The following is a 56,368-nucleotide window of genomic DNA, read 5'->3' on the forward strand; positions in this document are numbered from 1 at the left end:
ACGTCCGCTACCAGTTCGACGAGTCGATGCGCGAGCGCTACGACGCCGTCGTGGCCGACCTCGGCACAGATAGAGAACTCCACTGGCTCACCGGCGACGAGGGGGTTATCGACGAGGAGGCAATCTACCTCGACCACGCCGCCGTCCGCGACGGCGACCTCAACTGGACACGGCTGGCGACGTACCAGCAGCACGGCCGCTGGGTGGAGTGGCTAGCGGCCTGACCCACTGTGCGGGGGAAGACATTTGTCCCGATTTCGAGAACTGTGCGGCGTGCCCTCCACTCACAGCACGCGACGGCGGTTTCTGACGACGGTAGCGGCGCTCGGGCTGGCGACCGGAAGCGGGTGTGCAGGCGTCGCTCCCTCGTTCGGTGACGGCAGCGGTGACGACAGCAACGGCGGCGGGACGACGCTCTCGCTCGACCTGCACCGGTTCGACGGGTCGCTGGCGGCCCGACACGTCGTCGCCCTGAGCGAGACCCGGCCGTCCTGGGACGAGACGGCGTTCGAGGCCGCGCTGAACGGCTCCGACTACACGCTCCGTGGTCGGCTGCCGTTCCCGGGGAGTTCCGAGGACCGACCACAGTACGTACGCCGGAACGGGACCTACTACCGACTCGACTCGGTCGTCGTCGGCCAGGAGACGGTCACGCACCCGGTACTTCGTCTCTACACGGTCGGTCGGCTCACCGAACTCGACGACCCGCCCGAGCACGTCTCCAAGGAGTCCCTCCCCGAGATGGACGCGCGGGCGGTAGAGGTCGCTCAGATGGCGGCACGAGCGCGGGGGAACGTCGGTGGGGTCCCGTGGGGGTTGGTCGAACGCGGTGGCACGGTCTACCGCAGCGACGACGCGGAGGCGCAGAGCGAACTACTCGGCCCCGACGCACCGAGCCACGTCTCCTACCGCGACCGACTCTACCGCATCGAGGTCACGAGAGAGACGTTCCACGAGACCGTCCGTCGGCCGGACGTCGACCCGGTTGCCGAGACGGACACCGAACTCGAATCGGTGCTTCGGGGTCGGCTCGTCGACGCAACTCTCGACCCCGACGCCCTCTCGCCCGACGAGCGTCGGATTCTGGAGACCGCGGAGTCGAGCCGGGGGTACGAGGCGACCCATCCCTTCCCGGAGCCTCTCGTCTCTCTGTTGAAGAGACTCGGTCACTACGCGTACGTCGACGGCAACGTCGCCAAGGATGCCGGCGTCGACCCCGATGGCGGACGACACCTGCTGCGGTACGGCGGCGGGTACGCCGAGTACTCGCTACGGCTCGACGGAGGTGGAGACAACTGAAACGGGGAACTCACCGACCGCGGAGAGAGCGAGGGCCCCGTGGACCGAGACAAGGCAGAACGGAGCGGTGCGGTGTGGTGCGGAGTGGGGCAGAGTCGATGCGGGACGGTGGGTCGTGCGTGTCGCACCGCGAGCGAGGGCCGGAGGCCCGAGCGAGCGGGTCTTTTTGGTCGAGCTTTTTGCGCCGAGTGGTGGGCGCGCAGCGGCCACCCGAGGTGTAAAAAGGTCGGTTATAGGGAGTTCTTGATCTTCTCGAAGAAGCCTTCCTTGACCTCGACCTCGTCGCCGCCGGCCTCGGCGAACTGCTTGAGGGCTTCCTTCTGCTCTTTGTTCATGTCCTGTGGCGTGACGACCTGGACGGTGACGTAGAGGTCGCCGTCGCCGCGGCGGCGGAGGCGGGGCATCCCCTTGCCTTTCAGACGGAAGCGCTCGCCGCTCTGGGTCCCCTCGGGGACGTCGAACTCGACGGTGCCGTCGAGGGTCTCGATGGTGAGGGTGTCGCCGAAGACGGCCTGCGGGAAGGAGACGGCGGCCTGGTGGTAGAGGTCGTCGCCGTCGCGCTCGAACTCGTCGTGGGGTTCGACGGTGATTTCGACGAGCAGGTCGCCCTTCGGCCCGCCGTTCTCGCCGGGGGCGCCCTCGCGCTCCATCCGGAGGGTCTGGCCGTCGCGGATGCCGGCCGGCACCTCGACGGTGAGGGTCGCCTCCTCGCGAACCATCCCCTCGCCGCCGCAGGTCGAACAGGACTCGTCGTACAGTTCGCCCTCGCCGCCACAGCGCCGGCAGGTCTGAGTCTGCTGCATCCGGCCGAACGGGGTCTGCTGGACGGTCGTCTGCTGTCCCTCCCCGTTACACTGGGGACACGTCTCCACGTCGGCGTCGGGCGGGTGCCCCTCCCCGTCGCAGTCGGGGCAGGTCTCGGGCCGGGTGATGGTCATGTTCGTCTCGACGCCGTCGTAGGCGTCCTGCAGGTCGATGGTCAGGGAGGTGCGGAGGTCGGCGCCCTGTCGGGGTCGGTTGCCGCCGCCCCCGCCGCGGCCACCGCCGCCGAAGATGTTGTTGAAGAGGTCCTCGAAGCCGCCGGCGCCGTTGCCGCCCATCCCGCCCATGCCGCCGAAGGGGTTGCCGCCGCCCCCGCTGCGACCGCCGTCGAAGCCGCCCTGCTTCTGAGCCTGTTCGAAGCGGTCGTGACCGAGTCGGTCGTACGCGGAGCGTTTCTCCTCGTCGGAGAGCACCTCCTTCGCCTTCTTGACTTTCTGGAACTTCTCCTGTGCGTTCGGGTCGTCGCTGACGTCCGGGTGGTACTCGCGGGCCTTCTCCCGGTAGGCGTCCTTGATCTCGTCCTCGCCGGCGTCCCGCGACACCCCGAGCACGTCGTAGAAGTCCTCGCTCATCGGTTGTGTCGCCTGTAATCCGGCGAGATACTTGAAAAGCGCGCTTGTCGGTGAAACGGACGGAGCCACCACGCTCCGCCCGAACCGTTCGCGTCGCGGCGTCCGCCTCGGCGGGGACGCCGCAGGTGACACACCATCGGTCGGCCACCACGCCGCCGATTCGACCGGTCGCCGCCGCGTGGCGGGCCTCTCGCCCGCACGGCCTGCGTCCGGTCACCACAGCCGGTTCCGGCCGGCGACGTGCCGGCCGCGTCGTCGACCCTATCGGGTCTACGTCTGTCGCTCGAACGACTGCTCGCCGCAGCGTCGACACGTCGTCACCCGACACGGCGTCCGTGCGAACTTCTCGTTCTCGTCGCGGACGCGGTCGTTGTGAGTCGCTTCGAGTTCGATACTCACGTCGTGTGGGGTCTGCTCGTCGCAGTTCGCACAGCGCTCCGCCTGATACTCCGTCGCCGTACTGCTGGATTGTGTCGTCATGGTTGGCATTCCGGAACGAGGAGCCGATATGCGACCCGCGCTCGGGTGCGCGAGCGTCGCCGCGGTCCCGTCACAGGGACGGACGCACAGTGTAGACGACTCGTCCACTACTGGCCAACGCCTCCTCCCGGATAGGTCGTGGCCCTACACAGTTAAGCGATAGTTGGAAAAGCGAACGGTGTCGACGGGTTCGCGGAACCCGGTCCCCGGCGTCGACCGGTTCGGGCCGCGGAGGCCGGATTCGGCGCGCGACTGGTCGTCGTCCGAGTCGACGGTTCGTCGGACGGTTACGCGTCGTTCTCGTCGTCGTCCACGTCCTCGAAGTCGGCGTCGACGTATTCGTCGTCGCCGGCGTCCGCGTCGCCGCCCACGTCGCCCATATCACCCATACCGCCGGCACCTGCGCCGGCGCCACCGGGGCCGCCCGCGGCGCCGCCCGCACCGCCGGGGCCGGCCTGGGCCTGCTGCTGGTACATCTGCTTGCCGATCTCCTGGAGTTCCTTCGAGAGTGTCTCGACGGCCTCCTCGATCTCCTCGGTGTCGGCGTCGTCGTCCTCGAGGACGGCCTCCACGTCCTCGATGGAGCCCTCGATGTCCTCGCGGAGGTCGTCGTCGACGTTCTCCTCGTTCTCCTCCAGCAGGGTCCGGGCGCGCTGGACCGTGCTCTCGGCCTCGTTGCGGGCCTCGATGCGCTGGCGGCGCTCCTGGTCCTCTTCGGCGTGCTCCTCGGCCTCCTGCTGCATCCGGTCGATCTCCTCGTCGGAGAGGCCGGCGCCGCCCTCGATGGTGATGTCCTCGACGTTGCCGGAGCCTTTGTCTTCGGCCGAGACGTTGACGATGCCGTTCTCGTCGATGTTGAACGTCACCTCGATCTGGGGCGTGCCGGCGGGCGCGGGCGGGATGCCCGTGAGTTGGAACTCGCCGAGCAGCTCGTTGCTCTCGGCCATCTCGCGCTCGCCTTGGAAGACGCGGACCTGCACCGAGGTCTGGTTGTCCGCGGCCGTGGTGAATATCTTCGACTCCTCGGTCGGGATGGTGGTGTTCTTCTCGATGAGACGCTCGAACAGCCCGCCCTTCACCTCGATACCGAGGCTGAGCGGCGTCACGTCGAGCAGGACGATGTCGTCGACCTCGCCGCCGAGCACGCCGCCCTGGATGGCCGCGCCGAGCGCGACCGCCTCGTCGGGGTTGACGTTCTTCTTCGGCTCCTGGCCGATGAGCTCCGTCACCTTCTCCTGGACCTGCGGCATCCGGGTCGAGCCGCCGACGAGGATGACCTCGTCGATGTCCTCCTTCGAGTAGCCGGCGTCGGAGAGCGCCTGCTCGGTCGGCTCGACGGTGCGCTCGATGAGGTCGGAGGTGAGCGACTCGAACTTCGCGCGGGTGAGGCTCTGTTCGAGGTGGATGGGGCCCGAATCGGTGGCCGTGACGAACGGGAGGTTGATGTCGGTCTCCTTCCGGCTGGAGAGTTCGATCTTGGCCTCCTCCGCGGCGTCGCGGAGGCGCTGAAGCGCCTGGCGGTCCTCGCGGAGGTCGACGCCGTGGTCGTTTTGGAACTCGTCGGCGAGGTGGTCGATGATGGCCTCGTCCCAGTCGTCGCCCCCGAGGTCGTTGTCCCCGTTGGTCGCGACGACCTCGTAGACGCCGCCGCCGAGGTCGAGGACGGAGACGTCGAACGTGCCGCCCCCGAGGTCGTACACGAGGACGGTCTGGTCGGAGTCGTCGTCGAGGCCGTAGGCCATCGAGGCGGCGGTCGGCTCGTTGATGATGCGCTCGACCTCGAAACCGGCGATTTCCCCGGCGTCCTTCGTCGCCTGGCGCTGGCGGTCGTTGAAGTACGCGGGCACCGTGATGACCGCCTTCTCCACGTCGTCGCCGAGGTAGTCCTCGGCGTCGCGCTTGATCTTCTGGAGGATCATCGCCGAGAGCTGCTCGGGGGTGTAGTCCTCCCCGTCTATCTCGACGCTGTAGTCGTCCTCGCCCATGTGGCGCTTGATGGAGCGGATGGTGCGCTCGGGGTTCTGGACTGCCTGGTTCTTCGCGGGTTTCCCGACGAGTCGCTCACCGTCGTCGGTGAACGCGACGACGGAGGGCGTCGTCCGGTCACCTTCGCCGTTGACGATGATCTCGGGGTCGCCACCCTCCATCACCGCGAACGCGCTGTTCGTGGTACCGAGGTCGATACCGAGAATCTTGTTGCTCGCCATCTTGTGCGGGTTTACCGGCTTCCGGCGGTTAAACGTTACTAGATGGGGCGACAGCACCGGGGCGACGACCTCGCTCCCGTCGTGCGGTTTTCCGTGTGAGTCGTCGCCACAGGTCGGGGGATTTTTATCGAAGTGCGAGCCGCGTCACGACGACGCCCGAGTCGGGTCGCGATAAGAGTCGACACCGGTCGTTCGTGGCGTCTCGACGGCCGACTACGTCCTCGGGAGCGAGTCGCCGCTCGACACACTCGGCTCGAGGCGCGGAGCGTGGGAAGTGGGTGATGAAACGTAGAACGGCGAACGCCGAACCTCCGTCAGTCGATTCCGGGTTCGGGCCTACTCCTCGTCGCCCTTGCTCACCGTCACCTGCGCGGCGCGGATGACCTTGTCGGCCATCTCGTACCCCGGCTGGTACACGTCCTCGACGGTGCCCTCGGGCTGGTCGCTGTCGACGCGCATCATCACCTCGTGTCGCTGGGGGTCGGTCTCGGTGCCCGGTTCGGGCTCGATGACCTCGACGTTCTCCGACTCGAGCAGGCGGTCGAACTCCGAGAGCGTCGATTCGAGGCCGCCGCGGATGTCGGCGTCCGCGTCCTGGTCGAGCGCGCGCACGAGGTTGTCGCGCACCTTTACGACCTGCGAGACGAAGTCCTCGGTGGCGCGCTCCTTTATCTGGGCCTGCTTCTTCTTCGTCCGCTTCTTGTAGTTCTGGAAGTCTGCCTGCTTGCGCTTGAGGGAGTTCTCCAGTTCGGCGACGCGCTCCTCGCGGTCCTGCAGGCGGTCGTCGACGGCCGCGAGTTCGGACTCGAGTTCGGCCACGCGGTCGCCCAGGTCGAGCACCTCACGGGCGAGTTCCTCGTCGTACTCGGCGACGCGGTTCGCGAGGTCGTCGCCGGGGTGCCCCTCGGTCTCCTCGGCCGACGAGGCCTCGGCGCCGGCGCCGTCGGCGGGCGCCTCCGCGGCGTCGAAGTCGAACTGGCCGTCACGGTCGGCACCGTCCTGTTCACGACCCGCGTCGCGAGTCTCGTCCGCTCGTTTCTCTGCCGGGTCGGCACCGTCGGCGGCGTCGTCGCTCATGGTTCGACGGAACCGCTCGGCGGGTAAAAGGTTGAAGAAACGACGCGGCGACGGCCGGGGACGGCGAGGGATGGCGAAGGACGGCGGTTACGGTCGCTCGGCCGCGATGCGCTCGATTGCCCGGGAGAGCGTCTCGACGCCGATTCTGATGGTCTCCTCGTCCACGTCGAACGTCGACGTGTGGTGACCGCCGGGGTGGTCGGTGCCGACGCCGACGTAGGCAGCCTTCCCGCCGCGGTCCTGGACGTGCTGCATCAGGTACGTCGCGTCCTCGCTCCCGCCGAGGTCGTCGCTCCGGAGGACGGAGTCGACGCCGGTGACCCCGCCGGCGACCCCCTCGACCACGTCGACGACCGCGTCGTCGCTGACGGCACTGGGTGCCTCTCCCTCCGTAGAGACGTCGACCTCACAGCCGTGCATGTCCGCGGCGGCCCGGAGGACGCGCTCGGCGCGTTCGTGCATGTACTCCATCAACTCCGTGGTCTCGCCGCGTACCTCGCCCTCGACGAACGCCTCCTCCGGAATCACGTTCGTCGCCGTCCCGCCGCCGGCCATCCCGGCGTTGACGCGCGTCGCGCCGTCGGAGTGTCGCGAGATGCCGTAGAGGTTCCCGATGGCCGTCGCCATCGCCTGAATCGCGTTCTCGCCCTCCTCGGGCTTGGCGCCGGCGTGGGCCGGCGCGCCGGTGAACTCCGCGCGGAAGTGATGGACCGCGAGGAAGCCCGAGACGCCGGCGACGACTTCGCCGGTCGGGTGGTCGAGTCCGACGTGTACGGCCAGCAGGTAGTCCACGTCGTCGAGGTGCCCGCCCTCGGTCATCGGCTTCCCGCCGGCGACGAGTTCCTCGCCCGGTTGGAAGAACACCTTCAGCGTCCCCTCGAACTCGCTCTCGGCGACGGCGTCGAGCACGCCGAGTCCGATGGTCGCGTGGGCGTCGTGCCCGCAGGCGTGCATGAACCCCTCGTGCTCCGAGCGGAACCCCTCGGCGGCCGGGCAGTGCGTGTCGTCTTCGGACTCTCGAACGGGGAGTCCGTCGATGTCGACGCGGAGGCCGACGGTCGGACCGTTCTCGTAGTCGCCCTGTCGAAGAACGGCGACGGCGCCGGTGAAACCACCGTCGAGCGTCTCGAGGAGGTCCGCGCGGGCGCCCGCTTCGCGCGCCTGCTCGAACCACTCGTCGAGTTCGTCGTCGTCGGGGACCGAGAGACGGGTCTCGCCGAGCACCTCACGGCCGACGTACAGTTCGTCGAGCGGTCGCGTCTCCAGCTCGTCGACGATCCGTGCCGTGGTGTAGAACTCCCGCCAGGCTGGCTCGGGGTGTCGGTGGAGGTCGCGCCGGACCCTGCGGAGGTCGTCGTAGTCGAGGCTCATACCCGACGGAAGGGTCGGCCGGGCATAAGTCCGGCCGGTCGCCGTCGTCCCGTCGCCCCGTCGTCGGTCCACGCCGACTCATCGGCGGACGGGGACCACACGCGTCGAGAGGAGCCACGCCCCCTTCCGGTCGGGGTCCTCGATGAAGGCGACCCGCCGGCCACGTCTCTCGCGGTCGCGGCTGTCGTAACTGTCGCGGCGTTCGCGACTCCCGTCGGTCTCCTCACGACTCTCTCCCGCCCCTTCTTCACCGCTCTCCTCCGCCCCTTCCTCGCGGTACTCGGTGAATCGGGTCTCGAAACGCTCCCACCGGGGGTAGGGTGCCTCGTAGTCCCGCCGAGTCGCCCGTCGGTCGTCAGTCGTCACCGGTCACCGCCCGCCGGTACTCCCAGTGGCCCCGACAGTGCTCGGTGCAGAACAGCCGGACGACGAGGTCGTCGCCGCTCCGGTCGACCGCCGTGAAGTGCCACTGGCGCGGGTCGAACGCCTCTCCGCACCAGCCACAGTACCCGTCGCGGTCGATACCCGACAGGCCGCTTTCGGCGGGCGTATCGGGTCTGGAGACTGCGTCGACTGTGTCGAGGGTGTCCGACGGCGTCGCCGACGGCTCGTCGCTACCTGGGCACATCTCCATCACTCGCTCCGGCCGACCGGCCGACGGGGTGGTTCGACTGAACGGACGCCCCGGCGGCCGGCCCGATGGGTTCGACGGGTTCGACCGTCACCTCGGCCTCGTCGTCGTGACCCACGTCGACGACCACCAGCCACTCCTCGACGACGAACGAGACCGTCCCGCGCCGAGGGGTGGCTCGCGGCCCCGACCCGAACAGTTGCGTCAGTGCACTCAGGTCGGCGTAGTCGTGCAGACAGACGTCGAGTTCGTCGAATTCGACCCCCTTCGCACGGGCGAGTGTCTCTGCGATACCCAAACTCAACTGCCCGTCGCGGTCCGGCCCCTCCAATCTGATAGTCGCTCGCTGGTTCATACCCGGTGGAGGGGAAGCCGCCCCTTACCGATTCGTCGTTGATGTGTTGGGGCCGGAGCCGATTGGGGGGTAACTATCGTTAATCGGTCCCTCGAAGGCTCCCTCGCTCCCCGAACAGCACTTCGAGGAGTGTGCGCTCGCTCGCCCGGATGTGACGGTTCACGGTCGGCTGGGTGACCCCCAACATCTCGGCGACGTCCTGACCGTTCTTCTCGCGGGGCCACTCGAAGAATCCGGCGTAGTAGGCTGTTCGGAGCACCTCCTCCTGCCGGTCCGTGAGTCGGTCTCGCACACCGTCTTCGAACTCCCGCCGAGACATGACGGATTCGTCGAGTTCCCGGCGAGCGAGTAACGTCACGTCGCCGAACGCGTCCTCGAAGTACGTGATGAACCCTCGAACGTCGGTGCTCGTCGGCACCCTGACGGTGACGGTCGCCCGTCGGTCCGACACGTCGACCGTGTCGAGCAGCGCACCGCGCTCCAACAGGTCCGAGACGACGGCCGACTCCCCGACGGTGCACTCGAACAGACAGCCGTCGTCGGTCTCGGAGATTACGTCGACTCGTTCGACGGCCGTCGACGCTTCCGCTTCCCGCCTGACGGTCTCCGCGTCGACCCCCGACGCGCGGAAGAAGAGGTGGGTGAACCCGTCCGTCCGGTGGACGGTGTTCTCGAGGGTGAAGCGTCCGGCCGTCCCCGTGAGGAACCCGAACAGCGGCGTCTCCGTGGTGGGAACGTCGAACCGCAGTTCGGTACTTCGCTCGCCGACGAGCGCCCGCTTCCGGTCGAGGGCGTTCATCGCGTAGCCGATAGTCTCGCCCAGTTCGGCGAGCACCGCGGTCTCCATCGGGTCGAACACGTCCGGCGTGTCGGCGTACAGAGTCAACACGCCGTGGAGCGTGTCGCGGTACCGAATCGGGACGGTGACACAGGAGCGAAAGCCTCTGGAGAGCGCCGCTTCGCGCCACGGCTCGAACGCCGCGGCCGACAGGATGTCGGGTTGGACTTGCGGTTCGCCGGTCTCGACGGCGCGCGCGGCGGGGCCGACGCGTGCCGCGTCGTCGAGCGGGATGGTGACGTCGTCGAGGTAGCCCGCCCCGGCGCCCGCGCTCGCGGCCGGTTCGACGGCCTTCGCCGCTCGGTCGACGTGACCCACCCAGGCGAACGTGTACGGCTCGATGTCGACCAGCCGCTCGCACACCCCCCGCTCGATGGCCTCGTGGGAGTCGGCCCCGAGGAGCACGCCCGTGATATCCCGGATGGCACGGTTGACCCGATTCAGCCGGTCGAGTCGCTCGTTCTTCTCGGCGAGGTCGTCCCGGTGGGCCCGGAGGTCGCTCTCCCTGGCCGCGCGGTCGAGAGCCGCCCGGGCCGTCGCCCCCAGAACCTCGACGAGCCGCCAGTCGGCGTCGTCGAACTCGTCCGATTCGGGGTCGACGGCGACGAAGACGCCGTGGGAGCCGAGCGAGCGGACGACGGCGCTCCCGCTCCCGCCGCCGAGGTCGACGACGGTCGACTCGTCGCGGATGAACGCCTCCCAGACGGGGCTCTCGCCGACGGGACCGAGCAGGGGGTCGTCGACCACCGTCGAGAGCCCCTCCGTCGCGGCGCCGACTTCGAGCCCGCTCCCCGAACCGCTGTCGACCGCGACGTAGGCATATGGTGCGTCCAGCACCTCGGTTGCCGCCTCGACGACGGTGCGGTGGACGGCCTCGACGGTCTCCGCCTCCGGGAGCTGCCGCGCCCAGGCGGTGAGCGACTCGAGGCGGGTCGCGCGCTTCCTGACCGCGGTGGTCTCCTCGAACATCCCCACGGCGTAGCGCTCGCCGTCGGACATGACGAACGTCGACCCCCGGAACGCTATCCACTTTCGTCGCCCGTCGGGGTATCTGAGCTCGAGTTCGCTGGTCGTCACCGGTTCCTCCGTCTCGAGGGTCCGTCGGAGCGGGTGGTTCTCGCCGGTGACCGGCTCGCCCTCGTGGTAGATGCGGTACTCCGGGCGGACGTCCGGGAACCGCTCGACGTCGGCCTCTGACACCTCCAGTAGCTCCATCGCCCGGTCGTTCATCTGGACGACGGCCATCTCCTCGTCGACGACGACGATGCCGGTCCGCGCGTTCTCGACGACGCTCCGGTTGAGACTGCGCTCGTACTCGAGGCGTTCCTCGGCGCGTTTCCGGTCGGTGACGTCGCGGAAGTACACCGACAATCCGGTGTCCGAGGGGTACGCGTTCACCTCGAACCAGGTTTCGAGCGGTGGGTAGTACGCCTCGAACGTGACCGGCTCCTGTGTCTCCATCGCGCGTTCGTACTCGCGCTGGAACGCCGTGTCGACGGCCGCCTCGAAGGTGTCCCACACGGACTCGCCGAGCAGTTCGGACTCGTCGGCCTCGAGCAGTCGTTCGGCCCGGTCGTTGACGAACGTGAACCGCCACTCCTCGTCCAGCGCGAAGAACGCGTCGGTGATTCGTTCGAGAACGGCTTCCAACTCCGCTTCGAGCCGGTCGCGTTCGCGCACGTCGCGGACGACGCCCACCCGCCCGTACTCGCCGTTCTCGAGGGGGAAGCGCGTCACCCGCGCCTCTATCGGGACGGTCCCGCCGTCTCGGGTCGGGAGGTCGGTCCGGAGGGTGACCGCCTCCTCCGTCCCGTCGGCGAGGTCACGTCGCATCCGGTCGATATCCGCCGCCATCGCCGCTCCGGTCACCGTCTCCGCGTGGGCGCCCAACAGCTCCTCCCGGCTGTACCCGGTCAGGTCGAGGTACGCCTCGTTGACGGCGACGAACCGGTCGTCGGCGTCGAGGGCGTAGACGCCGTCGCCGACGGTCGCCATCATGGCCTCGTATCGGCGGAGTTCGGCGTCCCGCTCCGTGCGGTCGGCCGCCGTCGCCTCGGCGGACTGGCTGGTCGTCGGAGGGCCGGGAGGCTCCGCAGGCGTCTCGGTCTCCTCGAGGCGCCCGGTCGCTCCGTCCACCTCCGTCTCGCCTCGTGCGCCGGATTCCTCCCGAGCGTCCGTCGCCGCGTCGGGTTCGAGCCCCAGTCGGTTACGGAGCGTCCGAGCGAGCACGCCGACGCTGGCGGCGTTCTTCCGCTGGACGAACTCCACCGCCGACGTCCCGACCACCGCGTCGGTCGTCGGATCCGACCACGGCCCGAACAGCACCGTGGGAACGTCCGGCCCGGCCGTCAGCGCGCTCGTCCACTCCCGTCCGACCGCCGCGTCGGCACCGAACTCGACGACGACGGCGCCGACGTCACCGGGAGGGACTTCGCTGCCGCCGTCGGTGCCCGCATCGTCGTCCCCGTTCCCGTCGGTGTCGCTACCGACGCCATCGAGCAGTTCGCGGACGCGCTCGGGGGTCGCCCGGTCGACGACGACGCGCTCGACGAGCGCCGGTCCGAGCGCCGACTCGAGTCGAGCGACCGTCGACCTGTCCGAGTCGACGCTCGCGCTCTCGACGACGTAGATGATGTAAATTTCCGATGACATTTCGGACGTATCGAACTACTCTACCTACACACGGTCGCACGAGAAATAGGTTGGGGCGGCTCCGTCGCCTGTCGTCTAACGATGATAAATTCTCCCCAATCGTGTCCCGGTGTAAAAGAACGGACGTTACGGATACAGCCAACCCACGGGAGCCTGTAGTCGTCGACGGCTCGGACACCGCGACCGAGTCAGGCATTCCGGCGCCAGCACGACCGTGCTGGTCGCTGTTTCTCGGTGCGAAACCACGTCGTCGGTGGAGAAGAAGCGACCGACCGCGAAGCGGAGGTCACGACCCGAGACCACGCCGACGCCTATCGCTCGACGGGGACGTAACAGGACGAGAGGAGCCACATCTCCCGTTCCGACGGGACGTCTATCACGGCGATGGAGCCGTGTTGGTCGGTGAACTCGGCGAACACCGGGCGGAGCTGGTCGTCGTCCACGTCGGTCCCGGCGGTCCCCGCGTCTGCGGGCCCGAAGTCGCCTTCGTCGCCGTGGCCCGGTCCCCCGTGGTGTTCGCTCACGAGCGACCCCGTTCGGGCGACCCCGTCGCCCCGGCCGGGGTCGACTCGGCCCTGATTTCGACGCGGTCGTCCGACTCGACGGTCACCGTCACCAGCACCTCCTCGACCGAGAAGGTGACCGACCCGCGCCGGGTCGGCGCCGTCAGCCCCGACTCGAAGAGCGCCGTCAGTGCGCTGACGTCGACGTACTCGTGGAGACAGAGGTCGAGGTCGTCCGCCGACGTCCCGCGCGCCTCCGCGATGGTTTCGACGAGGTACAGACTCAACTTCCCCGGCGACTCCTCCCCGGAAACCGTCGACCACACCGGTTCGTCCATACTCCCGGCTGAGTGGTCGTCCTTCTAAGGCGTTCCCGGTGGATGTATTCGGGGGGGCGCCGGCCGACCCCGTATCATCGTAAATCGGGGCGACACGACCCCGCTTCGAACCCCCCGCGTTTCCGGCGTTTCTCCGGTCGGGAGCTCCGCAGTCGGTCCCGAGCGGGCGGTCGGCCCCGGAAACCGGTCGAGAGGAGGCCCGGCGACGTGTTGTGCACCCACCAGGTTATACACCGGCCGGGCGTACTCTCCCCCATGCTCGTAGTCTGCAAGGACGGGACGACGCTCCGCGCGGGAAGCTACAAGGCGGTCGACTCCGGGGTGGTGCTCTGTGAGGACCACAAGCGAAAGAAGGTGGTCGGCTTCGTCGCCGCCGACGAGGTGAAGTACCTCCTCCCGGACGACGAGGACCTCATCGAGAGCCGCGCGGAGTCCAACGGGCAATCCGACGATTCTGGGGGGTCCGACTCGGCGACCCGACTCGCCGAGTTCGCCGAGCGCGTCGGCGAGTTCGGGAGTCGACTCGAACGCATCGAGGAGCGCCTCGACGGGCTCGAGGCGACCGTCTCCGACCGCGAAGACCACGTCGAGTGGCTCGACGACCGGCTCGACGATCACGGGCGCCGACTCGACGAGCTCGCCGGGTCGCTGAACGACCGGACGACACACATCGACTGGCTCGAGAGCGAACTCGACGACCGAACCGAGCGGCTCGAGCGACTGGAGGGCGACCGCGACGCCGTCGCCGACCGCGTCGACGCCGTCGAGGAGGAGGTGACCGCCCGCCGTGAGCACATGGTCGGACTCGGCGAGCGTGTGGGAGCGCTCGAGTCCGCGGGCGCCGACCGAGCGGGCGAGACGACGGAACTCGGCGAGCGTCTCCGGGGGCTCGAATCGAGCCTCTCCGACCGACTGGACGACCTCGAAGGTCGCGTCGAGGAGCACGAACGCCGAGGGCACGCCGACGACGGCGACGACGCCGCGTCCGAACTCGACGTCGGCTCCGACCTGTCCGCCGTCGTCGAAGGGGAGGACGAGGCGGGCGACCGGACGGAGGAGTACACCGACCTCTCGGCCGAACTCGAGTCGGGGAGCGACCTCGAGAACGTCGTCGAAGCCGACGAGGACGAGGCGGAAGAAGCGGGGACCGACACGGTGCTCGACTCCGGAAGCGACCTCGAAGCGGTCGTCGACACCGACGACGCCAACGACACCGACGACGAGGTGGAGGCTGACGACGACGAGTTGGAGTCGCTCACGGGGCTCGGCGAGACGTACGCGAACCGGCTCCGGCGGGCGGGTATCGAGTCGGTCACGGCGCTCGGCGAGGCCAGCGTCGAGGAGGTCGCCGACGCCGCGGAGGTCGGTGAGGGCCGCGCGAGCGACTGGAAGGAGCAGGCGGCGTCCCGCTGAGCCGGTCCAACTGGACCGTTCGCGCCGCCGGCCGCCCGTCGGCCGTCCCGTGTCGGGCCCAGAACACCTGCGAATGCCGGTCTCCGGGACGTGGAGACGGGGCTTTTTGAACGGGGGCGTTGTAGCGGTCGGCGATGAGTACGGCGGATATCGACGAGGACAGAGAGAAGAACCGGCTCCGGTTCCGTGGCGGGCGTGCGGCGAGCGCCGTCCCGCTGCTGGTGTTCGTCGTCTGGGCGGTCGTCCAGAGCGGCCTGCTCGGCATCGGCGACACGACGGGACTGGTGGCCGGGATGCTCATCGCCCTCATCATCGGGCTGTTCCTGGTGAAGGGCGACTGGAAACGCTACGCGGACGCCGTGTTCGCCGGGATGACGCGGAAGGTCGCGGTGACCGCCGTGGTGGCGTGGCTCTGGGCCGGCATGTTCGCCGAGACCATCCAGGTCGGCGGGTTCGTCGACGGTCTCGTCTGGGCCGCCCGCGCCTTCGAGGTGGGCGCGGCGCTGTTCCCGGCCATCACGTTCCTGCTCGCCGCACTGCTGGCGACGGGCATCGGGACGGGGTACGGCACCGCCATCGCGTTCACGACGCTCGTCTTCCCGGCGGGCGTCCTGCTCGGCGCCGACCCGGTACTCCTGTTCGGGGCCATCCTGTCGGGGGCCGTCTTCGGCGACAACCTCGCACCGGTTTCGGACACGACCATCGTGAGTGCGGTCACGCAGAACGCCGACATCGGCGGCGTCGTCGCCTCGCGGGTGAAGTACGCCGTCGTCGCCGCCGTCCTCGCGTTCGCGTCGTACCTCTACGCCGGCGCGCAGATGGCCGGCCAGCCCCTCGACGTGGGCGCACAGCTCCAGCAGGTGAGCCCGTGGGGGCTGCTCCACCTGCTCCCCATCGCCGTGGTCATCTTCACCGCCGTCGCGGGCCGACACATCATCGAGGCCATCTCGTGGGGCATCGTCTCCGCCGTCGTCCTCAACCTCCTGCTCGGCTGGCTCGGTCTCGTGGACGTGGCCGCGAGCGACATGGTCGTGTTTCGGGCGCCGGAGACCTCCGACGTCGCGGCGAGCCTCGCCGGCGCGCCCGTCGTCGGCGCCATCGTCGAGACGGTGCCGCGCGGCGACGCGGTCGTCGGCGGGAGCTTCTACGCCGGCGCGTCCGGCTTCTTCCCGCTCATCGTCCTCACGCTCCTGCTCGTGGCGGGCGTGCAGATTATGCGCGACGGCGGCGGGTTCGACGCCGTCGAGGACTGGCTCCTCTCCAGCGTCGCCACGTCGGTGCGCCGCACCGAACTCACGATGGTGCTCGGGACGGCGCTCGTCAACGCCGCCGTGACCATCAACACGGCCGCCGAAATCGCCATCGCGCCGTTCGTCTCGACGCTCGGCCAGCGCTTCAACATCAACGCGTACCGCCGGGCCAACATCCTCGACGCCAACACCTCGGCGCTGGGGTACATCTTCCCGTGGGGCGGCGGCCTGCTCGCGGGGTACTCGGTGATGGTGAGCCTGCCCGACGAGTACGCCTGGTTCACCGAGGCGATGGTCGTGAACCCGGCGTCCGTCTGGCCGTACGTGTTCCACGGCTGGTTCCTCGTGGCCGTCTTCATCGTGGCGGCGTACACCGGCTTCGGGCGCGAGTACGTTCCCGACCGCGCCAGCGAGGAGGTGTCCCGCGTATGAGCAGCCCGCTGGAGAAGTTCCTGGCCGGCTGGTCGTTCCGGACCCGGACGCCGGCGTACGCGGCGGGCGACGAACTCGTCGCGTTCGTCACCGGCCGGGAGGGAGACGCACTCGTCGTGCGCATCGGCGACACCCGACTCCTGATTCCGGAGGGTGACTCGGGACTCGTCGACCAGCGCGTCAAACTGCGCGTCACGTCGTTCGACACCGACGCCCACCGGGGCGAGGCCGAGGTTCTCGAACGGTACGAACTCCAGGACGACGACTGAGGAGAGCGGAGGAGAAGCGCGTCTGCGCGCTCAGTTGTGGCCGCCGAGGGGGTTGCGCTGTTCGACCTCGACCTCGACGTGGACGCTCGGCGGGAACTCCTTCATCGTCACTTCGCGCGCGATGTGTTCGTTGCCGTGAATCTCCATGCGTCGCGTGTAGACGGTGTAGGTCCAGTTGCCGTAGCTGTCACCGGGGGCGAGGCTCCGGTACTGCGGGACGCGCTTGCGGTCCGGCGAGTCGGCGTGGGGTCCCTTGCACTCGGCGCCCTTTCGTTCGAGGAGCCCTTTGAGCCCCTCGACTGTCTCGTCGAGGACGGCCCGGTCCCCGCTCTCGAAGCGAAGTTTGGTTACGAAGGTCATCGGTGGTCTTGCAGGCAGTGGTCGCTCGACGCTCAAAAACCCATCTAACCGGGCCTCGTTTCCGCCTCGACGCGCTCGCGGAGCGTCGACCGCCTCTCGCGTCCGATATTCTCTTAAGACATGGGGGATTACATCCGGTAATGACGGTCAAAGCGGTTTCCGCTGGGGCCATCCTCTTCCGCGACACGCGCGGCCGACGGGAGTACTTGCTCCTGAAGAGCCGCCCCGGGGACTGGGAGTTCCCGAAAGGCGGCGTCGAGGGGGACGAGGAGCTCCAGCAGACGGCGATTCGCGAGGTCAAAGAGGAGGCTGGCGTCGAGGATTTCAGACTCATCGACGGCTTCCGCGAGGAGTACGACTACGTGTTCGAGGCGGGCGGGAAGACCATCCACAAGACGGTCCACCTGTTCATCGCCCGGTCGTTCGAGGCCAGCGCGGAACTGTCGAAGGAGCACCGCGACCTCCAGTGGCGCGACTACGAGCAGGCCATCAACACCATCACGCAGGACGGCCCGCGCGAGATTCTCGAACGCGCCCACGAGTACCTCGACGACCTCGCACAGGAGGCTGAGGGTGAAGAGGACGGCGAGGGCGAACGGACCTACCTCGCGTAGGCGTCGTCACGTCACCTCCCACCGCACACACTCCGACCCGTGAGCACCGACGACGCCGACCACTCCGAGTACGCCGACTTCCCCGGTGACGCCGAGTTCAACTTCGAACTGCTGACCTGTCGGTGGACCGAACTGGCGTGGCCGCCGGAGGCGGAGGGAGAGCGGCGCGGTCGGAGCAGCGACAGCGCCGTCCTCGTCGCCCGGCAACTCGGCACCCGGCGGCGTCGCTGGGACACCGTCGTCGTCGAGTGCGACCCCGAAGGGCTGGCCGCCCGCGCCGCCTTCGGCCCCGACGAACTGGGTTCCGACCTCCTGCACGTCGTCCGCAACGCTCCCGCCGACTGGACGTGGTACCGCGACGCGCTCCCCGACCCCGGCTACTCGTGGCGCTACGTCCGCGAGGCCATCCACGAGGCCGACGAGCGCGACGCCGTCGAGACGCGTCGCGTCGGCAACCGCATCGAGATTCGACGGGTCGCCCCCTACCCCGACTGGGTCCGGCGAATCGTCGCCGTCGAGAACAAGCCGGACCTCGACGCCAGCGCGGCCCGGGCGCTCTCTTCCCAGCTGGAACACGACGTGGAGACCGCCCTCGCCGACGAGGTGTGGGTCGCCACCGCCGCCACGGGCGACACCGTCGAACCCGCCCTGCTGGGGGACTTCCCCGTCGAGGTCGGCGTGCTCGCGCTCGACTTCGCCGAGGGCGTCGCCCCCGACTCTGCGGCCGTCGAGTGGCTCCCGAGCGACCTCGACCCGACGCGCGACTCGCCGGGAATGGACCGAGCGGAGAAGGCTCACCGTCGCCGGCTCATCGCTGAACGCGCCTACGGCCGTGGGTGGCGCTCCTACCTCGACTCGATGCGGCCGGACTGTCGACACTTCGAACTCGTCCGCGCCGGCGACGCGCTGGTGCCGTGGTGTGCGGCCAAGGAGAAGGTCCAGACCGACCGGGAGTGTCGCGGCGGCTGTCCGGACTTCTCGCCGGAGCCGCCGCAGTGGCGAGCGAAGGGGTGGCCCATCGAGGGCGGGCCGGGGAAGGGACTACGCCGGCTGTTGGGGCGGCGACGCGAGCGGGCGAGGAAGCGAGAGTCGGCGTCGGTGCCGCCGACAGCGAGGGAAAATTCCCTCACCGACCGGAGCGAATAAATCGGACTGGTCGGGACTCGAGATGTGCCCCTGGATTCGAAATCGGTCGAACGGTTCCTCCTCGGGGAGCGGTCCCTCGTCGGAGTTCGGTGGCAGTCGGTCCTCCGATCCGTCGCGTTCTTCGCCGGTGCTGTCCTCCTGCTGTGGTACAGCCCACAACTGGGCTACTACGGAGACGTAGACAGTATCCTCGAACCAGCGGTCTGGAACGCGTACTTCACGGTTCTCCCGTTCGCGATGGGCCTTCTGTCCGTCGTGGCGGCCTACCTCGGCTGGCGGGGTGAAGGCCTCGTCGTGACGTGGCTCGCGGTCACCGCCCCATGGCTGGCTGGGACGCTCACCGACCCACCGGCCGGCCGTATCGTCGACTCGTTTCTCGTGAACCGAGGGTTTGGCGGTCAGTCGTACCCGACTACGTTCCTCGTCAGAGCCGTTCCGCCGGCGGTTTTCGAGGCCTTCGTCTACTCGCTCCCGTTCGCCGTCGTCGGCTACTTCGTGGGGACCGTACTGCAAAAAATCGACCTCGACGACCGCCGCTCGTAACCCCTACTCCACCACTTCGACCTCGACCTCGTCCAACTCCACGACGCGCCGGAACGTCGGTACCGTCCGGTAGATGACCTCGACGACGTTCTTCCGGCGGAGGCTCTGGAGGGCGCTGCGCACGTCGCCGGCCTCCGGGTCCACGTCGTACTCCTCGCGGAGCTTGTTCAGGACGCTGACGACGCTCTCGGACCGGTCGTCGGGGCCGGCGAGGACGCGAAACGCCTGCGCCTGCAGTTCGGGGACGCGAATCACGTCGGGCACCTCGTCGACGGCCTCGCGGGCCTCCTCGGACTCGACGGCGGGTTCGATGCCGACGAGTTCGGCGCCCTCCGTCGTCGCGCGGATGAGGCTGTTGTCGTCGCGGAAGTAGTAGTCCTTCAGGTGGTTCTCGAGGTACTGATGGACCTCGCTCCCGCTCTCCAGGCCCCACTTGTCCTGGAGCTCCTTGTTCTTCGTCGGCTGGAGGCGGACCACGTCGGCGAGGCGTTCCTTCTCCTCGTCCGTCAGGCTCATACCCATCGCTTGGCCGACGGTACATATTTCCCTTCTGGAACTCGTGAGCGACCGCGCTCCCACCGGTCGACCCACTTCGCCGCCCCGCCTCGCCGTCGTCGACGGCGGGACGCCTCGGTGTTTCGGCACCCGGCGCACCCCCCCGAACGGTTATCCGGGTCGCCGGCGACCCCCGAGTATGCCCACGTCCGACACGGTTCGCCTCGAGGTCGACGACGACGTCGCCACCCTCACCGTCGACCGCCCGGAGAAGCTCAACTCGCTGAACGTCGAGACGCTCGAGGCGCTGGAGGAGGCGTTGGCGGCGGCTCGCGAAGCCGAGGCGCGCTGTCTCGTCCTTACCGGCGCGGGCGACGACGCGTTCGTCGCGGGTGCGGACCTCTCGTACATGAAGGACCTCTCGACGCCCGAGGCGCAGGCGTACGCCGAACTCGGTCACCGCGTCTGTGACGCACTGGAGACGTTCCCCGGGCCGACCATCGCCGCCGTCAACGGGTACGCCTTCGGCGGCGGCTGCGAGCTGGCGCTGGCCTGCGACCTCCGGGTGGCGAGCGAGCGGGCGACCCTGGGGCAGACCGAAATCGACCTCGGTATCGTCCCCGGCTGGGGGGGCACCCAACGCCTCCCGCGGCTCGTCGGCGACGAAATCGCCCGGCGCATGATATTCTTCGGCGACCGCGTCGACGCCGAGGACGCCCGCGAACTGGGCCTCGTCGGCGAGGTCGTCGCCCACGACCAGCTCGCGAGTCGGGTGGAGGAGCAGGCGGCCGAACTGGCGTCGAAGCCGCGGTTCGCCCTGCAGGTCGCGAAGGAGGCGCTAAACGCGGTCCACGAGGAGCCACAGGCGGCGGGGCTCGCCTACGAACGCCGGGCCTGGAGCGGACTGTTCGGCACGCACGACCAGCGTGAGGGGATGGAGGCGTTCGTCGAGAAGCGCGACCCGGAGTTCGAGTAGGTCCGTAGACGGCCCGACAGGGGAACGGGGCGGTCGGGGAACGGCCCTACCGGCCGAAACGACCGCTACGGCCGTCCTACCGCCACGCTATACTCGACGTACTATTGTAACTAAAACTGACTGTCTCTATATGTTGGTATTCAACGATTAACTACATTAGTGGGTAGTGACAGGGCGAAGTATGCGACCGTTCACGAGCATCAGAGCGGCACTCGGTCCGGGAACCGGCAGTGCCTACGAGTGCAAGTCGTGTGAGGAGACGTTCGACGTCCAGTACCACGTGTGTCCGGCCTGCGACGGGTTCTCCGTCGAGGCGGTCGAGGGCCACTGGGAGGGCGTCGACCGCCGCGCGCAGGTCGAGGTCGCGGCCGTTCGCGGGCGCCGGTAGACGGGTGGCCGAAGGGCGGTCGCCCTCGATTGACCGTCGGCCGGCGACGAGTGCGAGGACAGCGACTCGCCGCCCGCGACCGGGCAGTCCTGTGGCGCCGAGGCGGCGCCTCCGGAAGCGTCCGCGACGACAGTTTTCCCCGACCTGTGTGAGCGCGATGACGAGCGTGGGGGCCGCCGAACCCGGCGCCGAACTCCAGCCCGAACAGCACCGACCCCTGGCCCAACCGGGCGTTTATCTGGCCTTCGAGCGTCACGAACAGCGAGATGTCGACGACCACGCAGACGGTCGCGACGTCGAGGGAGAAGACGGGGTCGAGACCGTTCTCGGCGAGCACGGAGACGGAGAGGTGTCGGCCGCGGCCGCCTGTGCGTCTTCGGGGTCGGAGACGAGCAGGGTCACGAGCAGCAAACTGGCCGCCGCACCGAGGACGACGACGGCGAGCGACCCCATCTCGGGGTACGATGCCCCTACGCACAGTACATAACTATTATTTATGTACTTTGCCGTCGTCGGTAGGGGCGTGTCCCAGAGCGTGAAACTGAACTCGGTCGAGACGCTGTTCGGCGACCTCGAGTACCCCATCACCCGTAAGGAGGCGTCCGCCGCGTACGCAGGGACGACGCTCCTGCTGGCCGACGGCGAGACGGACCTCGGGCGCGTCGTCGCCGAGACCGTGAGCGATACCTTCGAGGGGCCTGACGAGCTGTTCGCCGACCTCCACACGGCGCTCCCCATCGAGGCAGTCGGTGAGCCCGGTCAGTCCGACGGCGACGCCTGATTCCACCACCCGTCGTGTCGCCGCGAGATGTCGAATCCCGGGGCTTAAGTACTAAAACGGCCATACCCCATCCTACCATGCAATTCTGCGACGAGTGCGGTTCGATGATGAAGACGGAGGGCGACAAGTGGGTCTGTGGGAGCTGTGGCCACGAGACGATTCGCGACGAGGCGAAGGAGGCCGCGATGGTCACGACGCAGGGCCAGGAGCAGTCCGAAATCATCGACGTGAGCGACGCCGAGGACACCGGCCTGCCGACGACCAACGCCCAGTGTCCGAGCTGTGACAACGACCGTGCCTACTGGTACATGCAACAGATTCGCTCGGCCGACGAGTCCGAGACGCGCTTTTTCGTCTGTACCGAGTGCGAGCACAAGTGGCGCGAAGACGACCACTGAACCGACGGGCGCGTAGTCCACCCCCGTGAGACGGCCACGACTCCGTCCGCGACACGAAATTGACATATCCGTGACACACACCCCGACGGTCGCCACCGACCGCCTCGACGGCTGGCGGCTCGTCGAGCGGTCCGAGGACACGCCCTTCGACGTTCGATTCCTGCGGGTCGTGAGTCACACCGCCGTGTACGAGGACGCCGCGCTCCGTGAGACGCTCTCCGAACGGGCCGGCCTCGACGGCCAGTGGCGCTTCTTTCTCACGAGCCGACTCCGCCTGCTACCGTCGCCGCCGGGTTCGGCGGCGCTCTCGCGGCTGGTCGCCGGCCGCGCCACCGACGCCTTCGAGCGCCGACTCCAGGAGCGCGGGTTCGAACGGGTCGCTCGCGCCGACGCCCGGCCGTTCCGACGGGGCGACGGGACCGAGGCGCGGCTCACCCGCTTCGCCGCCCGCTGCCCCGTCGCGGGGCTCGACCTCGACGTGGAGGCGTGGCTCGCGGTGTGGGACGGCGACGCAGACGGGGAGTTCCTCGTCGCCGGCGGCGCGTACCCTCGCCGGGTCGTCTCGAGCGAGTCGACGGTCGCGGCCGAGGTGGAGTCCCAGTTCGACCCCGGCCGCTTCAAGCGTGAGCTGTTCGACCTCGTCCGGGCGGTCGAGTGAGCGACCGAGAGCCTCCCGACGATTCGTCGAACGGCGGCCGAACGCCGGTGTCGAGGGCCCGCGGGAGCGCTACTCCCGGCTTCGGAGGAGAAGCGCCGAGAGGACGGCGACGGGGTCCAACTCGGCCGGAGCGACGCCCAGCGCGCGGGAGAGGACTCCCGGCGTCGCCCCGACACCGAGCGTCGCGAGCGTTCGTCCGCGGGCGCGGACCAGGACGGTCACGTCCGCGGCGTCGAGACCGCCGGCCACCGACTCGAAGGCGAGTGGGAGCGCCCGGCCGGCGCGGAGTAGCGCGAACGCGGCGCGAACCGACGGCGCCGTGACGACGACGAGGTCGCCGTCGGCACGGACCCGGAGGTCGGCGCCAGCGACCGTCACGTCGAGGTCAGCGTGTACGTCGAGCGGTCGGCGCTCGCGCTCCGGGGTGCTCACTTCCGGTCGCGAGTGTGGATGGTCAACGACCCGTTGACGCGCCAGTGGGCGTGTTCTGCGTCCTCGCCGGCCTTGCTCGGCACGTCGACCTCCATGTTCTCGAACTCGTAGGTTATCTCGGCGCCGCGGCCGGTCAGTCGGTCGTACAGGCCGATGGCGAGGTCCGGCCACGTGCGGGTCTCGTCCATCGATTCGGTGTGGGTCTTGGCGTCAGTTGCCATGGTAGCTACGTAGCACCGTGACGAGATATACTTTCCACAATAGACGAATTTGCAAGAAAATCTCGGCGACGGACCCGTCCGGGCGGGTGGAGATTCCGGTGCGGGCGCCGGCCGTTTCGACGTGGGGGTCCGGCCGAGGTCCGGTGAAAACGGCGACGACGGGACGCCCTATCGACCGCGGCGGAGTCGGTCGACGCCGGCCAGCACCACGCCGCCGAGGCTCACCTTCGCGGGGGTCGCACCGAGGGCACGGGAGACGACGCCGCTCTCGACGCCGGGGCCCAGACGGGCGACGCTCCCGCCGTCGACGCGGACGTCGACGGTGAGGTCGCCGCGGTCGAGCGCCGCGCCGAAGGGGGTGAGTAGCTGTCGCCCGCCGCGGACCATCGTCGCGGCGGTCCGGAAGTCGGGCGCGTCGACGACGACGAGGTCGCCGTAACCGCGAACCTGCACGGGGCTGCCGGCGACCGTGAGGGTCAGGTCGGCGTCGACCGCGAGCGGGCGTCCTGACGAGGTGGCCGTGGGGCTCATCGCAGGTCCTCGGAGAGCGCTCGCCCCGTGTGAGACGAGGGTCTCGGTACGGCTACGACGAGTCCCATCACTCCTCGTCCGGCTCTCGGGTCCGGATACGGACGGTCCCGTCGACGCCCCACTCGGCGTGGTTCGCGTCCTCGCCGGCGTGGCTCGGCACCGACACCTGCATGTCCTCGAACTCGTACTCGATTTCGGCGCCGCGGCCGGTCAGTCGCTCGTACAGGCCGATGGCGAGGTCCGGCCAGTTCTTGGTCTCCTCGACGTCGGGGTTGTCTACGCTCATGCGAACTCGGCTAGGGAGTGTCCCGACTTAGCCCTTCTCGCCGAAAGTTGAAGACCACGAACGAAAGCGGCAAAGTGAGAAACGGGCGTCTACTGCCTGGCCCATACAGTTAAGACAACACAGTCCTACACCGTGTCTCCGCACTGCAGGGCAGGTGAGAGCGACGGCCGGTCGGGGCCGACCGGGAGCAATCAGAGCCGAGACGAATAGGGGCGACTCGGCGCGAACGCAACGTGACGAGGCGGCGGGTCACCGGTTCCGAGCGAACGTGAGGTAGCCCGTGTGGCCGACGCCGGCGGTGGAGGGACGGGTCCCGCGCGAGCCCACGTCGAGGGTGCGCTGGATGGTCTCGAACGTCTCCACGTCGTCGAGGTCGGCCTCGCGGGCCGCCTCGACTGACGCGCGGCTGTTCTCGACGAACGGGGAGTAGACGGCGAGGAACCCGCCGGAGGCGAGCAGGTCGGGTGCGCGGGCGACGACCGCCGGCGCGTTCTCCGTGTCGAGGGTGAGGAGGTCGAACCCGGCCTCGCTGTCGGCGAGGTCGCCCATCTCGTCGGTGAGGTCGCCGGTGCGCACGTCGACGCGGTCCTCGACACCCGCAAGTTCCATGTTCTCGCGGGCCACGTCGGCGAACTCGGCGTCGCGCTCGTACGTCGTCACGCGGGCGCCGATGCGCCCGAGGTACGCGGAGAGCACGCCCGTGCCGGTACCGGCGTCGAGGACGCGGTCGCCCGCGGCGGCGCCGGTGTGGCCGACTATCAGCCCGACGTCGCGGGGCATCATCGGCGCACCGGTGCGCTCGAAGTGGTTGAACAGGTCCGGACCGCGGGGTTTGCGGACGACGAACTCGTCGCCGAGGTGAGTCTCCAGTACGTCGCCGGCCGCGGCGTCCTCGGGCACCTCCAGCACGCCGAGGTCGGTGTGGAGTTCCTCGCCCGGCGCGCGGAGGTACTCGCGGTCGCCGTGGACCAGCAGATACTGGGCGGGTCGACCCGACGACTCGCCGTCGTCGAGCGGTTCGTCGGTGGCGGGGTCGCCGTCGTCGACCTCGGCGGCCGGCGCGTCCTCGCTCACTCGACTACTCCAGCCGCGAGACGGCGGCCGCGAGGTCGCCGTCCTCGGCCTCCAGCGCCTCCCGGGCCTCGCTCTCGCTGGCGCCGGTGCGCTGGGCGACGATTTTCACGTCGGAGTCGGGGATGTCGACGCCGCCGGCGGCGTCGCGAACCTCCGCCTCCGAGCCGGCCGTCTCCTCGGCCTCGGCGGCGGCGCCCGCTCCCGCGCCGCGTTCGCGGCTCTGGGGCTCGCCGACAATCTGGTAGGTCTCCTGACCCTGGGCGTCCATCTTGGTCACTTGCGCGTCCGAGAAGTACAGCTCCTCGTCGGCCGTGCGGATGATGACCTCCTCGGCGTCGATTTCGTCGACGTCGATGCCCATCTGTTTCATCATCTGCTTCATCTTCCGTGGGTTCATGCCGCCTCCTCCGAACATACCCGGAGCGTCGCGGTGGCGGGCAAAAAGCGTGGCGAAGCGGGTGACGCGACCCACGGCTGCCCGTCCGTGGAGGGCCGCACGCGCCGGGACAACGCATAAACGGATGCGGCCCCAGCAGTTCGAGTAACAGCCGACTCCGATGTCAGAGAGCGAGCAGCAGTCAGGACACGTCCCCGATGGCCACGCGGCGGAGCCCCCGCTGTGCGTTCTCCTCGTGGATGCGGCGCCGACGGTGGCCGAGAGCCTCTCCGCGGCGCTCGATGCGGTCGACCGCCCGGTGGAACTCGTCGTCGAGCGGACCACGGACGACGCTCTCGACCGGCTCCGCTCGACGGAACTCCACTGTGTCGTCGCCGGCCACGACGAGGGGGGCGTCGACGGGCTCTCCCTCCTGAACACGGTCCGCGACACCGGGTACGAGGTCCCGTTCGTCCTCTTTCCGGCGGCGGGGAGCGAGCGCCTCGCCAGCCGCGCCATCTCGGCGGGCGTCACCGACTACGTCAGTCGGTCCGGGGAGGGGTCGTACGCCGACCTGGCCGAGCGCGTCGCGACCCTCGCCGGAAAGTCCCGGCCGGGGGCGGCGATTCGGGGTCCCGAGGGCGCCGTCCGGGAGATGTACGAGGTCGTCTCCGACCGACAGCGGTCCTTCGAGAGGAAAATCGACGCGCTGCTCGAAGTCGGCCAGGAGGTGCTCGGCACCGACTACGCCACCCTCTCTCACGTCCGCGGCGACGAGTACGTCTTCGAGGCGGTCAGGGCGCCCGACGACACCATCGAGGTCGGCGACACCCTCCCGCTGTCGGCGACGAGCTGCGAGCGGGTCGTCACCACCGAGCGGACGCTCGTGGTCGAGGATATCGGCACCGACCCGGAGCTCTCTCAGCGGATGGGGTACACGGACTGGGGAATCTCCTGTTACCTCGGCGCGCCCGTCTTCGCGGACGAGGAGGTGTACGGGACGTTCTGTTTCTACGACGACACCCCGCGTCGGCGGGAGTTCGCCCCGTGGCAGGTGACCGTCGTCGACCTCATGGGTCGGTGGGTGAGCTACGAGCTGGAGCGCCAACGGACGAAGGAGCGTCTGGGAGCGCTCGACGACCTCAACCAGGTCTCGAGGGAGGTGACGGCGTCGGTCGTCGAGCAGTCCTCCCGCGAGGAGATCGAGCGGACGGTCTGTGAGACGCTCGTCGACTCCGAGGCCTACGCGCTCGCCTGGGTCGCCGAGGCGTCGGTCGGCGGCGACGCGACGGTCCGGGCGGCCGCGAGCGGCGACGGCTTCCTCGCCGACGCCGGAGACGGGTCGTTCGAGGGTGTGACCGTCGACACCCTGGCCGACACCGGCGGGGACGACCCCGAGCCCGAGCGCCTCGGTCCGACCGACCGGGCGCTCCGGACCGGGGAGATGGTCGTCGTCGACGACGCCTACGACCGCCCCGGCGAGACGGCGTGGCGCGTCCGCCCCCGCGAGCACGAGTTCCGGTCGGTCGCGGCGGTACCGATTCGCCACGACGAGACGCTGTACGCGGTTCTGACGGTGTACGCCGAGCGCCCCTCGGCGTTCAGCGGGGAGGAGGGCGCAGTGGTGCGACACCTCGGGGAGATGGTGGGTCACGCCATCGCGGCGACCGACCGCAAGCGGGCACAGCTTCGCGACGAGGTGGTGGAACTCGAGTTCCGTATCGAGGGGTTACTGTCGAAGTACGGTGTCCCGCCCACCGACGAACCGGTGCGCTTCGACCGCGTCGTCTCGCTCGACGAGGACTTCCTGCTGTTCGGCGGCGCCCCCGAGTCCGAGCGCGGGACGGTCGAGGCGCTCGTCGAGCGCACGCCCCAGTTCGAGGACCTCACCGTCGAGAGCCGCGACGGCGGCGGGATGCGGTTCCAGCTCCACGTCTCGGAGGCGTCGGTGTTCACGACCGCGACGGCCCTCGGCGGGCGTCTGACCGCCGCGACCGTCGACGACGACGCCCTCCGACTCGTCGTCGAACTCCCCCTCAACGTCGACGCGAAGGAGGTCTCGCGGCGGGTGACCGAGGCCGCACCGAGCGCGACGGTGCTGGCGAAGCGCCAGACGACCCGTCGCGAACCGTCGGCGGGCGGCGGACGACCGGCCGCGCTCGACGAGCTGACCGAGAAGCAGCGCAACGCGCTCGAGACCGCGTACCGGGCCGGGTTCTTCGAGTGGCCCCGCGAGCGGACCGGCGAGTCCATCGCGTCCGCCCTCGAAGTCTCCCCGCCGACGTTCCACCAGCACCTCCGAATCGCCCAGGGGAAGGTGTTCGACACCGTGTTCGACGAGCGCGCCGGCGACGGCGGCTGAGCGCCACTCCGGCCGACAGACGTCGCCACCGATACCGCGTCGGCGTCCGCGTCCGTGTCCGCGTTCCGCCGACCGTAGCTTCTTGCCGTCCGGCGCCGACCGTCCGGTATGTACGTCGCCGACCAGACCTGGCCGGAGTTGGGAGACTACGTCGCCTCGGAGTCGGTCGCGGTGGTGCCGTTGGGGTCGACCGAACAGCACGGGCCGCACCTCCCGCTGTCGACCGACCACGTCATCGCCGAGTCGCTGGCGCGGGAGGCCGCGAGCCGGACGGGCTTCCTCTGTACGCCCACGGTGAACGTCGGCGTCTCGCCGCACCACCGGCAGTTCCACGGCACCATGTGGGTCGACGCGCCGCAGTTCCGCGACTACGTCGAGTCCATGACGCGGAACCTCACCTACCACGGGGTCGACCGCGTCGTCTACGTCAACGCCCACGGCGGCAACGTCCAGCACCTCCGCGAGGTGGGTCGACGGCTGCGCGACGCCCGCGAGGCGTACGCGGTCGAGTGGATGTGGAACGACTCGATTCCCGAACTCGTCGACGAACTGTTCGAGACGCCCGGGCCCCACGGCGGGCCGAAGGAGACCTCGATGATGCTCCACCTCGACCCCCGGCACGTCCGCTCCGAGCGCCTCGTCGACGCCGCCGAGAACGGGCTCACGGACTGGTCGGACCCCGAAACCGTCAGGTACGGCTCGCGGACGTTCTACGACGCCATCGACAACACCGCAAACGGCGTGCTCGGCGACCAGACCGACGCCACCGCCGAGAAGGGCGAGCGGCTGTTCGAGGCCGCGACCGAACAGCTGGTCCGCCTGCTCCGTTGGCTCGACGACCAGCCGTTCGAGGACCTCATGCCGAGAGACCACGTCGACCCACAGCCCGGCAGTCGGCGCTGAGCCTCGGGTCCCGACGGTCGTGTCTTCGGCCCGACCGAACGGGCGCTCTGGAAACCCCTTTAGCTCCCCCCTGTCAGGACGTGGTATGGACCCCCGTATCGAGGAACACGCGGAGATTCTGGTGGACTACAGCATCGAGGCCGAGGCCGGCGACGAGGTGGTCCTGATGGCCCCGCGCGAGGCCGAGGACCTCGCAGTGGCCGTGTCGGGGCTGCTCGGGAAGCGCGGCGCCAACGTCACCCACCTCGGCGGGTCGGCACGGCGTCGGCGGGCGTACCTCAGAGCCAGCGACCCGGAGTCGTTCGAGACCTCGGAAGTAGCGCTCGCGGCGTTCGAGACCGCAGATGCCTTTATCGGCATCGGCGGGGCGACGAACGCCCACGAGACCAGCGACGTGCCGCCGGAGACGACGGCGGCCTACGGACGGGCACAGAAACCGATTCAGGAGGCGTACCTCGACACCGACTGGGTGGGCACGCAGTACCCGACGCCCGCCGACGCCCAGACCGCCGGGATGTCGACCGAGGCCTACGAGGAGTTCGTCTGGAACGCGGTCAACCGCGACTGGGAGGAACAACGCGAGTACCAGGAGGGGTTCGTCGACGTTCTCGACCCCGCCGACGAGGTCCGAATCGTCAGCGGCGACACCACCGACGTCACCCTCGACGTCTCGGGGATGCGCGCCTGCAACGACCACGGGCGAATCAACGTGCCCGCCGGCGAGGTGTTCACCGCGCCGAACCGCGACGGCGTCGACGGCGAGGTGCTGTTCGACCTGCCGGTCATCACCCGCGGCCACGAGGTCGAAGCGGCCCGCCTCGTCTTCGAGGACGGCGTGGTGGTCGAGCACTCGGCGGAGACCAACGAGGAGGCCCTGACCGCGCAGTTGAACACCGACGAGGGGTCGAACCGCCTCGGCGAACTCGGCATCGGGATGAACCGCGGCATCGACCGGTTCACGAAGAACATTCTGTTCGACGAGAAGATGGGAGACACGGTCCACATGGCCATCGGGATGGCCTACGAGGAGTGTGTCCCCGAGGGGAAGGAGCGAAACGACAGTTCGGTCCACACCGACATGCTCGTCGACATGAGCGAGGACTCCCACATCGAAATCGACGGCGAGGTCGTCCAGCGGAACGGGCGGTTCTTCTTCGAGGACGGGTTCGAATAGCCGTTTCTCGGTGTTTTGGTCCAGATTTTGCGAGGGAGCGAACGGAGTGAGCGACCGAGTAAAAGGTGGGCGCAGGTCGTCCAGCGGAACGGGCGGTTCTTCTTCGAGGACGGGGTCGAGGGGTAGTCGGCCACCTCCCCCGACGGGGCCGGCGACCTCACGACGTGAGCGCCACGTACGGACCGAGGCAGACCAGAATCACCGCGAGGACGCGCTTCAGTTTCGCCGCCGGGACGCGGTGGGCGACCCGCCAGCCGACGAGCACGCCGAGCAGTTCCGGCACACCGACCAGCGCCGCCAGCGGGAGCGAGACGGCCCCCTGAGCGAAGTAGCCGCCCGCCGCGAAGCCGGAGACGAACACCGACTGCACCTGCGCGGCCGCGACCGCCGCGAGCATCGGGACGCCGCCGGCGACGAGAATCGGCACCGCGAGGACGGGGCCGCCGACGCCGAGGAGCCCCCCGGCGGTGCCGACGAACAGGCCGACGACGGTCGCTCGCACGGGACCGAAACCGTCGGCGAACCGGCCGCCGTCGGTGGCAGTCGACGACGACCGGTCGCCCTCCGCCGAATCGCCCCCAGACGAACCGCCGGCCCGACGCCAGACGAGCACGCCCACCGCGACGAGGAAGACGCCGAGCAGGAGGCCGAACAGACGCTCGGAGACGACCGCGTTGAGTCGGACGCCGAGGAGCGCGCCGGCGACGCCGCCGCCGCTCAGGCCGGCCGCGAGCCGGAGTCGACGGCGGTCGGCGAGCTCGCCCGACCGGAGGTAAGAGAGGGTCCCGAGCAGGCCGGTGAAGACGAACGTCGCCGTCGCGGTGCCCGCCACCGTCGCCGAGGGGAACGGCGTCAGTGCGAACAGCGCGACGGTGAGGAACACCCCGCCGGGTCCGACGGCGGTGATGCCGACACCGGCGCCGAAGGCGACGAGGACGAGGGCGAGGAGCACGGGGAGGGCGAGGTCGAGAGGCACGGGTAGTGTGTGGTGTTAGGTCGCTGTGGTCGCGGCGAACGTTTCAGCCCGACGGTTCGGTCGGGTCGAGTCGAATCGAGTGCCGGGAGGCGGAGCGTCGCGCCGGCTCGGTGTCGGCGCGTCGGTGCCTCGGCGCCTCAGAGGCCGCCGCCGAAGATGGCGGCGAAGACGCCCTCGGCCGAACTGACGGCGAGGTACAGCGCCAGTACGACGAGTGCGCTGTTGAGGACGTTGAGCTTCCAGCCGTTGGTGTACTCGCCCATCGTCTCGCTGTCGTTGACCGCCCACAGCAGCAGCGCGGCGGTGATGGGGAGACCGACGACGCCGTTGTACGCCGGGAAGAGAATGATCATGTCGACGACGCTCAGCCCGAAGAAGATGTGGACGAGCGGGGAGAGCCCGCTGATGGCGACGCCGACGACGTAGACGAGGCGGAAGGTGCGGTCCTCGCTGGTCACGTCGATACCCATCGCCTTCGGAATCATGTAGGCGGGCGCCCAGAGGATGGGGATGATGCTGTTGAACGCGGCGGCGACGGCGCCGACGATGAACAGCACCATCGCCCACTCGCCGAGGATGTCGGCGAGCGCGAGGCCGGGCGTGAGGAAGTTGTCGAGTTGGGTGATGCCGGCGGGTCGGAGGATGGCCGCGGCGGCGACGACGATGGCGACCGTCGTCAGTCCGCCGACCATGTAGCCGACGCCGAGGTCCTGACGGATGTCGGAGAGGTCGCTCGCGGAGTTCCACCCTTTCTCCTCGACGAGCGTCGCTTCGAGGAAGAAGTTGGGCCACAGCGCGGTCGTGCCGAGAATACCGACGACGAGGGTAACGGCGCCGGCCTCGGGGACGCCGGGGACGAATCCGGCCGCGATGTCGCCCAGGTCGGGCGTCGCGGCGGTCGCGACGACGAGGTAGGCGACGAGCAGGCCGAGCATCATCCCCGTCATGATGCGTTCGACGTAGCTGTAGCCGAGGATGCCGACGACCATCGCGAGCAGCGCGGTGACGACCGCGAGCGGCATCCAACCGACGACGCCGCCGAACAGGAGCGAGATGCCCTTGCCGACGGCGGCGGTGAGTTCGAGTCCCCACGCGACACAGCCCACCGAGAGCAGGACGGCGAGGGCGGTGGCGCCACCCCGTCCCAACTTGCGTCGCATGAAGTCGGTGAGCGAGTCGCCGAAGATGCCGAGGCGGGCGCTCATGTCCTGAGCCATGAAGCCGAGCAGGACGGCGCCGCCGATGGCCCACAGCAGGGCGTACCCGTACTGCACCCCGGCCGAGCTGGCGATGAACACCGAGCCCGAACCGAAGTAGCTGGCCACCATCACGAACGCGAGGCCGTACCGGGCGAAGAAGTCGGTCAGTACCGAGAGCGGTCCGTCGGAGTCGTTGTGTGTCGAAGTTCGTTGTGCCATTATGTGCATTCCGGCGCCGACACGGCGACGAGCGGGGGAGAGAGACGTCTCTCCGGTCGCAGATGTCGGTCGCAGAGACCGTAGAGCGGGGCGTGCCCCCCTACTTAGTCGTCTCTCGCTTCGAAGGGGCCACTCAAAAGGCTACTCGCCGTTCTCGGGAGTCATACCCTTTGATAACAAGGGGTTGATGCGCATACCACGGGGGAGCGGTCGGTCCCCACTCGTCGGCGTCGAGGGGACGCCGGAACCCGTGACCGCCGACGGTCGAATCTCGCTAGGACCGCCACGCAGTGGGACTCGCCGACCCCGTCACAGGCGAGTGGTCACCGCCAGCCCGCTGCCCACCGGGAGCGCGACCGTCTCGAACCCCTGCGCCGCTCGGACGGTGTCGAGGTACTCGGCGATGCCTCTCGTCTCCGCGTTCTCCCCGTCGAGCGCGTCGTCGACGCTCGTACCGTCGTCGCCCTCGAGATACGCGAGCAGCGCGTCGAACGCTATCGGCCCGCGCATCAGGTTGTCCGCGACGACCACACCGCCGGGAGCCACCTTCCCGCGGACTTTCTCGAACGCCTCCGCGTAGCGCTCCTTCTCGTGGTCGACGAGCACCACGTCGAACGGGCCGTCGTACTCGTCGACGATGTCGACGGCGTCGCCGCCCTCGAACGTCGCTCGCTCCGTCAGGCCGGCGCGCCCGAAGAACTCGCGGGCCATGTCGAGTTCGTCGGCGTCGAACTCGGTCAGGACGACGTGGCCGCCGTCCATCCCGCGGAGGAACCAGTACGCCGAGTAGCCGTATCCGGAGCCGAACTCGAACACCGACTCGGCGGCGGTGAGGCGCGCGAGCAGTCGGAGCACGGCGCCCGACTCGGGGCCGATGATGGGAAAACCGTTCTCGGCGGCGTAGTCGGCCATCTCCGTCTGAATCGCGTCGTGGTCGGGGCCGACCGCGCGCAGATACCGACGGGTCGCCTCGGGGACGATATCCATGTCCCCGAGTCGCCGTCGCGGGGCTTCAACGTTGGCGACGACGGGTCGGTGCATCTGCACGTCGGCGTGTCGGTGCGTCGGTGCATCTGCGCGTCGGCGTGTCGGTGCGTCGGCGACGAGGGCCGGTCGGGTCGGTCCCCCGAAGCTACTTCGTGCTACGAAAGTGAACTGTGAACGAATGGCAACCGACGACAGCCCCGTACCGTCCGGTCTCTCGCGTCGTGCCTACCTGAAACTCGCCGGTGCCACGGCGGGCGCTGCCGCTCTCGGGACCGGGGACGCCGGGACTCGGAGCCGGGACGGAACCGTCGGGGTCGACCGACGGACGCGACGCACCGACTACTGGACCGGACCGGAGCGCGAGGCGCCGGCGGGCGCGTCGCCCGGTGCACGGTACTTCGCCACCGACACGGGGCGCCAGCTGGTCGCGACCCGGTCGGGCTGGGAGCCACAGGGGTTCTCGGGACCGTACGTCCGCGCCGGCCGCATCGCCGGCGTCGCCGACCACGTCGTCACGACGACCGCGGAGCTGGAGGCGGCCTTCGACGACCTCCGCGAGGGTGACACCGTCTCCCTCGCCCCCGGAACCTACCGTCCGAGCCGGTGGCTCGCCATCGACGTGTCGGGCGTCACGGTCGTCGGGGCGTCCCGCCGGGAGACGCTCGTCAAGCCGGCCGACGGGTCGAACGTCGGCGGGTTCCACGTCGGCCGCGGTCGCCGCGTCGAGAACGTCACCATCAGCGGGGTCGGCTTCGACGGCAACGACCGGCGGATGGACCAGTCGGTACGCCGGCTCCACGGGTTCCTCGTGGAGGACGCGCGCAACGTCACCGTCCGAGACTGCTATGCGACCCGTACGTCGCCGTACCACGTCCACGACGCCGGCGGGAGCGGGTTCACGGTCCGGAAGGACGCCCAAGAGGTCGCGCTCGTGGGCAACTTCACCGAGGACATCGGCGACCGCTCCATCCAGATCGCCGGTGACGGCATCCTCGTCCGCGGGAACCGCCTCACGAACGGGTTCGACCGGTCCATCTCCCTCGACGTGCGCCACCCCGACGGGAACAAGTACTACTCGCGGAACGTCTCCGTGGTGAACAACCTCGGTCGGGAGAACTCCGACGGCTCCGTCGTCGGCGCCTCCCAAGGAACCCCGAAGCGCCCCGGTGCCGGCAACTACGCCATCCTCGGCAACGTCGCCCGCGGGAGACACCGACGGACGGTGTACATGGGCATCTCGGAGGACGTCCGCAACGTCGCCGTCGTCGGCAACTCGGGCTGGCAGGGAGCGTTCGACGAGGACCGTTCCGGCGTGTATCTCTCGGGGGCCGTCTCGAACGCCGTCGTCGTCGGGAACACGTTCCGGGCGTACTCCAAGGAGGGAATCGAGGTGGACACGACGGGACGGGACGTCGCGGTCGTCGGTAACTCGGTGCTGGACCCGGCCGGCGACGGGATTCGGGTCGACGCCGACGACGCCCTCGTGACCGCGAACCTGGTCTCGGACGCGGGCGGGGCCGGAATCGCGGTGGCCGACGACGCCGCACGCGTCACGGTGTCGAACAACCACGTGCGGCGGGCGGGGAGCGACGGCGTCCGAATCGGCGGGACGGACTGCCTCGTCGCGACTAACGCGGTCGGCGACTCGGGTCGACGCGCCGCCGCCGCCGAAGTGCGCGTCGACGGGGCCGACGCGCTCGTGACCGGGAACAAGCTGGTCGGCGGCGCCGACGCGGACGGGTGGGCCGTCACGGCCCCGAGTGCCCGCCTCCAGGGGAACGCCCCGCCGGTCGACCGACCGACGTCGGTCACCGTCCGCGACGGTTCGGCCCGCCTGCGGTTCGACCGGCCGTTCGCCGAGAAACCGGTCGTCGACGTGACCCCCGAGTCGCCGGCGACGTGGGGCGTGGACTACCGGCGCGACGCGAGCGGCGCCTACGTCGGTGCCGACCTCCGGTTCGTCGGCCCGACCGGGGAGCCGGCGGACCTAAACGCCCGGGTCAGGGTGCGCGACTCGCGCTGAGGTGGTGACGACGCGGCGAACGCCCCGTGTCCAGACCGGCTCCGGACCGCGTTTCAACGCTTAAGTCGGCGCCGTCCGTCAGGAACGACAATGTTCGATTCCGACGACCTCGCGGAGATTCGCGACGCCAAGGAGTCGTGGGAGTCGGAGACGCTCGACCCCACGCTCTCGCGCTTCGGCGAGCGCGAGGAGGAGTTCGTCACCGACACCGGCGGTCACACCGTCGACCGACTGTACACCCCGAACGACGTGTCCGACCTCGACTACGAGGACGACCTCGGGTTCCCCGGCGAGGAGCCCTACACCCGCGGGCCGTACCCGACGATGTACCGCGGCCGGCTCTGGACGATGCGGCAGTACGCCGGGATGGGGACGGCGCGGGAGACCAACGAGCGCTACCACTACCTGCTCGACCAGGGCCAGACCGGGCTGTCGATGGCGTTCGACCTCCCCACGCAGATGGGGTACGACTCCGACGACGCGATGGCGGCCGGCGAAGTCGGGAAATCGGGCGTCGCCATCGACACCCTCCGGGACATGGAGCGCGTCTTCGACGGTATCCCGCTCGACGAGGTGTCGACCTCGATGACCATCAACGCGCCCGCGTCCGTCCTGTTGGCGATGTACATCGCTGTCGGCGACGAACAGGGCGTCCCCCGCGAGGAGCTTCGGGGCACCATCCAGAACGACCTCCTCAAGGAGTACATCGCGCGCAACACCTACATCTACCCCCCGGAGCCGTCGATGCGCATCATCACGGACATCTTCGAGTTCTGCGCCAGCGAGACGCCGAAGTTCAACACCATCTCCATCTCCGGCTACCACATCCGCGAAGCCGGCTCGACGGCGGCCCAGGAGGTCGCCTTCACCCTCGGCAACGGCATCGAGTACGTCGAGGCCGCCGTCGACGCCGGACTCGACGTCGACGAGTTCGCCCCCCAACTCTCCTTCTTCTTCAACGCCCACAACGACATCTTGGAGGAGGCCGCGAAGTTCCGCGCCGCCCGGCGGATGTGGGCGAAGATTATGACGGAGCGCTTCGGCGCCGACAGCGAGAAGGCAAAACAGCTGAAGTTCCACACCCAGACGGGTGGCTCCACGCTGACGGCACAGCAGGTCGAGAACAACGTCGTCCGCGTCGCCTACCAGGCGCTCGCCGCGGTGCTGGGTGGGACGCAGTCCCTCCACACGAACGGGAAGGACGAGGCGCTGTCGCTGCCGACCGAGAAGTCCGTGCGGACCGCCCTGCGGACCCAGCAGATACTCGCCCACGAGTCCGGCGCCGCCGACACTATCGACCCGCTCGCAGGGAGCTACTACGTCGAGTCGCTCACCGACCGCATCGAGGAGGACGCCTTCTCGCTCATCGAGGAGGTCGACGGCCGCGGGGGGATGCTCCGCGCGGTGGAAGACCAGTGGGTCCAGCGCCAGATTCAGGACGTGGCCTACGAGCGACAGCGCGAGATCGAGACGGGCGAGCGCACCATCGTCGGCGTCAACGAGTTCCGCGTCGAGGACGAGGAACCCGAGGCCGACGTGGAGGAGGTCTCCGAGGAGGACGAGCGCCGGCAGGTCGAGAGCGTCGAGGAGGTGCGCGAGGAGCGCGACGACGAGGCCGTCGAGGCGGCGCTGTCGGCGCTTCAGGAGGCCGCACAAGGCGACGCGAACCTCATGCCCCGCATCGTCGAGGCGGTGAAGGCGTACGCCACCGTGGGCGAAATCTGCGACGTACTGCGCGAGGAGTTCGGGGAGTACCAGCCGGGCGCGGCGCTCTGAGCTTCGAGCGGGCATGGCGGGGTCCGGCGGGGCTCGGCGGAGTCCGAACCGGGACGGGGTCCCGAGCCTGCCGGCGACAAGGGAAGACGTAAGTAGGGGACACCACTGGAGTCGAACGTGTTCGACCGGGCCTTCTCACTACGACGAGGCGAGACCGCCGACCTCCGAGAGTGTCGCCGCTGCGGCACGGCGGTGGGCGAGGGGTCGGTAGCGTGTCCGGAGTGCGAGTCGACCGAAATCGCGACGTACTCGTTCTGATTGCGGCTGCCGCGGGGCCGCCCCGGAGCCGACTACCTCACGCCGTCGAGCAGGTTCAGCGCCTCCACCTGCTCGTGGTAGCGGTTGCGAATCGTCACCTCGGTGACGCCGGCGGCCGCCGCCACGTCGGATTGGGTACGCTTCTCGCCACAGAGCATGGCGGCGGTGTACACCGCGGCGGCGGCACAGCCGGTAGGGGAGCGCCCGGAGCAGTGGCCCGCTTCGGCCGAAATCGCGAGCACCTCGGCGGCCTTCGCGTGCGTCTCGGCCGAGAGGTCGAGTCGGGAACAGAACCGCGGGAGGTACGCCGTCGGTTCGACCGGGCGCAGTTCGAGACCGAGGTTCGACGAGAGGTGCCGGGAGGCCCGGGCGACGTCCTGCTGTTCGACCCGGGAGACGGCCGTCACCTCCGCAAGCGAGCGCGGGAGGTTCTTCTGTCGACAGGCCACGTACAGCGTCGCGGTGGCGACCGCTTCGATGGACCGGCCCCGAATCAGGTCCTCGGCCAGCGCGCGGCGGTAGACGACGGCGGCCGTCTCGCGGACGTGCCGGGGGAGCCCGAGCGCGCTCGCCATCCGGTCGAGTTCGGAGAGGGCAAAGCGGAGGTTGCGCTCGCCGGTCCTGACGGTGCGGACGCGCTGGTGCCACGTCCGGAGGCGCTCGACTCGGCGACGACGCTCGGGTGAGAGCGTCCCGCCGGCGGCGTCGCGGTCGCCGCGGCCGATTTCGGTCGTGAGCCCGCGGTCGTGGCGGGTCCCGGTGGTCGGGGCGCCGACGCGGGCGCGTGCGTGGTGTTCCTCGCTGGTGTAGGCGCGCCACTCCGGACCGTGGTCGACGCGCCGGTCGGCGAGGACGAGTCCGCAGTCGTCACAGGCGGTCTCGCCGTCGGCGGTCTCGCGAGGGGCACCGTCGCACTCGGGGCAGGTCCGGCGGCGCTCGGAGGGGGTCCGACCTCGGCTTCGAGACCGACTTCGACACCGGTTTCGGGCCCGACACCCGGAACCGCGGTCGGACCCGGTCGATTCGGTCGACTCGGCGCTCGCACGGGTACGGACACGGCTCTCGGAGGGTGAGTTGTCTGAATACATCATCTCGGGGGCCGACCGGACGGGCACGCGATGACAGCGGGGACGGCGGTGGGGTCGGTCTCGGGTCGATGAGTCCGCCGCGTCGGCCGGTGGCCCCGCCGGAGGTAGCACGCGGTCAGCTAAAGGGCTTCTAACCGAACCGTCGAAAAGAGGGGCGAGGGGAGCGGTCAGCCCCGTGAGTCAGTACTTCGGGTCGGCGCCGGTCGTCTCGTAGACGCGGTCCATCAGCTCGTCGCGGCTCTCCTGCCACGTCGCGAGCGCCGCGGGGCGGCTCGGGTAGCGCTCGTAGTGGCGCATGACCTCCTCGGCGAGCCCCTTCGTCTCGTAGAAGTTCTTGATGACGCTCCAGTAGCCACGGGAGTCGAAGGCGGTCCGAGCCAGCAGCAGGGGACTCATCGACGTGGTGCCCGAGTAGAGCGCCTCGGCGAGTTTCTCGCCGGGGAGCGACGCGAGTAGCCCCATCAGGTCGTCGATGTCGATGGCGGTGGAGAGGACGTTGTACACGTCGAGCGCGGCGAAGCGTGCGCCGAAGTGACCCATGACGCGCTCGTTGTAGCGCCAGAGGGCCTCCTCGCTGGTGTCGCCCGTCTCGACGGCCTCGACGGCCTGTTCGCCCGCGTACTTGCCGGCGTAGGCGGCGCCCGCGATGCCGCCGCCGGTCGTCGGGTTGACGTGGGCCGCGGCGTCGCCGGCGGCCATGAACCCCGGGGCAACCGCCGAGTCGTAGGGCCGGCGGGTCGGGAGCGCGGCGCCCAGTTTGTCCTTCACCTCGGCACCCTCGAACTCGGGGCGGTCACGCAGGTCCTCTTTGAGGTCCTCGACGAGCTTCATCGGCTCCTCGTTCATCTGGAAGCCGAGGCCGGCGTTGATCTCGGTGTCCGTGCGCGGGAAGTACCAGAGGTAGCCCGCCGCGCGCTTGGTCGGCTTGAACACGAGCGCGTCCTTCCACTCGACTTCCTCCTCGACGTCGACGACCTCCCGATACGCGGAGCAGAACTGCGAGTAGGAGACGTTCGTGTCGAAGGTAGACTCGGAGAGGTCGGCTTTGTCTTGGAGGAGGGAGAGGGAGCCGGCGCCGTCGATGGTCACGTCGGCCTCGTACTCGACGTCCTCGCCCTTCCGCCTGGCTTCCAAGCCCGTCACGGTCCCGTCGTCGTCTTGGACGACGTCCTGGACCACGGTGTCGTAGTGGAACTCGGCGCCGGCCTCGTCGGCGCCCTCGATGAGGAGTCGGCCGTACTCCCAGCGGTCGAGCACGGCGAGTTCGCCCGGGATGGGGATGTCGAGGACGGTGTCGTGGCTCGGAATCTCGAAGCGCCCGTGGGTGACGTCCGTGTTGGTGAACGCCGGTTCGATCTGTTCCTTCGGGATGGCCTCGGGGAACGCGTCGGCGCCCTTGAGCGCGTCGCCGCAGGCGATGTGGCCCGCCTCGTCCTCGTCCTTGCGCTCGACGACGACGACGTCCAGCCCCTCCCGGGCGACGGTCGCGGCCGCGTAACAGCCGGCGGTCCCCGCGCCGACCACCGCGACGTCGTACTCGTGGGTAGTCATGGGCGTGACTCCCGAGGGCGGGAGGAAATATCTTTATGCCCGATTGTGTTGTTATGCCGAGGTCGGGTTAATTGGGTTGGTGGTGGAGACGGTACTCTCGGTGTTTCTGCCGTCGTAGCCGTGTCCCAGCAAAGCCCTCCCGCTCTTTGCGAGTTGCTCACTGAGCAAAGCTCAGTGGCATCGCAGAAAGCTTCGCTTTCTGCAGACCGCCAGGACCGCAACAGCACAGCCCTCACACCTCCCCAGCCTCCGGGCGGCCGCGGTCCCTCGCACGTCTCGGCAGCCAACGCGAGACCCGCTTCGCTCGTCTCGCTGGCTCCCGTTCGCCTCCGGCTCACGGGAACCACGGAGGGGCGGCCGGCGCGCGCCTCGCGGCCTCCGTGCCGCGAGCGCTTCGTGCGAGGGCTGAGCGAGCATAGCGAGCGAAGCGGTTGGGGAGGACGAGGCGCGGTGCGGTGGGTGGGGCTCCGAAAGGGGCCGCCTACTCGGCGACGGACGGCGTTCACGAGAGCGCAGCTCTCGTGAGCCCACGAGAAGTGCCGACGGCACTTCTCGGGACGACGTAAGCACTACAACGACCGAGCGTAGCGAGGGAGTGAAGCGCGCAGCGAGCCGCCCGAATCGAGCAGGCGGGGGCTTTCGCACTCCTAGTTCCAGTACTCGTTACCGACTCCAAACGAGCGCTCCAAAGAAGGTTCCAATCCACAACAGAGGGAGCACTGCCAGTACAGCGACAGCAAACGCGACGACTGAAGCGTCGCTGTTCCCGAGATTCACGAGACTTGGCCACAGATAGAGGCCAGCACCGAAGTTGAGTGCGATTCCCAACAAAAGAGTCCCTTGTGACAACCAGTTCTCCGGGACACCAGCGTGGACTTCTTCCAAGATTCGTAGAACGTCGGACTCCTCCTCTGATTCGCCGTCGGTCTCTTCGACCCACTTCCGAATGTTTCCGAATACGATGAAAGTGACACCCCCGGAGAGGCCAAGCACGAACAGGACGGGAACAACCCAGAACTCGTCGTCTCCGACGTACAACAGACTGAAAGTAATCACTGGCCAGAAGGCCAGTTCTTCGCTTCCGAGAGCCGCAGACTTCGGGTCGGTGAAACTCACGATGGAAAAAAGTCGCTAACCTGATAATAATCCATCCCTCGAAAACAGCGACACCGAAGACGAAGCCCGACTACTCGTCGCCGGACTCGTAGTGCTCGCCAGCCGCCTTTGGAATTCGCGTCCGGCCGAACAGCGCGAGCACGATGATGACCGTCACGTACGGGATGGTCCGCACGAGCGGCTGGGGCACGGCGAACACGTCGCGTGCCTGCAGGGTCAGCTGCAGGGCGTCCAGCCCGGCGAACAGCATCGTCGACAGCAGCGCGCCGACCGGGTTGTAGTTGCCGAACAGGTACGTCACGATGGCGATGAACCCTTTCCCGTTCACCATCGTCGAGCCGCTGCCGACGAACTGCCCGATGGACAGCGACAGCGCGGCGCCGCCGAAGCCACAGAGTACGCCCGAGAGCAACACCGCGGCGTAGCGCACGCGGGTAACGTTCACGCCGGCGGTGTCGAGCGCCTTCGGGTTCTCCCCGGAGGCGTTCACCCACCGGCCGAACGAGGTGCGGTTGAGCGTCCACCACGAGGCCGCGACGGCCCCGAACATCAGGTAGACGAACGGCGTCGCGCTGAACAGCGCCCCGAAGAACGGGATGGACGAGAGTCCCGGAATCACGATGGCGTCCACCGTGTCGACGCTGGCGGTGTTCGGTCCGCCGTAGACGACCTGCGAGGCGAAGGGCGCGAGACCGAGCGCGATGAGCCAGATGGCGAGCCCGGCGATGATCTGGTCGGCGCGGAACTCGATACACACCACGGCGAACAGCAGCGCGAGCAGCGTGCTCGCGACGATGCCCGCGGCCAGCCCCATCCAGACGGAGCCGGTCACGTCGGCCATGTAGACGCCGCCGAACGCCGAGACGATGAGCAGCCCCTCGAGCCCGATGTTGATGACGCCGCTCTTCTCGGCGAAGATGCCGCCGAGCGCGGCGAAGGCGATGGGCACGGAGAGGCGGAGCGTCGCGGCGAGCGTCGAGCGGTCGGTGAGGATGGCGACGAACCGCCCGGCCTGTGTCTCCGGAAAGGCGAACCCCCAGAGGACGAGGCCGGCGAGCAGCACCGCGGCGACGAGGCCGGCGACCCGCTGGGGCGAGAGCTCCCCGTCCGTCAGCCGACCTCTCACGGTCTCGCTACTCATCGCGCTCACCCCCCTCGGTCGGGACGCCACTCTCCGCGTCGACGTCGTCCTCCACGTCGCCACGGGAGTCGGCGACCGTACCGCCGTCGGTCACCGGCTGGCCACCCGACCCGCTCGGCCGGACGGACCACACTCGGGTGCCGATCATCCGGAAGAACTCCGGCATGGCGACGAACAGGATGATGAGCCCGCGGAGCACTCCGACGAGTTGGGGCGGCACGTCGGTGCCGACGTCGACCACGATGGAGCCGGACTTCAGCACCCCGAAGAGGAGCGCCGCGAAGCCGACCCCGAGCGGGTTGTTACCCGCGAGGATGGAGACGGTGATACCGTCGAAGCCGTACGCCGGGACGCCGGTCTGGAAGTTGCCGATAATCATGAGCACGTACACCGCACCACCCATCCCGGCGAGCGCCCCGGAGAGGGTCATGCTCGCGACGACCGTTCGGGCGGCGTCGACGCCGCCGTACTCGGCCGCCTCGGGCTGGATTCCGCTCGTACGCAGGTCGTAGCCGAAGGACGTACGCTCGATAAGCAGGTACACCGCGACGAGCAGCGCGGCCGCCACGACGAACGCGACGAGCGAGAAGTCGTCGCGCGCGCGGAAGATGACGCTCGGGAACGTCGCGTACTCCGGCAGCGGCACCGTCTGGGTGGCGACGCTCTCGGGGTCCTGGAAGTGGTCCTGGACGAGGTACAGCGCGACGGCGGTCGCCACGAAGTTCAACATGATGGTCGTGATGACCTCGTTGGCGTCGGCGTACGCCTTCAGCGCCCCCGGGATGGCCCCGTAGACGCCGCCGACGAACGCGCCGACGGCCAGGCCGAACGGGAGCAACAGGAGCGTCCCGACGACGCCGGAGACGAGCGTCGACGCCCACAGCGTCGCGACCGCGGAGCCGAGCGCGCCGACGACGAGCTGGCCCTGCGTCCCGATGTTGAAGATGCCGGCACGAAAGGCGACCGCGACGGCGACGCCGGTGAACATCAGCACCGTCGTCTGTGACAGCGTCGTCGCCAGCTGCCCGTTGATGAGGTCCGAGGAGAGGTCCCCGAACGCGCCGAGGAACAGCAGGTCGTACACGGTGACGGGGTCGTAACAGAACCCGACGCCGAAGTACGTCGTCGCCGCCGTCGAGCAGGTCGTCATCCGCCCGGCGGCGAGGATGAGGACGAACCCGACAGCGACCGACAGCAGGAGCGCCGACACGCTGATGAGCGCGCGCTCGACGGCCGAGGCCCGCACGAGCCGCTCGATGGCGGCCGGCGCGTCGGACTGTCCGGTGTTCGTCCCGGGCTCGCGCCCGTCGCTGTCTGCGGCGTCGGTTTCCGTGTTCGGAGTGTCGTCGGAACTCATCTGGTACCCCCCTCACTTCCGTCGTTCGAGGCCGGCTGCGTCGCCTCGTTCGGCTCCCCGTCGGTGGCGACGCAACCAGCGTCGCCCGCCTCCGACTCCGGACCGTACCCCTCGGGGTACTCCCCGGCCATCAGCAGGCCGAGTTCCTCCTCGGTGACGGCCTCGGGGTCGACCACGTCCATGACCTCGCCCTCGTACATGACGGCGAGTCGGTCCGAGAGCCCCTGGACCTCGTCGAGCTTCGAGGAGACCAGGAGGACGGCCCGGCCCTCGTTGCGGAGGTCGAGCAGGCGGTCGTGGATGAACTCCGTCGAGCCGATGTCCACCCCTCGGGTGGGGTGGGTCGCGACGACGAGTTCCGGGTCGCGCTCGAACTCCCGGCCGACGATGAACTTCTGCTGGTTCCCGCCGGAGAGCGACCCGGAGGTCGCGTCCGCGTTCGGCGGACGGACGTCGTACTCGGCGACGATGCGCTCCGCGTGCTCCCGGGTGGCGTCCCAGTCGATGCGGCCGCCGCGGGCGAACGGTGCCGTGTGTTGACTGCCGAGAATGGCGTTGTCGACGAGGTCGAACTCCATCACGAGCCCGCGCTCCTGGCGGTCCTCCGGGATGTACGCCATCCCCTCGTCGATTCGTCGGCGACGCGACCAGTCGGTGACGTCCGTCCCCCCGAAGGAGACGGTCCCCGACTCCGGCTGTCGGAGGCCGGTGACGGCCTCGATGAGTTCGGCCTGGCCGTTGCCGTCGACGCCGGCGATGCCGAACACCTCGCCCTCGCGTACGTCGAAGGAGACGTCGGAGACGACCTCGACGCCGCGCTCGTCGGTCGCGCGGAGGCCGTCGACGGCGAGCGAGACGGCCCCCGGCTCCGCCGGCGGCTTGTCGGTCTCCATCAGCACCTCGCGGCCGACCATCAGCTCCGCGAGCTCCTCGCGGGTGGTGGTGTCGGCCTTCACGCTCCCGACGTTCTTCCCGTCCCGGAGGACGGTGATGTCGTCGGCGGCGTGCATCGCTTCGCCGAGCTTGTGCGTGATGAAGATAATCGTCTTCCCCTGTGCGGTGAGCTCCTCCAGCACGGCGAGCAGCTCCTCGACCTCCTGTGGGGTGAGGACGGCCGTCGGCTCGTCGAGGATGAGGACGTCCGCACCTCGATACAGCGCCTTCAGAATCTCCACGCGCTGCTGAACGCCGACCGACACGTCCTCGACGTCGGCGTCGGGGTCCACGTCGAAGCCGTACCGCTCGGACAGCTCCCGCACCTGCTCTCGGGCGGCGTCGCGGTCGACCGCGAGCCCGCCCCACTTGCGAGGCTCGTTGCCCAGCGTGATGTTCTCGGCGACCGTCATCGGGTCGACGAGCATGAAGTGCTGGTGAATCATGCCGACGCCGGCGTCGATGGCGTCCCGCGGCGAGTCGAACTCGCGGGGCTCGCCGTCCACGTACACCTGCCCGGCCGTCGGCTCGTACAGCCCGTACAGCACGTTCATCAGCGTCGTCTTGCCCGCCCCGTTCTCGCCGAGCAGGGCGTGGACCGTGCCGCGCTCGACTTCGAGGGTCACGTCGTCGTTGGCGACGACGCCCGGGAAGCGTTTCGTGATTCCGTCGAGTGTGACCGCCGTGCTCATCGGCGGCTCTAATTAGACGTTCGACGGGTCGCTCGGGACGGAAATGTCGCCCGAGATGATGCTCTCCCGAACGCTCTCGACCTCCGACTTCACGTCCGACGGGATGTCGGACTTCAACCCCTGCCCGTAGACGAGCGCGACGCCGTTCTGTTCGAGGCCGAGCGTCGTCACGCTGCCGCCCTCGAAGTTCCCCTGGACGACGGCCTCGGCCGCGTTGAACACTGCCGTGTCGACGCGCTTGACCATCGACGCGAGGATGACGTTCTGGTAGCTCGACTTCGTCACCGACTGGTCGCGGTCGACGCCGATGGCGTACGCGCCCTGCTCCTGGGCGGCCTGGAACACGCCGGTACCAGTGTTCCCCGCGGCGTGGTAGACGATGTCTGCGCCGGCGTTGTACATCGACAGCGCCGCCTCCTTCCCGCCGCTCGGCTCGTTGAAGCTCCCGACGTACGTCGACTGGACCTGGATGTCCTCGGAGACGTTCTTCACGCCGGCTTTGTACCCGGCCTCGAACTTGCCGATGAGCTCACCCTCGACGCCGCCGACGAAGCCGACGACCTTCTCCTCGTTCGTCGAGCCGGCGCCCGCGCTGAACGAGGAGGTTGTGAGCATCCCGGCCATCTGTCCGGCCAGGAACGACCCCTCGTGCTCCTTGAACACGTAGCTCGCGACGTTGTCGGCCTCGACGACGCTGTCGACTATCTGGAACGACTGGTCGGGGTACTGCGGGGCGACCTCGCTCAGGGCGTCCGCCTGCAGGAAGCCGATGCAGGAGACGAGGTCGTAGTTCGGGTCCGTCGAGGAGGCGAACTGCTGTTGGAAGTTCTTGAACTGCGACACCTCGTCGGGCTGGGCCTCGTTGTAGCTGATGCCGTACTCGGACTCGGCCTGCTGGATGCCCTGCTGTGCCTGGTCGTTGAACGACCCGTCGCCGAGCCCGCCGGTCGCGTACACGACGCCGACGTTCACGTCGCTCCCGGAGCCACCGGAGGAGCCGCCGTCGGCGCTCTCGTTGCCGGTCTCGTTCCCGCCGGACTCGGAGGTCGTGTCGCCGCCGGCGGTCGTGGTCTCCTCGCCCCCGCCGCTCTCGTTGTCGCCGCCACCCGTCGGCCCGCCGGTACACCCGGCCAGCCCCACGAGTCCCGCGATGCCTGTCCCCTTGATGAACGTGCGTCGGTCGAATCGGTCCATCTCTGTCCGACACAACGTGCACATCCATGAATAAAGCCGTCGTTCTGCCCCGGTAGCCGGTCCAGCGTCAAACCGGAGGAAAGAAAGTCAGAAGCTATCTTCGGGGCGAAACGACCCCCGAATTCGGTGAGACGGCCGCCGACTCGACTAACGCTCGGCGGCCGCGACCGCCGACTCGACGACCTCGCGCGCCTCGGCGACGAGTCGCTCGACTTCGTCGCTCTCGGCGTAGATGCGGACGTACGGCTCCGTCCCGCTCGGCCGCACGAGTACCCACGACCCGTCCGGGAACGAGAGCCGCACGCCGTGCTCCGTCGACGACTCCGCGTCGGGGAACGCCTCCGGGAGCGCCGTCTCCAGTCCCGCCATCGTCGCCGCCTTCGCGTCGTCGGCACAGGCGATGCTCATCTTCTCGTAGGGGCGCTCGGTGACGGGCGCACGAAGGGCCGCGAGCCCCTTGCTCGCGACGAGGTCCGCGAGCACGGCCGCGGAGGCGACGCCGTCGATCCAGCCGCCGAATCGGGTGTGGACGTGCTTCCACGGCTCGGCCGCGAACACCACGTCGCCGCCGTCGGCGCGGGCCGACGCGATGCCCTCGTGGAGCGCCCCCAGTCGGACACGCTCGACCCGCCCGCCGGCGGCCTCGACGCGTTCGTCGATGCGCCCGGAGGCGTTCGGCGTCGTGACGACGACCGGGTCGTCGACTCCTGCCTCCGCCTCGACGCTCCGGACGTAGTGCTCCGCGAGAATCGCGACGACGGTGTCCTCGTGGACGACCTCGCCGTCGGGCGCGACGACGACGATGCGGTCGGCGTCGCCGTCGTGACCGAGTCCGAAGTCGAACGGCTCACCGGAGTCCTCGGCGTCGGCGAGGAACTCGCGGAGGTCGTGGAGGGACTCGGGCGTCGGTTTGCTCTCGCGGCCGGGGAAGTGGCCGTCGACGTTCGCGTTGAGCGTGACGACCTCGGCGCCGAGCGCCCGCAGGACCTGCGGTGTCGCGACCGACCCCATCCCGTTGCCGCAGTCGGCGGCGACGCGAAGGCCGTCGAGGGGGGTCGCAGGCGTCTCGTCCCCGTCGCCCTCGCCGTCGAGACCGGCGCCGACACCGGGGTCGACGCTCGCCGACCCCGTCTCCCGGACGTAGTCGGCGACGGCCCGCCGATAAGCCCGGAGGGGGGACTCCTCGCCCGCCTCGCCCCAGTGGTCCCACGGGGCAGGTCGGTTGTCGCCGCCGACACGCTCCTCGACCGCCTCCTCCTTCCCTCGCGGAATCTCCTCGGCGTCGTCGAACACCTTGATGCCGTTGTCCGTCGGCGGGTTGTGCGAGGCGGTGAGCATCACGCCGTGTCGCCCGCGCGAGGCGAACGCCAGCGCCGGCGTCGGGAGCACCCCGACGCGGACCACGTCGGCGCCGGCGGAGGTGACCCCCGACTCGACGGCGGCGACGAGCGACGGCCCGGTGACACGCCCGTCGCGGCCGACGACGACTTCGGGTGTCTCGTCCGCCGCGGAGGCCGCGACCGCCTCGGCACCGACCGCCCGCCCGACCGAGAGCGCCAGCTCCGGGGTGACGCGCTCCTCGGCGCTCCCCCGGATGCCGGCCGTTCCGAACAGGTTCATGGCCGGGGATGTGCGCCGGGGGCACTTAGATGGGGTCGATTCGGGGCGCTCGTCGCACGTCGGCGATCAGTTCTCCCCGGTGGCGTTCCCCCTTCTGCCCTCACGCCAGGCACATATTCCACCGCGCTCGCTACTTCACGTTCTAGTCCAGATTAGTGAATAATAAGAAGTTTTAAATTACAGACCGAGAGGAAATCACTCCAGGCGACGATGAACGAAGCCCTGACGGTCGCACTACTCCTCGTAGTGGCCACGCTCGCCAACGTGGGAGTCGCGACCCCGACGAACGAAGCACCCCTGGTCGACGCCGGACTCGACCAGACGGTCGAACGGAACACGAGAATCGCACTCGACGGGACCGGAACCCGAGACCCGGACGGGGACGTCGTCTCGTATCAATGGTCAATCGAGACGCCTGCCGGGACGGCCACCACCCCGACGGACGCCACTGACCCGCAGACGTCCTTCACACCCACCGAACTCGGCCGATACGCGGTGACGCTCACCGCGACCGACGACGACGGTCGGGAGCGGAGCGACACTCTCTACGTCGACGTCGTTCGAGGAGACGCACCGACGGTGGCGGTGTCGGGTCCGGCTCGGTCTACCGTCGGTACCACCGAAACCTATCGCGCAAACGTGTCACGAGGCAGCGCACCGCTCCGCCGTATCGTTTGGCAGGTCGACGGTCGGACCGTCGCACGGCGCACTGTCGCCGACGGGGGCGACGGCACGGTATCAGTCTCCTTTGTGACGCCCGGTCCGCACGATGTCACCGCGACGGTCGTCGACGACGACGGCCTCAACGCCACGGACGCCGTGTCGGTTCGTGCGGAGCGGGCTTCCCCCGTCGGGCCGAGTGGGGGGGCGACCGGAAGTCAGCCGACGGTCGCCGACCGGCAGAGCCCGACCGTCCGCGGACCGAAGCTCCTCACCGGTACTGCACCGTTCGATTCGACGTACCGCCTCTCGGGCGGCGGTGACGCAGTGCAGACGGTTCGGTGGGTCACCGACCGCACGCTCGCCTCCCGAGGAAAGAGCGCCACGGTGTCGTGGCGGCCGGGGGACCACGACATCCACGCAATCGTCAGGTACGAGGATGGCTCACGAGACGTGGCGCAGTTCGCCGACGGGTCGACGGGCGTGACCGTCGACCCCGCTCCGACGGTGGAGATTCCGGCACTCACCGGGCGCAACGGTCTCTCCGGGCGCGGGCTCGCGAGCGACAGCTACGGAAACCTCCGCTCTCTGGATGTCTCGGTCGACGGTCGGACCGTGAAACGCTGGCCCGAACAGACCGTCGGGTCGCGTGGAGAACAGGCAACGGAGCGGACGGTCCGGTTCGCGGTTCCGGGAGCCCAAGTGAACCGAAACCACACGGTCGTCGTGACCGCGGTCGACGGCCGCGGACAGCGCGTGAAGGTGTCGCGCGAAGTCCCCGTCTCCGGAACGCCCGAAGTCGTCAGAGCCGAGTTCGTCAACGGGCCAGTCGATTCGTATCACGAGCGGCTCGATCCCGAGCGATACGCGGCTAAGCACGTGCTGGAGATCGATTTGAATGGGGTTCCGAAGGAGAACATAGATTGGCTGCACGCGGTAAAAAAATCTGATAAAGTAAGGAAGATGAACACAGGTGGTTACCAGCCATCTGCTGATTATTATAGACCAAATGATACTCTGGTAGTTAGGTCGTACTGGATGAGTCCTCAGCCACTAGAATCTAATCTCAAAACCTACGTATCTAGCAAAAGCGCATGGAGTGTGATTCAGGAGAGCAGTATAGATGTTCAGAATAGTCCTCCTGTGCTCAGACTAGACGTTAGACCCGAGAAACAGAAACACTACGCGATGGCGTGGGACGTAGTTGTAGACGCCAGTGACTCCTTCGACCCTGATGGCGATCGAGTGGAATACATCTGGAAGCATGGTGCCACACCGACCAGTGGGGACAACACTACTGCGCGGTTCAGCATGGTTCGCAATGCCTCGCTGGTTCTCAGAGATGGAGAGGGGCACGCCACACGAAAGCCGTTTAGTTATCTCGATTACATTGTCCCCCCGATCAAACAGGTAGAAGTAGTGAGCGAGGGGCCTTACCGACCCAACGATACGGTACGTGTTGCCGTTGAAACGAGAAAATACCGCCTCAGTAAGAATAGTTACAAGCTGAATTTGGAGCTCGGAATAGAAGAAACAGAGGCAGATATCGTCGAATGGAACCGGCATCAGACGAATCCCGAGAGCATTCAGGAGGTTCGTCAATGGACAGGGGTCATCGAGGTTCCCGCCTCAGAGTTCCTGAAGAACGATCAGAAGCGAGTCAGCGTGTTCAACGATGTTCGGCCCGAAGACGCGAACGAGGCGGAGATACCCGACGTAACGGTAGTGAATGGGGTACGCAAGAAGTACGACGGCGTCTTTGCGGAGAACGTCCGATACGTCGTCGAGAAGCCAATCATCCACAAAGAGCAGGTCACATCACAGTACGCGCGTGATCGCTATCTCCGTCGAGGTTACTCGGTCACGAACAAGGAGACGGCTCGAGAGTACGTAGCGAAGGAGCGCGTGAAAATCGAAGAAGCCGAGCGTGAGACCCGGTCTAGAGGCTTTTCGACCGCGTCAATGCGACGGCTGTTCTTACAGTCGAACGACGAGTGGCAAACCGGGGGTATCGACACTCAGACGGTTGCGGAGACCGTCCACGAAACCGAGTGGAGGAGTTCAAGAGGTGGGAGAGGGACGTTCACCGGCGAAATGAGACGTGTGAAGACACAGTCGGCGAACTATCGAACGAAGAAGCAGTTCGAGTACACACGGGAGATCGAACACACCGGGACACGAGAGGTCACGTACTGGGATACTGTGACCAGAACGGAGACGTACACGAAGGACATCACGACGTGTTTGCCGTACGGCTGTTTCGAGACGACTCGGACGTTCACCCGGACCGAGAGGGATCGCGTCCGGCGTAGCTACACAGACACATACACCTACACTACCGCCGAGACCGAGACGTACTGGTCGTTCAGCAAGTACGCCCCGAATCACGACTTCACCGGTCACTCTCGTCAGGTGAAGGTGCGGGACGCGCGATACGAGACACAGTACGAGTTCGGGTACGATCGGACGGTCCAACGAAGCGTTCGAACCTACCACGCGACTCGGCAAGTCGTGGTCGAACCTGCGCGCTACGAGTGGCAGGTGGATCGCACGTTCGACGACGCTGCAAGTGCGTATTCGTACAGCCAGCGAAATCGGGCACAGATAGAGCAACAGACCGTGGTGAACGCGTGGACTGTCGAGAAGCAGACTGGTACGTCGAAAGAAATATCAAGCACATCTCGGGACTGGAACAATGTGGTCGAGACACGTGCCGACGTCCTCGGACAAGTGAGCGTCGTGGGGACGAATCCGGAGACCGGTGAGGAGCGAGTGGTCAGTCAGAGATTCTTCGACAAATCAGTGTCCGTTCAGGGTGTAGCGACGAAATCCGAGTTGGCTGATTCGGTAGTTGGAGAGCAGAGCGAGAGATGCGAGGGTGTAGCGTCGGAATACCAGCAGGAGTGTTCAACCGTTGTATAGAAGATTAGCATACAAGTCACTCCTCCCAGTTCTAATTGTGGCGATGATGATTGTCGGCGGTGCTGCCGGCACTGGTGATATATCCAAAAATGAATATGGTGAACGACAAATAAATTCGTTTGAAGGTATAGAATATACCCTTTCTTACGACCGGCACGGAAAAATCCGCGTGACTGCACAGAATAGCGAGAGTAAAACCATCACCAGTGGCTTCTCAATATGGGTCGATAACGAGGAGCTCACTGAACAGGAATTCGCCATTTCCCCTGGAGATGTGGAGAGATGGTCGTTCAATACGAGCCGAGGCTTTGACGTCACCAAAGACGAGCACACCGTCGATTTCTCGACCTTCGGGAACTCGACCAGCTACAACATCACCCGAGACATAGAGACCGCGGACGCCGAAGCCTACCCGACACCCTACATCGGGAACGTCACTGTAACCGAGGGCACCGTCGACGGGGAGACCTCGTCCGTAGCGAAGGTGGAGATCGTCAACCCCGGCCCACAGACGTACGGAATGAAGCTCTTGGTGAACACCGAGGGCACGGACGGGAGCTTCTACGCCGTCGGAATCCCATCGTATTCGAGCGAGACCTTCACCGTCGAGCTACTGGAACCCGTCGGCGACAAGATTGCGGGTGAAGGACGCCTCTACACCGAGCGACCGAGGGACACGGAAGGAGCTCTCGATCAAGTCGAATTCGTCGGCTCGCCGGACTCGAAAACGAAGCAGTGGAACACTTCTTACGAACCGGCGAGGGGGCCGTGGCTCGACAATTCCTACGAGTACGAGAACGAGTCCATCGACACAGACATGGACAACCGCGAGAACGCCAACCCGTTCGACGACCCGGACCGACGAAAAGAGGTGAACGCTATCGCCCTCACCCTCGTCGCCCTCTTTGGCGTGCTCGCCTACAGGAAGCTCAATCGTTCTTCTTGAGAGGCTACTCCTCGTCTCGCACCACGTTTTCCGGACTCCGCGGGTGGTACTCCGTCCGGTACTCACCCGGCTTTCCATCCAGGCGGTCCGGGTTGATGCGCCCGCCCAAGAGCATGAAGTCCAGAATCGTCAGCGCGAACATCGCCTCCACGACGGGTACGCCACGCGGCGGCAACACCGGGTCGTGGCGACCGACGACCTGGATCTCCTTCTCCTCGCCGGTCTCCCAGTCGACCGTCTTCTGCTCTTTCGGAATCGACGTGGGCGCGTGGAGCGTCACTTCGCCGAACACCGGCTGGCCGGTCGTGATGCCGCCCTGAATCCCGCCGTGGTCGTTGCCGACCGGCTCGGGGACGCCCTCGTCGTCGAACTGCCAGTCCTCGTTGCGCTCCGACCCGGTGTAGGTCCGCGCCTCGCGACCGAGGCCGAACTCGAACGAGGAGGCCGCCGGCACCGACATCATCGCCTGCCCTAACCGGGCGGAGAAGGAGTCGAAGCGCGGCGCGCCCAATCCTCGGGGAACGCCGCGCGCCTCGAAGTAGATGCTCCCGCCGATGGAGTCGCCCTGCTTCTGGTACTCTTCGATGCGTTCGAGCATCTTCTCAGCCGCGTCGAGGTCCGCACAGCGAACGTCGTTCTCCTCGGAGTGCTCCAACAGCTCCTTCCAGCTCACGTCGCCGGCCTCGATGTCGCCGATCTGGTTGACGTGCGCCTTCACCTCGACGCCCTCGGTTGCGAGAATCTCCTGGGCGATGGCGCCGGCGGCGACCCAGTTCACCGTCTCGCGCGCGCTGGAGCGGCCGCCGCCGCCCCAGTTGCGCGTGCCGAACTTCGCGGAGTAGGTGAAGTCCCCGTGGCTGGGTCGCGGTGCGGTGACGAACGGTTCGTACTTCCCCGAGCGCGCGTCCTTGTTCTGGATGACCATCCCGATGGGGGTGCCCGTCGTGTAGCCGTCCTGCACTCCACTCTTGATGGACACCTCGTCGGGCTCGCCGCGGCTGGTGGTGATCATCGACTGCCCGGGCTTTCGCCGGTCGAGTTCGCGCTGGATGCGTTTCTCCGAGAGTTCGAGCCCGGCGGGACAGCCCGAGACGGTAACGCCCATGGCTTCGCCGTGGCTCTCGCCGAAGGTGGTGACTTGGAAGAGCCGACCGAAGCGGTTGCCGTTCATGGTCGCCGTCGGCGCTCCCGGCACTTAGCGTTTGTAGAAGGCGCAACGGTGCGAGCAGGGGGAGGACGCGGTCGGCGTCGGTGACGACAGGCTACCGCAGGTCCGCCAGCCGCGCCGTTCCGAAGGGAACGAGCATCTCCTCTTCGGTCATCCCGCCGTGCATCCCGACGAGGCCGATATGGTCCGCCTCGTACCAGACGCCCTTCGATTTCGGGACGACGACGAGGTCGCCACATCGCTCGCGGAACGTCTCCGAGTAGTCCCCCGGCCCCCACAGTTCGCGGTCGATGGCCTCGTCCCTCGTGAGCACCAGCGCGTCGAACGCGCGGTCGACGATGCGGCGGGCCGCCGCCTCGACCCCTTCTGTGGTCCAGTCTCCGTACTTGTCTCTGAGGTGCAAGTGGAGCTGTCGCGGACTGCCGGTCGGCGGCACGGCGGTCCCGTCGTCGCGGCGCTCGAACAGCCCCCAGAGTGGCGCGAACCACGGGTCGCGAAGGTCGACGTTCGTATTCGGGTCGGTGTCGACGTGGCCGTGGTCGGCGGTGACGACGACAGCGGTATCCTCGGCCGTCTCGTCGCTCACCTTCGAGAGGCCGCGGCTAACCGCGTCGTCGACACCGACGAGCGTCTCGTGGTACTCTTCGGAGCGAGTCCCGGACCGGTGGCTCGCGGCGTCGACGTGCGGAAGGTAGGCGAACGTCACCGACCGAGGCCCACCCCCCTCGACCGTCTCCCCGAGTCGGTCGGCGAACTCGCCGAGGCCGTCGTAGCCGACGGCCCGGCGGTTCTCACTCGCGATGGCCGTCGGGACCAGGAGGTGGGTGTCGACGCCGGTCTCGGACTCGGTCGCGTCGTAGTGGTCGGGCACGACGTAGAGGTCCCCGCGCTCGAAGTCCGGATACACCTCGGGCACCGGCGGCCCGTTCATCGTCGTGAACGGGAGCGCCTCCACGACGTGGTCCAACTCGGGTACGTGCTGGAACCAGCCGTGGACACCGTGTTCGTGCGGGTAGTTCGCGGTGTGGTACGTCGGGATGGCCGACGCCGTCTCCGAGGGGAAGACGGAGGTGAGCGGCGTGACCGTCCCGGTTTCCTCCACCGCCGGGAGGAGACCCATCGTCTCGTCGTCGACGTGGCAGGACCACTGTTCGTAGCCGAAACCGTCGACGAGGAGGACGACGACGTGGTCGAGGCCGCCCCGACCGAGCGCGGCGTCGACGGCGTCACTCGGGAGCGTCGGTCCGATATCGGCACCGAACAGGTCGTAGACGGTGCCGGGGACGCTCGCGAAGCAGTAATCCTCGTAGGCCGGGAACACGTATCCGTCCGCCGACTGGCGGTCGAGGAGGTCGGCGGCGAGGTCGTCGCGTCGCATGTGACGACCGATTCGGGCCCCGAAGAAGAGCCTGCCGGAGGGGTGTGACCGTGTACCGTGACCGTCTCAGTCCACGAGGTCCACGTCGGCGCCGATGTCTCCGAGCGTCTCGAAGAAGTCCGGGAACGACACGTCGACGTGTTCCGCGCCCGCGACGCGAGTCTCGCCGTCGGCGACGAGCCCGGCGACCGTGAGCGACATGACGATTCGGTGGTCGGCGCGCCCGTCGACGTCGGCGCCGACGAGGTCCGTCCTGCTTCCGTGGACCGTCAGGACGTCCCGCTCCTCAGTCACCTCGACGCCCATCTTCCCGAGTTCCTCGGCCATCGCGCTCACGCGGTCGGTCTCCTTGTATCGGACGTGCTCGCAGTTCGTGATGCGCGTCTCGCCGTCGGCGACGGCCCCGAGGACCGCGATGGTCGGCAGGAGGTCCGGCGTGTCGCCCACGTCGACTTCGACGCCCGAGAGCGACGAGGCGCGAACGACCAGTTCGCCCGCCTCGCGGTCCCACTCCACGTCGGCGCCCATGCGCTCCAGAATCTCGACGATAGCGGTGTCCCCCTGTGCGCTCGGGACGGCCCCCTCGACGACGACGGACGCGCCCTCCTCGGCGGCGACCGCCCCCGCCGCGAGGAGGTAGGAGATGGAGGAGAAGTCGCCGGGAACGTGGTACTCGCCGCCCTCGGGCGAGTAAGACTGCCCGCCGTCGACGTGGAATCCCGTCGCGTCGGCAGTGTCGTGGTCGTCGTCTTCTCCCTCGAACACCGCCGTCGCCTCCACCCCAAAGTCGGCGAGCAGTTCGAGCGTGATGTCGACGTACGGTGCCGACTTCAGCTCGGTTTCGAGGTCGATGTCCACACCCTCGTCGGTCACCGCGCCGGCCATCAGGAGCGCGGTGATGTACTGCGAGGACACGTCGCCCGGGATGGACACCTCG

At 68.3% G+C, this 56,368-nt stretch carries 54 protein-coding genes (2 of these 54 only partly in view); 21 read left to right on the forward strand and 33 right to left on the reverse strand.

The window, feature by feature from the left end; genetic code table 11:
- Together N5095_RS18920 and N5095_RS18925 are read left to right on the forward strand one after the other, a co-directional pair.
- Window positions 1-224, forward strand: the 3' end of a protein-coding gene (locus N5095_RS18920) for a DUF2332 domain-containing protein (RefSeq protein WP_267624734.1). It extends 874 nt beyond the left edge of the window; the window shows 224 of its 1,098 coding nt (coding positions 875-1,098); its start codon lies off the left edge, out of view; its stop codon occupies window positions 222-224.
- Window positions 225-273: 49 nt separating this feature from the next.
- A complete protein-coding gene (locus N5095_RS18925) occupies window positions 274-1,299 on the forward strand; it encodes a hypothetical protein (protein WP_267624735.1) in 1,026 nt (341 codons plus the stop codon).
- Between the two features lie 230 nt (window positions 1,300-1,529).
- Here the strand turns inward: N5095_RS18925 and dnaJ are convergent, their stop codons facing one another.
- From dnaJ to N5095_RS18980, 11 genes are all read right to left on the reverse strand, one after another.
- Window positions 1,530-2,693, reverse strand: coding sequence for a molecular chaperone DnaJ (gene dnaJ / locus N5095_RS18930; protein WP_267624736.1), 1,164 nt, complete (start codon window positions 2,691-2,693; stop codon window positions 1,530-1,532).
- A gap of 270 nt (window positions 2,694-2,963) precedes the next feature.
- Complete coding sequence (locus tag N5095_RS18935) at window positions 2,964-3,173, reverse strand: DUF7835 family putative zinc beta-ribbon protein (RefSeq protein ID WP_267624737.1); 210 nt, start codon at window positions 3,171-3,173, stop codon at window positions 2,964-2,966.
- A 287-nt stretch (window positions 3,174-3,460) separates the two neighbouring features.
- Window positions 3,461-5,380: a molecular chaperone DnaK gene (dnaK, locus tag N5095_RS18940; RefSeq protein WP_267624738.1), complete on the reverse strand. Its 1,920-nt coding sequence runs from the start codon at window positions 5,378-5,380 to the stop codon at window positions 3,461-3,463.
- A 336-nt stretch (window positions 5,381-5,716) separates the two neighbouring features.
- Complete coding sequence (locus tag N5095_RS18945; protein ID WP_308203546.1) at window positions 5,717-6,457, reverse strand: nucleotide exchange factor GrpE; 741 nt, start codon at window positions 6,455-6,457, stop codon at window positions 5,717-5,719.
- 87 nt (window positions 6,458-6,544) lie between these two features.
- Window positions 6,545-7,828, reverse strand: a complete 1,284-nt coding sequence (locus N5095_RS18950; protein ID WP_267624739.1) for an amidohydrolase — start codon at window positions 7,826-7,828, stop codon at window positions 6,545-6,547.
- 78 nt (window positions 7,829-7,906) lie between these two features.
- Entirely contained in the window at window positions 7,907-8,194 is a 288-nt protein-coding gene (locus N5095_RS18955) for a hypothetical protein (protein WP_267624740.1), read from the reverse strand.
- Window positions 8,184-8,456 carry a DUF7576 family protein gene (locus N5095_RS18960; protein ID WP_267624741.1) on the reverse strand — a complete coding sequence of 91 codons (273 nt, stop codon included), beginning with the start codon at window positions 8,454-8,456 and terminating at the stop codon, window positions 8,184-8,186. Before N5095_RS18960 ends, N5095_RS18955 begins: the two co-directional genes overlap by 11 nt.
- The gene (locus N5095_RS18965) at window positions 8,443-8,814 is read right to left on the reverse strand and encodes a HalOD1 output domain-containing protein (protein ID WP_267624742.1); all 372 of its coding nucleotides are present in this window, start codon (window positions 8,812-8,814) and stop codon (window positions 8,443-8,445) included. The genes N5095_RS18960 and N5095_RS18965 overlap by 14 nt, the downstream gene beginning before the upstream one ends.
- A gap of 79 nt (window positions 8,815-8,893) precedes the next feature.
- Window positions 8,894-12,304, reverse strand: a complete 3,411-nt coding sequence (locus N5095_RS18970) for a bacterio-opsin activator domain-containing protein (protein ID WP_267624743.1) — start codon at window positions 12,302-12,304, stop codon at window positions 8,894-8,896.
- A 311-nt stretch (window positions 12,305-12,615) separates the two neighbouring features.
- Entirely contained in the window at window positions 12,616-12,828 is a 213-nt protein-coding gene (locus N5095_RS18975) for a hypothetical protein (RefSeq protein WP_267624744.1), read from the reverse strand.
- The gene (locus N5095_RS18980; protein ID WP_267624745.1) at window positions 12,825-13,145 is read right to left on the reverse strand and encodes a HalOD1 output domain-containing protein; all 321 of its coding nucleotides are present in this window, start codon (window positions 13,143-13,145) and stop codon (window positions 12,825-12,827) included. Before N5095_RS18980 ends, N5095_RS18975 begins: the two co-directional genes overlap by 4 nt.
- Before the next feature lie 255 nt (window positions 13,146-13,400).
- On the opposite strand from N5095_RS18980, the gene N5095_RS18985 reads away from it, so the two are divergent.
- The 3 genes from N5095_RS18985 (at window position 13,401) to N5095_RS18995 (ending at window position 16,509) form a co-directional block, all read left to right on the forward strand.
- Window positions 13,401-14,558, forward strand: coding sequence for a helix-hairpin-helix domain-containing protein (locus N5095_RS18985; RefSeq protein WP_267624746.1), 1,158 nt, complete (start codon window positions 13,401-13,403; stop codon window positions 14,556-14,558).
- Between the two features lie 134 nt (window positions 14,559-14,692).
- Window positions 14,693-16,240: a Na+/H+ antiporter NhaC family protein gene (locus tag N5095_RS18990; protein ID WP_267624747.1), complete on the forward strand. Its 1,548-nt coding sequence runs from the start codon at window positions 14,693-14,695 to the stop codon at window positions 16,238-16,240.
- Window positions 16,237-16,509, forward strand: a complete 273-nt coding sequence (locus N5095_RS18995) for a DUF7513 family protein (RefSeq protein ID WP_267624748.1) — start codon at window positions 16,237-16,239, stop codon at window positions 16,507-16,509. The genes N5095_RS18990 and N5095_RS18995 overlap by 4 nt, the downstream gene beginning before the upstream one ends.
- 30 nt (window positions 16,510-16,539) lie before the next feature.
- Here the strand turns inward: N5095_RS18995 and N5095_RS19000 are convergent, their stop codons facing one another.
- The gene (locus N5095_RS19000) at window positions 16,540-16,869 is read right to left on the reverse strand and encodes an uS10/mL48 family ribosomal protein (protein WP_267624749.1); all 330 of its coding nucleotides are present in this window, start codon (window positions 16,867-16,869) and stop codon (window positions 16,540-16,542) included.
- Window positions 16,870-17,009: 140 nt separating this feature from the next.
- Here N5095_RS19000 and N5095_RS19005 point away from each other — a divergent pair, with 140 nt between their 5' ends.
- From N5095_RS19005 to N5095_RS19015, 3 genes are read left to right on the forward strand one after another with little or no spacing between them, the layout of a single operon-like run.
- A complete protein-coding gene (locus N5095_RS19005; RefSeq protein ID WP_267624750.1) occupies window positions 17,010-17,483 on the forward strand; it encodes a bis(5'-nucleosyl)-tetraphosphatase in 474 nt (157 codons plus the stop codon).
- A gap of 39 nt (window positions 17,484-17,522) precedes the next feature.
- Window positions 17,523-18,629 carry a DUF5787 family protein gene (locus N5095_RS19010; RefSeq protein WP_267624751.1) on the forward strand — a complete coding sequence of 369 codons (1,107 nt, stop codon included), beginning with the start codon at window positions 17,523-17,525 and terminating at the stop codon, window positions 18,627-18,629.
- A gap of 24 nt (window positions 18,630-18,653) precedes the next feature.
- Entirely contained in the window at window positions 18,654-19,172 is a 519-nt protein-coding gene (locus tag N5095_RS19015) for a hypothetical protein (RefSeq protein WP_267624752.1), read from the forward strand.
- A 3-nt stretch (window positions 19,173-19,175) separates the two neighbouring features.
- On the opposite strand, the gene N5095_RS19020 is transcribed toward N5095_RS19015, so the two are convergent.
- Window positions 19,176-19,688, reverse strand: a complete 513-nt coding sequence (locus N5095_RS19020; protein WP_267624753.1) for a DUF5797 family protein — start codon at window positions 19,686-19,688, stop codon at window positions 19,176-19,178.
- Window positions 19,689-19,866: 178 nt separating this feature from the next.
- Between N5095_RS19020 and N5095_RS19025 the strand changes: the two genes are divergently transcribed.
- The 6 genes from N5095_RS19025 to N5095_RS19050 all read left to right on the forward strand — a co-directional run bounded on the left by N5095_RS19025 (window position 19,867) and on the right by N5095_RS19050 (window position 22,868).
- The gene (locus tag N5095_RS19025; RefSeq protein ID WP_267624754.1) at window positions 19,867-20,643 is read left to right on the forward strand and encodes an enoyl-CoA hydratase/isomerase family protein; all 777 of its coding nucleotides are present in this window, start codon (window positions 19,867-19,869) and stop codon (window positions 20,641-20,643) included.
- Between the two features lie 181 nt (window positions 20,644-20,824).
- The gene (locus N5095_RS19030; RefSeq protein WP_267624755.1) at window positions 20,825-21,031 is read left to right on the forward strand and encodes a hypothetical protein; all 207 of its coding nucleotides are present in this window, start codon (window positions 20,825-20,827) and stop codon (window positions 21,029-21,031) included.
- Window positions 21,032-21,188: 157 nt separating this feature from the next.
- Entirely contained in the window at window positions 21,189-21,518 is a 330-nt protein-coding gene (locus tag N5095_RS19035; protein WP_267624756.1) for a hypothetical protein, read from the forward strand.
- Between the two features lie 36 nt (window positions 21,519-21,554).
- Complete coding sequence (locus N5095_RS19040) at window positions 21,555-21,812, forward strand: DUF5789 family protein (RefSeq protein WP_267624757.1); 258 nt, start codon at window positions 21,555-21,557, stop codon at window positions 21,810-21,812.
- A gap of 77 nt (window positions 21,813-21,889) precedes the next feature.
- Entirely contained in the window at window positions 21,890-22,210 is a 321-nt protein-coding gene (locus N5095_RS19045) for a transcription factor S (protein WP_267624758.1), read from the forward strand.
- 70 nt (window positions 22,211-22,280) lie between these two features.
- Window positions 22,281-22,868: a DUF6517 family protein gene (locus N5095_RS19050; protein ID WP_267624759.1), complete on the forward strand. Its 588-nt coding sequence runs from the start codon at window positions 22,281-22,283 to the stop codon at window positions 22,866-22,868.
- 69 nt (window positions 22,869-22,937) lie between these two features.
- Here the strand turns inward: N5095_RS19050 and N5095_RS19055 are convergent, their stop codons facing one another.
- The 6 genes from N5095_RS19055 to N5095_RS19080 form a co-directional block, all read right to left on the reverse strand.
- Window positions 22,938-23,300: a peptide ABC transporter ATP-binding protein gene (locus N5095_RS19055; protein WP_267624760.1), complete on the reverse strand. Its 363-nt coding sequence runs from the start codon at window positions 23,298-23,300 to the stop codon at window positions 22,938-22,940.
- Complete coding sequence (locus N5095_RS19060; protein WP_267624761.1) at window positions 23,297-23,521, reverse strand: hypothetical protein; 225 nt, start codon at window positions 23,519-23,521, stop codon at window positions 23,297-23,299. The genes N5095_RS19055 and N5095_RS19060 overlap by 4 nt, the downstream gene beginning before the upstream one ends.
- Before the next feature lie 168 nt (window positions 23,522-23,689).
- The gene (locus N5095_RS19065) at window positions 23,690-24,052 is read right to left on the reverse strand and encodes a hypothetical protein (RefSeq protein WP_267624762.1); all 363 of its coding nucleotides are present in this window, start codon (window positions 24,050-24,052) and stop codon (window positions 23,690-23,692) included.
- A 67-nt stretch (window positions 24,053-24,119) separates the two neighbouring features.
- Window positions 24,120-24,338: a hypothetical protein gene (locus N5095_RS19070; protein WP_267624763.1), complete on the reverse strand. Its 219-nt coding sequence runs from the start codon at window positions 24,336-24,338 to the stop codon at window positions 24,120-24,122.
- A gap of 249 nt (window positions 24,339-24,587) precedes the next feature.
- Entirely contained in the window at window positions 24,588-25,313 is a 726-nt protein-coding gene (locus N5095_RS19075) for a tRNA (adenine-N1)-methyltransferase (RefSeq protein ID WP_267625352.1), read from the reverse strand.
- Between the two features lie 103 nt (window positions 25,314-25,416).
- Window positions 25,417-25,827: a nascent polypeptide-associated complex protein gene (locus tag N5095_RS19080; protein WP_267624764.1), complete on the reverse strand. Its 411-nt coding sequence runs from the start codon at window positions 25,825-25,827 to the stop codon at window positions 25,417-25,419.
- Between the two features lie 142 nt (window positions 25,828-25,969).
- Here N5095_RS19080 and N5095_RS19085 point away from each other — a divergent pair, with 142 nt between their 5' ends.
- The 3 genes from N5095_RS19085 to N5095_RS19095 all read left to right on the forward strand — a co-directional run bounded on the left by N5095_RS19085 (window position 25,970) and on the right by N5095_RS19095 (window position 30,227).
- Window positions 25,970-28,150 (forward strand): GAF domain-containing protein, encoded by a 2,181-nt coding sequence (locus tag N5095_RS19085; protein ID WP_267624765.1) that lies wholly within the window; start codon window positions 25,970-25,972, stop codon window positions 28,148-28,150.
- Between the two features lie 108 nt (window positions 28,151-28,258).
- Entirely contained in the window at window positions 28,259-29,053 is a 795-nt protein-coding gene (locus tag N5095_RS19090) for a creatininase family protein (protein ID WP_267624766.1), read from the forward strand.
- An 85-nt stretch (window positions 29,054-29,138) separates the two neighbouring features.
- Window positions 29,139-30,227, forward strand: a complete 1,089-nt coding sequence (locus N5095_RS19095; protein WP_267624767.1) for an aminopeptidase — start codon at window positions 29,139-29,141, stop codon at window positions 30,225-30,227.
- 157 nt (window positions 30,228-30,384) lie between these two features.
- On the opposite strand, the gene N5095_RS19100 is transcribed toward N5095_RS19095, so the two are convergent.
- From N5095_RS19100 to N5095_RS19110, 3 genes are all read right to left on the reverse strand, one after another.
- A complete protein-coding gene (locus tag N5095_RS19100; RefSeq protein WP_267624768.1) occupies window positions 30,385-31,203 on the reverse strand; it encodes a TSUP family transporter in 819 nt (272 codons plus the stop codon).
- Between the two features lie 137 nt (window positions 31,204-31,340).
- A complete protein-coding gene (locus N5095_RS19105) occupies window positions 31,341-32,621 on the reverse strand; it encodes an NRAMP family divalent metal transporter (protein ID WP_267624769.1) in 1,281 nt (426 codons plus the stop codon).
- Between the two features lie 309 nt (window positions 32,622-32,930).
- Window positions 32,931-33,608: an O-methyltransferase gene (locus tag N5095_RS19110; protein WP_267624770.1), complete on the reverse strand. Its 678-nt coding sequence runs from the start codon at window positions 33,606-33,608 to the stop codon at window positions 32,931-32,933.
- Between the two features lie 178 nt (window positions 33,609-33,786).
- Between N5095_RS19110 and N5095_RS19115 the strand changes: the two genes are divergently transcribed.
- Both N5095_RS19115 and N5095_RS19120 read left to right on the forward strand, forming a co-directional pair.
- On the forward strand, window positions 33,787-35,631 hold the full coding sequence (locus tag N5095_RS19115; RefSeq protein ID WP_267624771.1) for a right-handed parallel beta-helix repeat-containing protein: 1,845 nt from the start codon (window positions 33,787-33,789) through the stop codon (window positions 35,629-35,631).
- Window positions 35,632-35,721: 90 nt separating this feature from the next.
- Window positions 35,722-37,407, forward strand: coding sequence for an acyl-CoA mutase large subunit family protein (locus N5095_RS19120; protein ID WP_267624772.1), 1,686 nt, complete (start codon window positions 35,722-35,724; stop codon window positions 37,405-37,407).
- A 290-nt stretch (window positions 37,408-37,697) separates the two neighbouring features.
- Here N5095_RS19120 and N5095_RS19125 read toward each other — a convergent pair whose 3' ends face one another.
- From N5095_RS19125 to N5095_RS19160, 8 genes are all read right to left on the reverse strand, one after another.
- A complete protein-coding gene (locus tag N5095_RS19125; protein WP_267624773.1) occupies window positions 37,698-38,756 on the reverse strand; it encodes a transcription initiation factor IIB in 1,059 nt (352 codons plus the stop codon).
- A gap of 177 nt (window positions 38,757-38,933) precedes the next feature.
- Complete coding sequence (locus N5095_RS19130) at window positions 38,934-40,304, reverse strand: geranylgeranyl reductase family protein (protein ID WP_267624774.1); 1,371 nt, start codon at window positions 40,302-40,304, stop codon at window positions 38,934-38,936.
- Window positions 40,305-40,967: 663 nt separating this feature from the next.
- Entirely contained in the window at window positions 40,968-41,420 is a 453-nt protein-coding gene (locus N5095_RS19135) for a hypothetical protein (RefSeq protein WP_267624775.1), read from the reverse strand.
- Window positions 41,421-41,490: 70 nt separating this feature from the next.
- Entirely contained in the window at window positions 41,491-42,561 is a 1,071-nt protein-coding gene (locus tag N5095_RS19140; RefSeq protein ID WP_267624776.1) for an ABC transporter permease, read from the reverse strand.
- A complete protein-coding gene (locus N5095_RS19145) occupies window positions 42,554-43,918 on the reverse strand; it encodes an ABC transporter permease (protein WP_267624777.1) in 1,365 nt (454 codons plus the stop codon). The genes N5095_RS19140 and N5095_RS19145 overlap by 8 nt, the downstream gene beginning before the upstream one ends.
- Entirely contained in the window at window positions 43,915-45,543 is a 1,629-nt protein-coding gene (locus N5095_RS19150) for an ABC transporter ATP-binding protein (RefSeq protein ID WP_267624778.1), read from the reverse strand. Before N5095_RS19150 ends, N5095_RS19145 begins: the two co-directional genes overlap by 4 nt.
- 12 nt (window positions 45,544-45,555) lie before the next feature.
- Window positions 45,556-46,737, reverse strand: a complete 1,182-nt coding sequence (locus tag N5095_RS19155; RefSeq protein ID WP_267624779.1) for a BMP family lipoprotein — start codon at window positions 46,735-46,737, stop codon at window positions 45,556-45,558.
- 147 nt (window positions 46,738-46,884) lie between these two features.
- Window positions 46,885-48,357 carry a phosphohexomutase domain-containing protein gene (locus N5095_RS19160; RefSeq protein ID WP_267624780.1) on the reverse strand — a complete coding sequence of 491 codons (1,473 nt, stop codon included), beginning with the start codon at window positions 48,355-48,357 and terminating at the stop codon, window positions 46,885-46,887.
- 210 nt (window positions 48,358-48,567) lie between these two features.
- Here N5095_RS19160 and N5095_RS19165 point away from each other — a divergent pair, with 210 nt between their 5' ends.
- The gene (locus tag N5095_RS19165) at window positions 48,568-51,939 is read left to right on the forward strand and encodes a PKD domain-containing protein (RefSeq protein ID WP_267624781.1); all 3,372 of its coding nucleotides are present in this window, start codon (window positions 48,568-48,570) and stop codon (window positions 51,937-51,939) included.
- A 169-nt stretch (window positions 51,940-52,108) separates the two neighbouring features.
- Entirely contained in the window at window positions 52,109-52,885 is a 777-nt protein-coding gene (locus N5095_RS19170; protein WP_267624782.1) for a hypothetical protein, read from the forward strand.
- A gap of 4 nt (window positions 52,886-52,889) precedes the next feature.
- Here the strand turns inward: N5095_RS19170 and aroC are convergent, their stop codons facing one another.
- The 3 genes from aroC to aroA form a co-directional block, all read right to left on the reverse strand.
- Window positions 52,890-54,056, reverse strand: a complete 1,167-nt coding sequence (gene aroC, locus N5095_RS19175; RefSeq protein WP_267624783.1) for a chorismate synthase — start codon at window positions 54,054-54,056, stop codon at window positions 52,890-52,892.
- A gap of 91 nt (window positions 54,057-54,147) precedes the next feature.
- Complete coding sequence (locus N5095_RS19180; protein ID WP_267624784.1) at window positions 54,148-55,431, reverse strand: alkaline phosphatase family protein; 1,284 nt, start codon at window positions 55,429-55,431, stop codon at window positions 54,148-54,150.
- 66 nt (window positions 55,432-55,497) lie between these two features.
- Window positions 55,498-56,368, reverse strand: partial view of a 3-phosphoshikimate 1-carboxyvinyltransferase gene (gene aroA / locus N5095_RS19185; protein ID WP_267624785.1) — the 3' portion only. It continues 485 nt past the right edge of the window; only the last 871 of its 1,356 coding nucleotides appear in the window; the start codon falls outside the window, past its right edge — the gene reads right to left on this strand; it ends in the stop codon at window positions 55,498-55,500.

The sequence above is a fragment of the Halobium salinum genome (assembly GCF_026586625.1).
GTDB classification, from domain to species: Archaea; Halobacteriota; Halobacteria; order Halobacteriales; family Haloferacaceae; genus Halobium; species Halobium salinum.

Bases quoted from the DNA above. Each gene is read 5' to 3' on its own strand.
- N5095_RS19180 (WP_267624784.1), bottom strand. From the start codon at position 55,431: ATGCGACGCGACGACCTCGCCGCCGACCTCCTCGACCGCCAGTCGGCG.
- N5095_RS19030 (WP_267624755.1), top strand. From the start codon at position 20,825: ATGCGACCGTTCACGAGCATCAGAGCGGCACTCGGTCCGGGAACCGGC.
- N5095_RS19025 (WP_267624754.1), top strand. From the start codon at position 19,867: ATGCCCACGTCCGACACGGTTCGCCTCGAGGTCGACGACGACGTCGCC.
- N5095_RS18935 (WP_267624737.1), bottom strand. From the start codon at position 3,173: ATGACGACACAATCCAGCAGTACGGCGACGGAGTATCAGGCGGAGCGC.
- N5095_RS19115 (WP_267624771.1), top strand. From the start codon at position 33,787: ATGGCAACCGACGACAGCCCCGTACCGTCCGGTCTCTCGCGTCGTGCC.
- N5095_RS19005 (WP_267624750.1), top strand. From the start codon at position 17,010: ATGACGGTCAAAGCGGTTTCCGCTGGGGCCATCCTCTTCCGCGACACG.
- N5095_RS19000 (WP_267624749.1), bottom strand. From the start codon at position 16,869: ATGACCTTCGTAACCAAACTTCGCTTCGAGAGCGGGGACCGGGCCGTC.
- N5095_RS19150 (WP_267624778.1), bottom strand. From the start codon at position 45,543: ATGAGCACGGCGGTCACACTCGACGGAATCACGAAACGCTTCCCGGGC.
- N5095_RS18990 (WP_267624747.1), top strand. From the start codon at position 14,693: ATGAGTACGGCGGATATCGACGAGGACAGAGAGAAGAACCGGCTCCGG.
- N5095_RS19145 (WP_267624777.1), bottom strand. From the start codon at position 43,918: ATGAGTTCCGACGACACTCCGAACACGGAAACCGACGCCGCAGACAGC.
- N5095_RS19060 (WP_267624761.1), bottom strand. From the start codon at position 23,521: ATGGCAACTGACGCCAAGACCCACACCGAATCGATGGACGAGACCCGC.
- N5095_RS18950 (WP_267624739.1), bottom strand. From the start codon at position 7,828: ATGAGCCTCGACTACGACGACCTCCGCAGGGTCCGGCGCGACCTCCAC.
- N5095_RS19125 (WP_267624773.1), bottom strand. From the start codon at position 38,756: ATGATGTATTCAGACAACTCACCCTCCGAGAGCCGTGTCCGTACCCGT.
- N5095_RS18980 (WP_267624745.1), bottom strand. From the start codon at position 13,145: ATGGACGAACCGGTGTGGTCGACGGTTTCCGGGGAGGAGTCGCCGGGG.
- N5095_RS19155 (WP_267624779.1), bottom strand. From the start codon at position 46,737: ATGGACCGATTCGACCGACGCACGTTCATCAAGGGGACAGGCATCGCG.
- N5095_RS19080 (WP_267624764.1), bottom strand. From the start codon at position 25,827: ATGTTCGGAGGAGGCGGCATGAACCCACGGAAGATGAAGCAGATGATG.
- N5095_RS19140 (WP_267624776.1), bottom strand. From the start codon at position 42,561: ATGAGTAGCGAGACCGTGAGAGGTCGGCTGACGGACGGGGAGCTCTCG.
- N5095_RS18985 (WP_267624746.1), top strand. From the start codon at position 13,401: ATGCTCGTAGTCTGCAAGGACGGGACGACGCTCCGCGCGGGAAGCTAC.
- N5095_RS19095 (WP_267624767.1), top strand. From the start codon at position 29,139: ATGGACCCCCGTATCGAGGAACACGCGGAGATTCTGGTGGACTACAGC.
- N5095_RS19120 (WP_267624772.1), top strand. From the start codon at position 35,722: ATGTTCGATTCCGACGACCTCGCGGAGATTCGCGACGCCAAGGAGTCG.
- N5095_RS19065 (WP_267624762.1), bottom strand. From the start codon at position 24,052: ATGAGCCCCACGGCCACCTCGTCAGGACGCCCGCTCGCGGTCGACGCC.
- N5095_RS19090 (WP_267624766.1), top strand. From the start codon at position 28,259: ATGTACGTCGCCGACCAGACCTGGCCGGAGTTGGGAGACTACGTCGCC.
- aroC (WP_267624783.1), bottom strand. From the start codon at position 54,056: ATGAACGGCAACCGCTTCGGTCGGCTCTTCCAAGTCACCACCTTCGGC.
- N5095_RS19160 (WP_267624780.1), bottom strand. From the start codon at position 48,357: ATGAACCTGTTCGGAACGGCCGGCATCCGGGGGAGCGCCGAGGAGCGC.
- N5095_RS19085 (WP_267624765.1), top strand. From the start codon at position 25,970: ATGTCAGAGAGCGAGCAGCAGTCAGGACACGTCCCCGATGGCCACGCG.
- N5095_RS18945 (WP_308203546.1), bottom strand. From the start codon at position 6,457: ATGAGCGACGACGCCGCCGACGGTGCCGACCCGGCAGAGAAACGAGCG.
- dnaJ (WP_267624736.1), bottom strand. From the start codon at position 2,693: ATGAGCGAGGACTTCTACGACGTGCTCGGGGTGTCGCGGGACGCCGGC.
- N5095_RS18995 (WP_267624748.1), top strand. From the start codon at position 16,237: ATGAGCAGCCCGCTGGAGAAGTTCCTGGCCGGCTGGTCGTTCCGGACC.
- N5095_RS19110 (WP_267624770.1), bottom strand. From the start codon at position 33,608: ATGGATATCGTCCCCGAGGCGACCCGTCGGTATCTGCGCGCGGTCGGC.
- N5095_RS19165 (WP_267624781.1), top strand. From the start codon at position 48,568: ATGAACGAAGCCCTGACGGTCGCACTACTCCTCGTAGTGGCCACGCTC.
- N5095_RS19130 (WP_267624774.1), bottom strand. From the start codon at position 40,304: ATGACTACCCACGAGTACGACGTCGCGGTGGTCGGCGCGGGGACCGCC.
- dnaK (WP_267624738.1), bottom strand. From the start codon at position 5,380: ATGGCGAGCAACAAGATTCTCGGTATCGACCTCGGTACCACGAACAGC.
- N5095_RS18965 (WP_267624742.1), bottom strand. From the start codon at position 8,814: ATGAACCAGCGAGCGACTATCAGATTGGAGGGGCCGGACCGCGACGGG.
- N5095_RS18970 (WP_267624743.1), bottom strand. From the start codon at position 12,304: ATGTCATCGGAAATTTACATCATCTACGTCGTCGAGAGCGCGAGCGTC.
- N5095_RS19105 (WP_267624769.1), bottom strand. From the start codon at position 32,621: ATGGCACAACGAACTTCGACACACAACGACTCCGACGGACCGCTCTCG.
- N5095_RS19035 (WP_267624756.1), top strand. From the start codon at position 21,189: ATGACGAGCGTGGGGGCCGCCGAACCCGGCGCCGAACTCCAGCCCGAA.
- N5095_RS19045 (WP_267624758.1), top strand. From the start codon at position 21,890: ATGCAATTCTGCGACGAGTGCGGTTCGATGATGAAGACGGAGGGCGAC.
- N5095_RS18960 (WP_267624741.1), bottom strand. From the start codon at position 8,456: ATGTGCCCAGGTAGCGACGAGCCGTCGGCGACGCCGTCGGACACCCTC.
- N5095_RS19070 (WP_267624763.1), bottom strand. From the start codon at position 24,338: ATGAGCGTAGACAACCCCGACGTCGAGGAGACCAAGAACTGGCCGGAC.
- N5095_RS19020 (WP_267624753.1), bottom strand. From the start codon at position 19,688: ATGAGCCTGACGGACGAGGAGAAGGAACGCCTCGCCGACGTGGTCCGC.